Source organism: Shinella zoogloeoides (assembly GCF_020883495.1).
Classification (GTDB): domain Bacteria; phylum Pseudomonadota; class Alphaproteobacteria; order Rhizobiales; family Rhizobiaceae; genus Shinella; species Shinella zoogloeoides.
The window spans coordinates 3001218-3050000 of sequence record NZ_CP086610.1; the positions used below are offsets into that span (position 1 = coordinate 3001218).

The window sequence follows — 48783 nt, forward strand, 5'->3', positions numbered from 1 at the left end:
GGCCTGCGCGAGCGCCGCATCCTGATCAGCGCCTCCGGCCCACGCGCCAACGTCCTGAAAATCCGCCCGCCGCTGGTCTTCTCCAGCGAGAACGCCGACACGCTGGTGGATGCGCTCGCCGATGTGTTGAAGACGCTCTAGGCAGGGGTCTTGCGCCGAAACTCGGAATCGCCGCATGAGCCGCGCCCGCTCCGGTATCACCATACAACGGAGATCATCTTCCGTAATGCCGGCCCTGCAATCAGGGCTGGCGACGAGTCCGGGACCGCGATAGTCTTGCGGAACAAGGCACCCCGGAGGAGGAACGGACGATGACCTCGAAAGCATGGGCGGCTTCCCGTATCGCCGGCATTCTTCTTGCCGGTTTCGCAACGACAGTACCGGCAATGGCGCAGGAGGTGCTCTCGGCCTCTTCCGAGACGGGCGACATGATGACGGCCCATATCGCCGGACCGAAGCGGAACGCCGGCTGGTGGGAATTCACCGACGTGGCGCAGAACGGCGACGAACTGAGCAAGACCCATCTTTGCGTCGGCGACAAGTCGGAAGCCGTCTACTCCGCCTTCGACCAGATTTCCGGCTCCTCCTGCAGCAGCAAGCGCTTCGAGAAGACCGCGGAGGGTTACACCTACACCACCGTCTGCGGCGTGCCGGGCATGGACAATGTCACGACCCAGGGAACGCTGACGGGCGACATCGCCACGGCCTACACCATGGACGAGGTGAAGGACATCAGCCCGGCCGGCGACCACGCCAGACGCACCGCGAAGCTGATCGCGACGGACTGCCCGGACGACTATGCCGATGGCGACGAGTCGACGATGAACGGCATGCTCAAATCCTCCGTGCTGCTCGGACGCTAGGCATGGCAGCCGCGCCATAGACACCGCCTTCCCCGGCCTAGCGGCCGGGTTTGAGCCACGCCACGCTGGAGCTCGATGCTGGCGCCTCGCCCTCGCGGCGTCTCGACCGTGACCGGCGCACGCCTCGCAATCCCGTCACATTTGTCACTCCCATATCCCGCGCCTTCCGATCTAGCTTTGCCCTGTAGCGGCCGCATAGGGCCGGAACCGACCGGGAGCACAGGATGGCAGCGCGCGCAAAGATCGAGGATGCACGGACATACCGCATCGGCGACTGGTTCGGCCTTGCCGCCGCGCCGACCTTTGCCGCCATGGCATGGGCCATGGCCGGTGCGCCGGCCGGCATCTGCGCATCGGACGCCGGCATGCTTCCCGTGGACGGCATGGCCTGGATGTACCTGCTGATGAGCCTCTTTCACCTGCCGCCATGGCTGAGGCTCGCATCCCGCCGCCATGCGGCCGCTCATCGACCTCACACGCAAACCGAAGGAGACTGACCATGCAACACACCATCGTTTCACGCGACGAATGGCTCACGGCCCGCAAGGCGCTTTTCGCCAAGGAACGCGCCATGACCCACCAGCTCGATGCGCTTCGCGCCGAGCGCCGGCAACTGCCCTGGGTGAAGATCGACAAGCCCTATGTCTTCGACGGCCCGGACGGCGAATGCACGCTGAGCGACCTGTTCGGGGACCGGAGCCAGCTTGCGCTCTATCACTTCATGCTGACGCCGGGTTCGGAGCATATCTGCCCGGGCTGCGCGTTCACGGTCGATCACGCCGATGCCGCCCGGCAGCATTTCGAGCAGGCGGACCTTGCCTTCGTTGCGGTCTCGCGCGCGCCCATCCGGCGGATCGAGGAGGTCAGGGAGCGCATGGGCTGGACGTTCCCCTGGGTCTCGTCGGGCGACCGCGATTTCAATTACGATTTCGGCGTGTCCTTTACCCCGGAAGAGCGCGCCGAGGGGCGTGCGGCGTATAATTACGGCCTGACGACGATCCGCAACGCCTCCGACATGTTCGGCCTCAGCGTCTTCGCGCGGGATGCCAAGGGCGACATCTTCCACACCTACTCGACCTATCATCGCGGCACCGAGCTGCTGATGGGCGCCTTCAACTGGCTGGACCTCGCCCCCAAGGGCCGCAACGAGAACGGCACCATGAGCTGGGTGAAGCTGCACGACCAGTATTGAAGCGGCTGCCCAGGAACGAGCCGGCCCGTCAGCAATCGAGCGGATAGACGGGCCGGCGAAGGCGAAGATAGCTGCGGCGCGTCAGGTCCGGCGAGCTGAGGCCGCCGGCATCCGTGACGATCATGCGCGCCGCGATCGGGCCGAACGCGCCCTTGAAATGTTGCATGGATTTGACCGCGAGCACCACCTTGCCGGTCGGCTCGATGCCCACGGCACGGAAGATGTTCTTGTCCAGCATCTGCATGCGCTCGGAAACGATCATGATGTCAAGGCCACCGACGCGCAGGCAGACGCTCCGGCCGCAGGTGCCCGGCAGGCCGGTGAACATCGGCCCCTCGAAGACGAACCGCCCGTCGCTGACGGCCATCACCGTGCCTGTCACCGTCAGCGGGCCGCCGCCGACCGTGGGGTCGGTGCGCCCGCCGATCGTCACCGTCACCTGCGCACCGACGCCGGCCGCGGCGATCTCGGCCACCGCCTCGGGATCGAGCAGCGCTCCGGCCGCCGCATCCTTGATCCCCGCCTCCAGCAGGGCGGCGATCAGGGCGGTGCAATCGCTATAGGCCCCAGAGCCGGGATTGTCGGAAAAGTCGGCCACCACGACGATGCCCTCCGCCGGATCGGCGGCTTTCAGCGCGGCGATGCACTCGGCAAGCGGCACCGGCTGCGCCCAGTCGTGGCGATAGGACCAGATGGCCTCGCACAAACGCTCGCCGATGCCCTCCGCCACGGCCGCCGGCGCGACGGCCGCATCATAGGTAACGACAACGCTCGGCCCCGCCGCCCACACATCGGCATCGGTAAAGCCCGCATTGATCGAGACATTGAGGATGCCGGGAGCGGCCGCTTCCGTATCCGCAATGTCCAGCAGACGGCACATCGGGCCGTTGTCCGTGGTGCGCCCGTCGTCGCAGCCGAGCAGCATGGGCGGGCGGCGGATGGCAAGTTTCGGCATGATCGCCCCGGCCATCGTCTCGTGCAGCAATTCGCAGGCCTGGACGCCCACCTCCCGCATGTCGACATGCGGATAGGTGCGGAACGACACGGAAATCTGCGCGAGGCCGGCAAGCTCGTCGAAGACATTGGCATGAAGGTCGAGGGTGATGGCCACCGGGACCGCGTTACCGAGGACGGAGCGAACCGCGCGCAGGAACTGGCAGTCGCCATCCTCGTCCGTCTGCGTGACCATCGCGCCGTGCAGCGCGACGAAGACCCCGTCGAAGGGGCCGCCCTCCTTAAGGCCGCGCAGGCACGCCTCGGTGATCTCCGCCCGCGCCTCTTCGCGAATGATGCCGTTCGGCTCCGCATGGGCCGCCACGATATAGACCGGCGTCCAGCCCTTCGCCCGCGCGACCTCGATGGCCCCGCCGACTTCCGAGCCGGTGCCCTCGAAATTGCGCGGTATCTCGTCGCCCTTGAAATAGTGCGACGCATGGAAATCGCCGATGCCGGTCCGCTTCAGGGTGAAGGTATTGGACTCGTTGATGAACTCGATGATGGCGACGCGATAGGACATGCAGACCCTTCCCTGCCCCCAAAGGGGCGCCCTTCCCTGCCCCCGGAGGGGCGGACGACAACGGAGACGACCCGAAGGCCGGCGCAACCCGAAAAAACGCCGGCGGCAAGGCCCGGCAACAGGGCCTTGCCGCCGCATTCTTGCGGACGGATCGGCTATTTGCCGAAAAGCGCGCTCGCATTGCTCGGCTTCTGGCGGATATCGAAGTCGAAATATTTCTTGCGGATCGTATCGTAGGTGCCGTCGCTGACGATCTTGGCGAGCGCCGCGTTCACGCGCTCACGCAGGGCGTCGTCATCCTTGCGGAAGGCAAGGCCCGCGCCGAGCGTGCCGTCCTGAAGGAACTCCTCGCCGACGAAGGCGCAGCATTCCTCGCCCTGCGCCAGCCAGTCGGCGCTGGCGATCTTGGATTCGACCAGAAGATCGAGGCGGCTGTTCTGCATGTCCAGGAAGGCTTCGCCGAGCGTCGGGTAAAGCTTGACCTCGTTATCAGGGAAGAACTGCTTGAGCATGTCGACGGCGATGGAGCCGGACTGCGTGCCGATGACCAGGCCCTTGGCGAGGTCCGGCTTGATATCGGTCAGCCCCAGCTCCTTCGACGCGACGAAACGCATGGCGTTGAAATAATAGGGATCGGAGAAGCTGACCTTCTCCATGCGCGCTTCCGTGATCGCCATGGAAGAGGCGATGATGTCGAACTTGCTCGCCAGCAGCGCCGGAATGATGCCGCTCCACTCGTTGACGCTCCATTCGCACGTCGCCTTCAGCTCGGCGCAGATCGCATTGCCGATATCGATGTCGAAGCCCTTGAGCTGGCCGTCCTCGGCCACATAGTTGAAGGGCGGATAGGCGCCCTCCGCGCCCATGCGGATCGTCTCGGCCTTCGCCAGAGCGGTGCCGGCCAGCACAAGCGTCATCGCAGCGCAGGCATAAAGCGCAATTTTTCTCATCGTCGTTCCCTCGTTGCTGTTCGTTTCGAGCCTGCCCATTGCACGCGGCCTCCGGCGCGCAAGGCGGCGGAATCGGAAAGAACCATGAATTTCCTGGATCGCGGCGGAACGGGGCACCCGTTTTTTTCGTTCTGCACCGATAGGATTACTGTTGAGGGCGCGGCGCAACAATGCAAAAGATATATTGCTGATTATTAGTTTTCCTCATGATGCCATGACCGACCGCCAACGCCGAAAGCTGCTCGCGAACCTGCGCGCCCTGCGGGCTTTCGAAGCCGTGGGCCATCACCGCAGCTTCACGGCGGCGGCGAACGAGCTTGCCGTCAGCCAGGGCGCCGTAAGCCATCAGATCAAGCAGCTTGAGGAACGGCTCGGCCGGCGTCTTCTGGAGCGCAATGCGCGCGGCGTCGGCCTCACCTCCGAGGGCAGCCTCCTGCTGGATGTCTGCGCGCGTGCCTTCGAGGAGATCGCGGACGTCCTATCGCTGATCGGGCAGGAGAACGGAACGCAGATCCTGCGCATCCGCACCGGCCCGTTCTTCGCGATGGAGGTGCTGGTGCCGCGCATGGCCGGCTTCCTGGAGCGCAATCCCGGCATCCAGCTTCATCTGAGCAACCTGGAGGAACGCAGCGGCGGGCAGGAGCGGGAGGACGCGCAGATCAAATACTGCCTCCACCCGCCGGCGGGCCATTATGCCATCGAGATCCTGCGCGAGCGTCTCGTGCCGGTGTGCAGCCCGGCCTTGCTGGCGAGCGTCGCGCGCGGCGAGGACCTTCTGTTCAGCCAGAGCGTCGCGCGCCTGCACTATCGCAATGCCAGCGACTGGAAGAACTGGCTCGCCCACAACCACCTGCAGGAAACGCGCACCAACGCGAACCTCTTCTTCGACGACCAGCACACGCTGCTCGCCGCGGCCCGCTCCGGCCATGGCATCGGCTTCTCGCACCGCGCCTTCGTGGAGGCGGATATCGCGCGCGGCACGCTCTGTGTGCTGTCCGAGGACATGTTCCAGCCGGAGGAATGCTACATGTTCATCTGCCCGAAGGAGAGCATGGCCGCCAATCCAGCCCTCGCGCGCTTCCGCGACTGGCTGATCGAGGAAGTGGCGGCCATACGCTAGCCCCCTTGCGGCGCTCAGGCGCCGAGGAAGTCCGCCATCTCGACATTGTAGAAGGTCTTGGTGCGCGGACCGGCGAGGATCGGATCGATCCGCCGCACGCATTCGCGATAATGCGGGGTCTTGCGATGGTCCTCCAGCGCTTCCGGCGACTTGAAGACTTCATAGATGACGAAGCTGTGCTCGTCTTCCGGGTTGCGCAGCACGTCGAAGCGCAGGTTGCCCGGCTCCTGGCGCGTGCCTTCGTAGTTGATGCGGAATGCCTCCAGGAATTCGGCGGCATGGCCCGGCTTGACGTTGATGCTGACCATCTGGATGAGCATGTCTTGATCCCTGCTATGTTGAATGTCGGATGAAAGGTTAGAGGCCCGGCGCTTTCCACATGGCCGTGGTGACACCCTCGTCGACGAGCTGGCGCTGCAGCGCATAGGCGCGCGCCCAGCGTTCGCCGGCCTCGTCGTAGATGGCCTTGTGCCCGAAGTTCGGCTCGAAACGCTTGTCCCAGCGCACCCAGCCTTCGGCCGCCTCGACGAAATCGCGGCGAAGGCCGATGCCGATGGCGGCGGCAGCCGCGCAGCCGAGCGCCGTCGCTTCCTTGACGACCGGGGTGACGACCGGAAGGCCCGTCGCGTCGGAGAGGATCTGCGACCAGTGGGCGGATTTCGACGCGCCGGCGGCGAAGACGATCTTGTCCGGCGTCTTGCCGGAGAGCTTGAAGATGGCCGCAAGGTTGCGGGCCGCGACGATGGCGGCGTTTTCCTGCAACGCGCGGAAGATCGCCGCCTTGCCGGACTTCTCCGGGTCGATGGACAGGTTCAGCAGCGACGGGGCGGCGTGATACCAGTTGCCGTAGCGCATGACGTCGGAGAAGACGGGAATGATGCCGTAGGCGCCGACGGGCACGCCCGCCGCCTTCGCCTCAAGCAGCGTGTAGGCGTCGCCGCCCGGTCCGGCCGCCGCCACTTCCTCCGCGCCAAAACTGTCGCGGAACCAGCGCATAACGATGCCGACGAAGAAGCTGATCGCCTCGGCCTGGTTGAGGCCGGTGACGACATGCGGATTGATGCGCAGGTCCATCGACGGATCGGAGACATCGAGGCCGACATTGACCACCTGCTGCCAGAAGGTGCCGCCGAGCACCGCGCAGTCGCCCTCGTTGACGACGCCGATGGCCGCGGCCCCGCTCTGGCAGTCGCCGCCGCCCATGACGACGGGCGTGCCGGCGGCAAGGCCGGTCTCGTCTGCCGCCTTTTGCGTGACGCGGCCGATGACCGTGCCCGGCTCGACGCTTTGCGGGAAGATGTCGTCGCGCATGCCGGCCTTCGCCATGGCTTCCGGCAGCCAGTCGCGTTTCGTCAGGCTGTAGAGGCCGGTCGTGCCGGCATTGGAAGGATCGCTGGCGATGACGCCGGAAAGGCGCGCCAGCACCCAGTCGGAAAGCATGCCGATCTTGTCGATGCGGGCATAGACGTCCGGCAGGTTACGCTTCAGCCAGAGAAGGCGCGGCAGCGCGCCGAGCGCGAAGGTCTGGCCGCTCTCGGCGTAGAGATCGCGTTCGAGGCCCGGAAAGTCGCGCTTGAGATCGCGCACTTCGCTGACGGCACGGCTGTCGACATTGGCGCAGGCCCAGATTTCCCGGCCGTCGCGGTCATAGGCGACGAAGGCCTCGCGCATGCTGGTGGCGCTGACGGCGCGGATATCTGCGGCCGTGATGCCGGCCTCGGATATCGCCTGCCGGATGGCGCGCGACAGCAGCGACCAGTTGCCTTCCACGTCGAAATCCATGGAGCCGGGAAAACGCGGATCGGCCTTGTGCCACCATTCGTGCTGGGCGCTGGCGATCTGGTTGCCGTTCTCGTCGAAGATGACGGCGCGGCCGCTGCCGGTGCCGGCATCGACGGCCAGCAGATAGGAAGTCGTCATGGGGTCAGTCCTTGATCTCGATGAGGCCGGCGGCCGTCGTCTCGTCGGTAATGAGGATGCCGACGAATTTTCCGCGCAGCGCCGCGTGGATGGCCTGCACCTTCTGGATGCCGCCCGCCGCCGCCACGACCTTCTCCGCGCGCGACAGCGCCGCAAGCTTCACGCCGATCACCCGGTCGTGCAGGGGCAGGTCGAGCGGTTCGCCGCGCTCGTTGTAGAACTGGCAGAGGATATCGCCGACCGCGCCCTTGCGGCGCAGCGGCTCCACCTCGTCCGGGCTGACATAGCCCGAGCGCACGACGGTGGAGGCGGCGGAAAGCTCACCGATGCCGACGAGCTGGTAGGTGGCGTTGAGCGCCATGTCGAGGAGGTTGGCGACGGCCGGCTCCGAGGAGAGGTTGCGCGCCACGTCCGGGTCGCGCACGACGAGCGGCGCGGGCACCAGATGCACGCCGCTGCCCCAATTGGCCGTGCGCATACCGTCGACATAGGTGCCGACGCCGCCGGTGAGGCTGACGAGGCCGATATTGCGCTCGTTGGCGAGATGGCCGAGCCGCTGGATGGTGTTGGACACCGTCGCGCCCCAGCCAACCGCCAGAAGGTCGTCCGTCTGCAATCGCTGCATGAGGAACTGCGCGGCCGCCTGCCCCAGCCGGTCGCTCGGGTCCTGATCGGGAAGCTGCGGCACGACATAGGCTTCGAGCAGCCCGTAGCGCTCCTTGATCTGCCGCTCCAGCGCAAGGCAGCCCTGGTAGCGCGAATTGATGCGCACCTGGATGATGCCCGAGCGCCGGCCGCTTTCCAGCAGGCGCGAGACCTTGATGCGCGACATGTTGAGCTTTTCGCCGATCTCGTTCTGCGTCAGCCCGTCGTTGTAGTAATACCAGGCGATACGGGTGAGGATTTCCTCATCCGTATCGGCGTAGCTCCATTCCCCGTTGTCCGTCGCCATGCAAGCGGCCCTTTCGGTCGATTTCTGATCATTTGAATAACAAAAAAACTTTTGATACGTCAACGCATCCGTGTGGCGAAAAATTCTTTGCGGCCGCAATTCCTTGATTTTCGCTGATAAATCATATTTTGCAGTGCAATATCAGCCATGTGTAATCGCACAGGGCGATTTGAGCATATTGACGGCCTTGCGCCACTATGATCACATGATTGGCACGAATTACATATGAACAGGTGCAGAATGACGGATAGCCCGGCGGCCGGGAGGGTCGCGAAGCTGACGGACATCTGGAAGTCCTACGGTGCCGTTCCGGTGCTGAAGGGCGTTTCGCTCGCCTTGCAGGCCGGGGAAGTGCATGCGCTTCTCGGCGGCAACGGCGCCGGCAAGTCGAGCCTCATGAAGATCATGTCGGGCGTCATCCCGGCCAATTCCGGCGAAATCGAGATCAACGGCCGGGCGCTCGCCCATGCCTCCCCCGCCCATGCGCAGGAGCTCGGCCTCTATCTGGTGCCGCAGGAAGCCCATATCCTGCCGAACCAGAGCGTGCTGGAAAACATCTGCCTCGGCCTTGCCGCCTCGCCGAAAGCGCTGCGCCCGCGCGTCGAACAACTCGTCGCGGAACTCTCCGTCTCCCTCGACCTCGACGCCCAGGCCGCCGCCCTCGAAATCGCCGAGCGGCAGATCGTCGAAATCCTGCGCGGCCTCGTGCGCGATGCACGCGTGCTGATCCTCGACGAACCGACCTCGGCGCTGACCCCCTTCGAGACGAGCGCGCTCTTCCAGCGCGTGCGCAAATTGCAGGCGCAGGGCGTCGGCATCTTCTTCATCTCGCACAAGCTGCGCGAGATCCGCGAGATCTGCGGCACGATCAGCGTCTTGCGCGACGGCGTGATCGTGCTGTCCGGCCCGCTCGACAGCTACAGCGACGCCGAGATCATCGACGCGATGAGCCGCGTGCAGATCACCGAAGCCTCCAGCAAGGACCGCACCGGCCGCAAGGTCTCGCAGATCGGCCAGCCGCGCCTCAGCGTGCGCGGCCTGAGCGGCGAGGGTTTCCGCAATATCAGCCTCGACGTCAGGGCCGGCGAAATCCTCGGCCTTGCCGGCGTCGTCGGCGCGGGGCGCACGGAATTCGCCGAAACGCTCTTCGGCCTGCGCCCCCAGACGGCGGGCAGCGTGGTCTTCGACGGCGCGGAACTGAAGAAGCGCTCGCCGCGCCTCTGCATCGACCGCGGCCTCGTCTACCTGCCGGAAGACCGCCAGCAGCATGGCCTCTTCCTCGAAGCGCCGCTCTTCTGGAACGTCTCGTCCTATCTCGTGCATCGCCTGCCCTTCTTCCTGCGCCCCGGCGCGGAACGGAAGGCCTTCGACGAATTCCGCTCCAGCATGGGCATCAAATGCACCGGCCCCGGCCAGGAGGCGCGCGGCCTTTCGGGTGGCAACCAGCAGAAGGTGCTGCTGGCGAAATGCCTGTCGGCCCGGCCGAAGGTGCTGATCCTCGACGAGCCGACGCGCGGCGTCGACGTCGCGGCCCGCAACGATATCTACGACCTCATCCGCAAGCTCGCCGCAGAAGGCGTCGCCATCGTTCTCATCTCTTCGGATTTCGACGAGATCGAACAGCTCGCCGACCGCGTCGAGGTCATGGCCTTCGGCCAGTCCGGCGGGGAGCTGACGGACGACATCTCGGTGGACGCCATCGCCCGCCTTGCCTTCGGCGCCTCGGAGGCCCGTCATGCTTGACCTCTTCGCGCGCAACCGCGTCGCAACGCTCATCGCCGTTCTCATCGTCGCCTATGCCGCCATTGGCGCGGCCGCGCCCGGCTATCTCTCCGGCGCGACAGCCTCCGTCGTCGTCTCCAACAGCCTCGTGCTGATGCTCATCTCGCTCGGCACGATGATCGTCATCCTGACGCGCAATATCGACGTTTCCAGCGGCTCCGTGCTGGGTCTCAGCGCCGCCGTGCTCGGCCTGTCGCTCAATGCCGGCCTCGGCTTGCCGCTCGCCATCGTCTTCTGCCTGATGACCGGAGCCGCCGCCGGGGCCTTCAACGGGCTGATGGTCGCCTATCTCGGCATCCCCTCCATCGTCGCCACACTCGGCACGCTCGGCCTTTACCGCGGCATCATGCTCGTTCTGACGGGCGGGCGCTGGATCGAGGACCTGCCGCAGGACCTGAAGGCGCTCGCCGGCAATCTCGGCCCCGGCTTTTCCGCGCTCACCGTCGTCGTGCTCGTCCTCGTCGTGCTGACATGGCTGGTGCTGCGCAAGACGCGCTTCGGCCGTTATTTCTACGCCGTCGGCGACAACCGCGCCGCCGCGCACCATCTCGGCGTGCCGGTGAAGCGCGTACAGTTCACCGCCTTCGTCGCGACGGGCCTTTGCGCCGCACTCGCCGGCCTCGTCTTCGCCGCGCAGATCGGCTTCATCCCCAACCAGGCCGGCAACGGCATCGAGCTGAAGGCCATTGCCGTCAACGTGCTCGGCGGGGTCAGCCTGCTCGGCGGCACCGGCTCGGTCGCGGGCGTCTTTTCCGCCGTCATCTTCATCACCTCCATCGATAGCGCGCTCGTCTTCCTGAAGATCCCCGCCTACTGGAACGACTTCATCGCCGGCGCGATCCTGCTTTCAGTGCTGCTGCTGGACGGGCGCATCCGCCAGATCATCGACCGCCGCATCCGCGCCCGCCGCTATGCCGTGCATGAGCGCGGCCCCGCCCAACCCGCTGAAACGACGACGGCGCGCACCGTGGAGGCCGGCCGATGAAAAAGCTCATCTTCCGCTGGGAAACCGCGCTCCTCGCCATGCTCGTCGCCGAGCTTGCCATCTTCGGCCTCGTCAATCCGCGCTTCCTCAATGTCGCGAACCTGATCTACGGCACCTCGGACTTCGTGCAGATCGGCATCGTCGCCCTGCCGCTGACCCTCGTCATCATCGCGGGCGGCATCGACGTCTCCTTCGCCTCGGTGATCGGCCTTGCCGCCATCGTCTTCGGCGTCGCCACCTTCTACGGCGTACCGCTGCCGCTTTCGATCACGCTGGCGCTCGTCTCCGGCGCGCTCTGCGGGCTTTTGAACGCCACCGTCATCCAGCTGTCGAAGATCCAGCCGCTCGTCGTCACGCTCGGCAGCCTCTATCTCTTCCAGGGCACCGCGACGGTCGCCTCCGGCCTCGTCGGCGCGGGCGGCTATGAGGGCATCGGCAATTTCCCGGACGCCTTCAACGCCTTCGGCTATGCGGAAGTCCTCGGCCTGCCGGCCTCGCTCGCGCTGTTCCTGGCGCTCGCCTTCGTGCTGGTCGTGCTGCTGCACTTCACCCGCTTCGGCCGCGCCGTGTTCCTTTCGGGCCAGTCGGAAAGCGCGGCGCGCTTCGCCGGCATCCCGGTCGGCCGCGTGCAGACCATCACCTATGTCATCACGGGCGTCTCGGCCGCCATCGCCGGCCTCGTCATGTCGGCCTATTTCGGCTCCGCCCGCGTCGACCTCGGCTCGGCAACGCTGCTGCCCGCCGTCACGGCGGCCGTGCTTGGCGGCGCCTCCATCTATGGCGGACAGGGGTCCATCCTCGGCACCCTGATCGCCACCTTCGTCATCGGCTACCTGCAGCAGGGCCTGCAGGCGGCCGGCGTCCCCAGCCAGATTTCCAGCGCACTTTCGGGAGGGTTGCTGGTTGTCGCGGTCGCATTGCGCCATGGAAGCGCAATGCTGGCCGATTTCATCGCCGTCGCCCGGCAAAAGAGACAGACCCGGGCGGCAGTCACTTCAGGAGGAGAATGAGAATGATCAAGACTATTCTGAAATCCAGCGCTCTCGCCGCCGCACTTCTGGCCGGCACCGTGCTCGCCTCGGGCGCTGCCCATGCCGAAAACCAGATCGCCTTCATCCCCAAGCTGGTGGGTGTCGGCTTCTTCACCTCCGGCGGCGCCGGCGCGGTGAAGGCCGGCGAGGAAGTCGGCGCGAAGGTCACCTATGACGGCCCGACCGAGCCTAGCGTTTCCGGCCAGGTGCAGTTCATCAACAACTTCGTCAACCAGGGCTACAACGCGCTGATCGTCTCCTCCGTCTCGCCGGACGGCCTGTGCCCGGCGCTCAAGCGCGCCATGGAGCGCGGCGTGCTCGTCATGACCTGGGACAGCGACGTCAACCCGGATTGCCGCAGCTACTACATCAACCAGGGCACGCCCGAGCAGCTCGGCGGCCTTTTGGTCGACATGGCCGCTGAAGGCGTGACGAAGGAAAAGGCCAAGGTCGCCTTCTTCTATTCCAGCCCGACCGTCACCGACCAGAACGCTTGGGCGGAAGCCGCCAAGGCGAAGATCGCCAAGGAGCATCCGGGCTGGGAAATCGTCACGACCCAATACGGCTATAACGACGCGCAGAAGTCGCTGCAGACCGCCGAAAGCATCCTTCAGACCTACCCGGACCTCGACGCGATCATCGCACCCGACGCCAACGCCCTGCCGGCCGCAGCGCAGGCAGCCGAAAACCTGAAGCGCGCCGAAGGCGTCACCATCGTCGGCTTCTCCACACCGAACGTCATGCGCCCCTATATCGAGCGCGGCACGATCCAGCGCTTCGGCCTGTGGGACGTCACCCAGCAGGGCAAGATCTCGGTCTACGTCGCCGATCACGTCCTGAAGAACGGTCCGATGAAGGTCGGCGACAAGCTGGAAATCCCCGGCGTCGGCACTGTCGAAGTCTCGGCCAACAAGGTTCAGGGCTACGACTACGAGGCGGACGGCAACGGCATCATCCTGCTGCCGGAGCGCACCGTCTTCACCAAGGACAACATCGCCAACTTCGACTTCTGATCACCCCGGACGGCGGGCGGCTCCGGCTGCCCGCCGTTCTTCATTTCAAGGACAGGACATCCGCATGAAAAGCCGCTGGAACGACGAGGACGCAGCCCGTTACGTGGAGGCCGCGCTGGAGGCCGGACAGAGCGAGGCCCTCGGCCTTCGCATCTACACCTCCCGCATCATCGGCGGCGACCCAGACCTCGTGCTGCATGGCGGCGGCAACACCTCCGCCAAGGTGACGGCGGCGGACGGCGAAGCCCTCATGCACATCAAGGGCAGCGGCTGGGATCTCGACACGATCGAGGCGCCGGGCCTTCCGGCCGTGCGCCTCGCCCCCCTGCTCGAAGCCCGCGACGGCCCGAAGTTGTCCGACCCGGACATGGTCGCCCTGCTGCGCGCAAGCCTCATCGAAGCGGACGCGCCGAACCCGTCCGTCGAGGCGCTGCTGCACGCCTTCCTGCCCTTCGCTTTCGTCGACCATACCCACGCGACCGCCATCCTGGCGCTCGCCGACCAGCCCGACATGCGCGACACCATCAAGCGCGTCTACGGCGACCGTCTTGCCTATGTCCCCTATGTCATGCCCGGCTTCGATCTTTCCATCGTCGCCGACCGCATCTACCGCGACCATCCGGGCTGCGAGGGCCTCTGGCTGGAGAACCACGGCCTCTTCACCTTCGCGAACGACGCCCGCGCCTCCTATGAGCTGATGATCGAATTCGTCACCATGGCGGAAGAGGAACTCGCCCGCGCCGGCGTCGCGCTCGGCGGCCCGCAACAAAGCGACGGCGCGGAGGACGCAGGACTCCGTGCCCGGCTGGAAAAAGCCCTTGCCCGCGACGGCTCCCCCTTCGCCAAGGGCGTCTTCCTCGATTACCGCTCCACCGCCGCGATCCGCGAGCACGCCGCCAAAAGCAATGTCGAGGCCATCGGCCTGCGCGGCACGGTGACGCCGGACCACGTCATCCGCATCAAGCCCTGGCCGATGGTCCTTGCGCCGGATGCGGACGATGCGGCCATCGACGCCGCTCTCGCCGCCTATGCCGAGCGCTACCGGGCCTATTTCACCCGCAACGCCGCGCGCACCAACGAGCCGAAGCGCATGCTGGACGTCTATCCGCGCGTCGTTCTGGTTCGCGGCAAGGGCATCTACGCCCTCGGCGCGAACGCGAAGGCTGCGAAGATCGGCGGCGACCTCTGCGAGCAGGCGACGCGGGCCATCAACGCCGCTGAAGCCTACGGCCGCTTCACCCCCATCGGCGAGGCCGATCTCTTCGACATGGAATACTGGTCGCTGGAACAGGCCAAACTGGCTGTCAGCGCGCCGTAGCCCGCTATCGCGGGCCGTCTAGAAGAGCCGCACGGTCTCTGATTTTGTTAAGATGGGAAAGGTGTCGGCCGTATTTACGGCCACCGGATGCAAACCTGAAGCCCATCCATTCCCGCTGGGTGGTCGCCACTCCGGCAAGGGAGGCACCGGAGTGGCGTTGCTCAGAACAGCGCCACGACCTTGTCCGCGATGGCGTGCCCGAGCTTGATGTTGGTTTCAGCGGAGAAGTGAATGCCGTCGACGCCATCGGTGGCGACATGGTCACCCGCGGCGAGGAACTCGACCTTGGTGAAATCGGCAAGCGCCTTGTAGAGCCCTGCGAGCTGCTTCGACTTCTCGTAGCCGCCGCCGAACATGCCCTCGAACCACGGGTCCGGCATCGGCGCGAGCGGCGGCGGGGCGACCACCAGCACCTTCGGCGCGGGATAGGGTGTGCCGACGCCGCCCGCCGAGGTCAGGACCTGGCCGACCAGTTTGCCCATGCCGTTGGCGATCTCATAGGGCGTCCTGTGGAAATAGGACTTCGTATCGTTCGTGCCGAGCATGATGATAACAAGATCAAGCGGCAGGTGGCTGGCGAGCGCGGCGGGCAGATAAGCACTGCCGTTGAGGCGCGGGTCGTTCGGGTCATCAAGGCTGGTGGTGCGGGCGCTCAGGCCCTCCTCGATGATATGATAGCCCGCGCCGAGCCGCGCGGCCATGGCCCCGGTCCAGCGTTGCTCGTAGGGATAGCGCAGCGTGGGCGCGGATTCCTTCACGGGAATCCAGCCCCAGGTCAGCGAGTCTCCGAAACACAGGATTGAGCGCTTTTCCGCCATTGACGTCCTCCTTTGAATAGCTGTCGATTTTCATTTGCCGGCGCGAAGGCCATAGAAGATGGCTGCGAACAGGATGATCAGGCCCTGGGCGACAAGCTTTCCCGCGTCCCCCACACCGAGCATCGTCATCACGACGAAGAGGAAGGCGAAGCAGAGCACGCCGAAGAACGGCCCCCAGACGCCCCCCTCCCCCCGTCCGAAGACGACACCGCCGAGAATAGTGGCGGCGACCGAAAGGATCGGCAGGTCCAGCCCGACGCGCACGCTGCCGACGGCAATGGACGCGGTCTGGACCAGCGCGGCTATGGCCGCCATCAGACCAGCGAGCGTATGCGCCAGAATGACCGTGCGCTCCACCGGAACGCCGGAAAAATGCGCTGCCGGCATGCTTTCCCCAACCGCCGCGACGAAGCGTCCGAAGACGGTCTGCGAGAGGAGCAGCGCCATAAGAGCTGTCAGCAAAATCCAGAAAATGACCGGGCTGGGCAGGCCGATGAAGCGGGTGTTGAACAGCTCGGCGAAAATCTTCGGTACATCACCCGGCGGCTTGCCGCTGGAAAGGTATTGCACGAAGCCGACGAGCACGATGGACAGCGCCAGCGTCACGATAACGGCGGAGGCGCGGCGCCTTGCCACCATGAGACCGTTGAAGACGCCGATGGCAAGGCCGATCGCCAGTGCCAACGCAATATAGAAGCCCAATGAGGCGCCGGGGAAGGTGCCCGAAGAGATGCAGTAGTTGATGAGCAGGATGACGCCGCCGCCCGACAGGTCGATGGATTTCACCCGCATCACCAGGAGCTGGCCGAGCACGAGAATGCCGAGCGGCACGACCTGGCGCACGAAGACGCCGAGCACATTGGCGTTGAGCATCTGCGGGCGCGCCACGAACAGGATCGCGAGCAGTGCAACGAGCAGATAGTAAGACGGCGGGACCTTGGAGATGCGCCGGAAGAGGGGCGAGTTGACGAGAGCCGACATGGTCAGAGTCCGATCTTCTTGCGCGACTGGAGCGCGACGACGGCCATAAGCAGAGTGCCCTTGATCGCCGTCTGCACGAAAGGTGTGACGTTGAGCAGATTCATGCCGTTGGACAGCAGCGCGAGCACCGCGACGCCGATGATCGTGCCGTGAAGGCTGCCGACACCACCGGAGAGCTGCGTGCCGCCGATCGCGACTGCCGTGATCGCGTCGAGCTCCATCAGAAGACCGACATTCGGATCACCGGAGACGATACGGCCCGCGAGGAATACGCCGGCAAGGGCTGCGAAGAGCGAGCAGAGCACATAGGCCAGCAAGATGTTGCGGCTGGCCGGTATGCCGAAATTGCGCGCCGCATCGTCGGTGCCGGAGGCAATGCCGCCGCCGATCGCGAAGAGATGCAGGCCATAGCGGGTGCCGTAGAGCATCTTCCAGGCAGCAAGGATCGTCAGGATGCCCCAGAAGATCGGAAGCGGCAGGCCGAGAAACGACCCCTCCACCAGCCAACGCACGCCTTCCGGCACAGTACCGCCCGAGACGGGGCGCAGCACGCGGGTGATACCGAGCACGACATATTGCATCGAGAGCGTCGCGACGATGGGATGAACGTTGAGCCGGGTGACGCAGTAGCCATTGGTCGCGCCGATCAGGCCAGCGAGCAGGAAGACGCCAGGGATGGTGATATAGCCCGGCAGGTCTAGCGCAAGGATCGCCGTCGTGAAGCTGACGACGGAGCCGATGGAGAGGTCAAGCCCGCCAACGAGCACGACGAACATCTGCCCGACGGCGGTGATGAGCAGCGGCATACCCTGCGCGACAAGATTGGCGAGATTGCTCCACTGGCCGAACTGGCTGGTTGTGGCGGCAAGCCAGAGCACCATGCCCAGCGCGATCACGAGCGGCAGCAACCAGAGGCCCTGCCGGCTGCCGCGACCGACCAGCAATTTTCCGAAGGTAGCAGAAGAAGGGATCATCAGGCTTTCCAGTCCATCATGCGCTGAGGGCCGCATCGAGAATGCCGTGTTCGGTCGCAACCGCCGCCTGCATTTCCGAAACGACGGTGTTGCCGTGGATCACGTAAAGCCGGTCGCAAAGGCCGATCAGCTCCACCGTTTCGCGCGACAGGACGATCACCGCACCGCCCGCTTGCGCAAAATCATGCAGAATCCGGTAGATTTCCGCCTTGGCGCCGACATCGACACCCCGTGTCGGCTCTTCGATGAGGAGAAGGTCGGCATCGGTCGCGAGGTAGCGGCCGAGCAGTACCTTCTGCTGGTTGCCGCCGGAAAGCGCGCCGACAGGAACGGACGGGCCGGACGCCTTGACGTTCAGCCGCCGCATTGTCTCGGAAACGAGAGCGCCGTAGCGTTTTGCCGCCGCCAGCGGCGGCCGACCGGCATGTAGCGCAGCAACAATGTTCTGGCCGATGGCATGACCGAGGAACAATCCCTCGTCCTTGCGATCCTCCGGCACAAAGGCGCCGCCGAGCGCCTGCCAGCGCCGCACGCCGCTTTCCTTCGCCATGGGCAGCCTGATGGTTTCTCCCCGCCGGGACACCACACCTTCGACCGGCGCGAACTGTCCTACAAGCGCCCGCAGAGCCTTCTGCTGCCCCTGCCCTTCCAGCCCGGCAAAGCCAACGATCTCGCCCCTCCTAACCGTGAAGGAGAAAGGCTTCGAATCCTGCTGCAACCTGAGATCGGATACCGAGAGCGCCGGGGCACCCTCGCCATCGCCACGCTCGGGGAAGAGATCTTCCAGTTCGCGCCCGACCATCATCGCGATCAACGAGCCCGGCATCATCTCCGAAAGCGGGCGCGTACCGATCAGTTGGCCGTCCTTCAGCACCGTCACCACGTCGCAGATGGCGAAGATCTCGTCCATGCGGTGAGAGATATAGACGATAGCCTTGCCGGCATCGCGCAGTGCCCGGATATGCCGGTTCAAGACCGCGACATCGGCCACGTTCAGCGCCGCGGTCGGCTCGTCGAGAATGAAGACATCGGCATCCGCGTCGATGCCATGGGCGATCTCGACGAACTGGCGTTCGGCGATGGAAAGCTCGGAAACCAGCGTATCGGGATCGAGCGTCAGGCCGAGGCGGTCAAGCGCGCCTTTCGTCTCCTCGCGCATACGACGCCTGTCGATACCCCCCAAATGACCGGCAGGCTCGCGGCCGAGAAACATGTTCTCGGCGATCGTCATGTTGGGCAGCAGCGAGAGTTCCTGAAAGACGGTCGATATGCCCGCCTCCAGCGCCGCGCGCGGATTGGAGAAACTGACAGTACGGCCGGCCTTGCGGATTTCGCCGCTATCCGGCTGGTGCACTCCAGCCAGAATCTTCATCAGCGTCGACTTGCCAGCGCCGTTCTCGCCCATCAGGGCATGCACGGTGCCCGGCTCCAGCGCCAATGAAACATCGCGAAGCGCGACGCTACCGCCGAACGCCTTGGATATTCCGGCCATTTCTATGAGATGCGACATGATTTTCCCCCGCCTTGTGCCGGGAGGCAGGCCCCTGCCCGCCGCCCGGCGCATCCGTCTACTGCTTGGCGTAGAACTCCTTGAGTTGCTCCTCGGAAAGCTCAGAGGGCCACCAGACATTGGCCGACAGGTCGTCGCGATAATATTTCTTGACCTTTTCGAGGTCCCAGCCCGGCGGGTTGTAGTCATAGTGCTTGTGAAGCGCCTTGCCCTCCAGAAGCGCGACGGCGGCGCGAATGCCGGCAGCACCCTGGGCGGGGCTGTATTCCGACGAAACGGACTTGAAGCCGTCGGCGATCCACTGGCCGAAGAAGCCATTGTTGCCTTCGCCGGAAATCGGCGGGATAGGCGCGCCGAACTGCTTGAAGACGTCGACGCAGGCGCGCGTCATGTCCGCTCCGGACGACCAGATGCCATCGACATTGGGATCGTTGAGATAAAGCGTCTCGCAGACCTTCTTGGCCTTGTCATACTGCCAGTCGCCATGCTCTTCGGCGGTGATCTTGATCTCGCTGCCTTCGAGAGACTGCTTCAACCCGTTGTAGCGGTTGGTGTCTTCCGGATGACCGGCAAGGCCCCGCAGCACCCAGATATTGCCCTTGCCGCCAAGTTCCTTGACAAGGAAGTCGCCCATGACCTTACCAAAGTGCTCGGCGCCGCCCTGGATCTCCGTGGTATAAGCCTCGGATTCGATGCGGCCGGTATGCAGCACGACCGGGATGCCTGCCGCGACGGCCTTCTCGATGCTGGCATTGGCCGAGGTCGAGGTTACCGGCTGGACGATGATCGCATCCACCTTTTGCGCAATCAGGTCTTCGATGTCGGCAACCTGCTTCTTCTGGTCGAAGCCAGCGTCGAGCAGGATGAACTTGGTGATGCGCTTGTCGCGGTCGGCGGCGGCCTGCGCCTCGTGCGCCACCTGCACCGTCCAGGTATTGGCGTTGACGCCGAAGCTGCTCATGCCGATGACCCAGGGTGCCTCTTTCTTGTACTTGCCTTCCTCGACCGTCGGATTGTTCCCCGCGCGGGTCGTGACGCCTTCAAGCAGCGGCACCTCCTGCGCAAAACCGTTCGTTGCGAAGACCACCCCGGCCAACAGAACCGATAGGCCGATTTTCCTGATGATGCTGCTCATACTTCTCCTCCAAAAGCAGGCGTCCAACGGGGGATTTGCTGGCCGCAAGGCATGCGGACACCGACAGCCCGCGACCCATGTCCGGTGCTCGTGCACAGCCTTCGAAACGACCTGAAACTCTCCTCCGAGCGACACAAAACCACTGGCGCTTTCGACTGTCAATAGTTATTCAGACTGAATGAATAATACGCCATCCTTGCAAATCCCCCTCGCGGATGCGAAGTCTGAACCCGAAAAGCGGGCATGCGGCCCGGTGGAGGAGACAGTGACGCGGACCGTTCTATGCTTCGGGGATTCCAACACCCATGGCCAGGTTCCCGGCGGCGGGCCGCTTGAGCGTTACACGCGGGAGCAACGCTGGGGCGGCGTGCTGGAGGGCCTTCTCGGCCCAGGCTGGCAGGTCATCGAGGAAGGCCTGAGCGGCCGCACCACCGTCCACGACGATCCGATCGAAGGCGCATTGAAAAACGGTCGCACCTATTTGCGCCCCTGCCTGCAAAGCCATACGCCGCTCGACCTCATCATCATCATGCTCGGTACCAACGACCTGAAGCGGCGCTTCAACATGCCACCGTCGGAGGTCGCCATGGGCATCGGCTGCCTGGTGCACGATATCCGCGAACTTTCGCCCGGCCCCGCCGGCCACGACCCCGAGATCATGATCGTCGCGCCACCGCCAATGCTGGACGACCTCAAGGAATGGGAATCGATCTTCTCCGGAGCGCAGGAAAAATCCCGCAAGCTGGCGCTTGAGTTCGAGATCATGGCGGATTCACTGGAGGCGCATTTCTTCGATGCCGGCGCGGTTTGCCGGTGCTCGCCGGCCGATGGCTTTCATATCAACGAGGCCGCGCATCGCCAGCTCGGCGAGGCGCTGGCGCAGGAAGTCCTGGCGATCGGGTGGGCCAATGCATAAGCGCTCACGCCTGACTATTACCCCTTGTGGGAAGGATTGCCCCCTTGCCTGATATGCGCTTCGCGCCCCCCAACCCGCTCCGCATCGCCGACCGTGCCAGCGGCCTCAACTCGCTGAGCGTGCGCAGCCACAACGAGCGCCTGGTACTCTCTCTGCTCCTTCAGAACGAGGCGACCACCCGCCTTGAGATCGGTGAGAAGACCGGCCTTTCGGCCCAGACGATCTCCGTCATCGTGCGCTCGCTTGAGCAGGAAGGCCTCGTCGTGCGCGGCGAAGCACAGAAAGGACGCGTCGGCCCGCCGACGACGCCGCTGATGCTGAATTCCGAGGGCGCCTATTCCGTCGGCGTCAGCGTCGGTTATCGCAACACCCATATCGTCGTTGTGGATTTCATTGGCCAGGTGCAGCACCATCGCGTGATGCCGCATGCCGACGCGGACATGTTCGATGCGCCGGAGGCGCTTGCGCTCGAAATCCAGCAGGCCATTGCCGGGCTTTCGCAAAGCCGGCAGGCACGCATCGCAGGCGTGGGCCTAGCGCTCCCCACTCCACCGATCCGATCCGGTCCGGACCATGACGTGCTGCACCGCTATCTGGAAACGGAGCTTGGCCTTCCCATCTTCGTGCAGAACGACATCACGGCCGCGGCGGGCGGCGAGAGCCTGTTCGGCACGGCACGGCAATTGCAGGACTTCCTGTTCTTCTATCTCGGCGCTCGCCTGCATGGCCGCCTGGTGCTCAACCATCAGATCTACAATGGCAATTCGCCGATCAGCTACGATGTCGGCGTGCTCGCGCTGGAGCGCGCCCTGCCCTCCGGCGATGCGGCTGTGGAGAAACTCTGGGGGCAGGAATCGTCCTGGCCGCCCATGGGACCGGTACTCGACGAATGGCAGCAGGCCTGTGCGCAAAGTCTCGTCGAGTTGACGCAATCCCTGTTGCAATTCATCGAACTGAAGACAATCGTCCTCTCGTCCTTCGCCCCCGCCGATATCTGCGCGAGACTGTGCACGCTCATCCAGCGGGAAATTCCCTCGGTCAGCGCCGTCATCGGTAGAACGTCCATGGCCCCGAAGGCCGTCGGCGCAGCGAGCCTGCCGTTCAGTTCACGTTTCATGGTGCACTGACCCGGACACCGTTTTACGCAACCTTTAACCGAGAAGCGCTTCCACCACGCCGGCGGCGGCAAGGACCTGGGCATCGGCTCCTCGCCGGCCCGAGACGAGGAGGCCGACCGGAAGATCGTCTGCATCGGTGCCGCACGGAAGCGAGACGCCACACCAGTCGAGGAAATTGCCGATCAGGGTGTTGCGCAGGGTCCTGCCGTTCATCTGGAAGAACAGGTCCTCGTCGTCGAGGAGCGGCTGGAGCGCCGGCGCAACATGGGGCAACGTCGGACTGAGAACGAGTTCAGCCGGCTCCAGTCGCGCCTCGAAGGCCGCGATCAGCCGTTCACGCGCGGCGAGGGTCTCGATATAATCGGATAGCGAGATTTTTGCGCCCAGCAGCGTGCGCTTGACAACGCGCGGATCCATATCGGCCGCCTGCGGGCCGGTAATACGCGCCTGATGGAGCACGAAGGCCTCGGCCGTGACCAGGGCGCCATGCCTCGCCATCAGGTCGAATATCTCGAAGAATTCCGGGAAGACGGCACGGCGTATGCGGGCACCCGCTCGGGAAAGCCGCTCCACCGCCGCCTCGAAAGCTGCGACCACCGCCGGCTCCGCACCGTCGAAGACAACCGTCTCAGGAATGACGAAGGCGAGGTCCGCAGCATTGAAGCGCGGCAGGACATCGACCGCCGGGAGCCCGCGCATCGCGGCATCCACCAGGGCCGCGTCCTGCACCGTGCGGCAGAGCGGACCGAGGGAATCGAGGCTTTTCGCCAGCGGAAACACTCCTTCCATCGAATAGCGGCCGCGCGTCGCCTTGTAGCCGACGACACCGTTGAAGGCGGCAGGAATGCGAACGGAACCGCCTGTATCGGTACCGATGGAGACGGGCACGAGGCCGGCGGCGACGGCGACGCCCGAGCCGGACGAAGAGCCGCCCGGAATCCGATGTTCACCAGCGGGCGACGCCGGGTTGCGGGGCGTGCCGTAATGCGGGTTGACGCCGAGGCCGGAAAAGGCGAACTCGCTCATGTTCACACGCCCGACGCTGACCATGCCCGCGCCCGCCAGCGCCTGCACCACCATCGCGTCGCGATCTGCGGGGGCGCCATGCTTCAGCACGCGTGAGCCGGCGGTCGTCGGCAGCCCCTCGATATCGAAAAGATCCTTCCATGCGACCGGCACGCCATCCAGCGGGCCGAGCGAACGGCCCTCCCGAAATCGCTTGCGGGCCGCTTCCGCCTCCCTCCTTGCCCGCACGGCCGTCACGCTCGTGAAGATCGCCTTGTCCGGATGCGCCGCGATGCCGGCCAGTGCCTCCTCCGCAAGGTCGACCGGATCGAGCGTTCCCGATTGCAGAAGTATGGAAAGCTGGGCGATCGAACGGGCCGGCATGGTCAGATATCCTTCTCCGCGCGCCCGACAAGCTGCATCCAGCGACGGACGAGATAGTTGTGTTCATCCATGGTGGTGTTCCAGACAGCAATGCCATTGGCGCGCTGCCAGTAGGAGCCGCCGCTGCGCACCGCACCGCGCTTGACGCGGACCTTGCCGTCAGGTCCAGGCAGGTCCTCGCGCGCGGCAAGCCCCTCGTACCAGTAGTCCCATTCCGCGGCCGTCATGTAGCGGCGCGAGCGTTCCGGCGTGGAAATGTAGTAGCCCTGGCGGGCCACCACCGCGCCGGGCCAACCCGATATCCACCAGTTGAGGTATTCATACGCCACATCGAGCATGCGACCCGAAAGGTGCCGGGAGAGGCACAATCCGCCATGCCATGCGCGATATCCTTCCGCCGGCGCGGCCTGCTCGACGGGAAAGCCTTCGCTGTTGAGGATGCCTATGCCCGTCGACCACATGCTCTGGATATCGGTCTCGCCGTCGATCATCAGGCTCGCGGCATCTTCCGCCGTGCGCCAGAAACCGCGGAAGAAGCCCGCCCTGCGCCGTGCCTCGAGGATATCGACCAGTTGGTCGATCTCGTCCACCGTCATGTTGCCGATATTGCCGAAGTCCATCAGTCCGGCGGCCTGCGCGGCAAGCGCCGCGTCGAAGATACCGATGGCCGGCTCGTCGACGAGGGCCGCCCGACCACTCCAGCGCTCATCCAGCAGAGCCGCCCAGCTCACCATTGGCGGCGCGTGCTCCAGCACGTCGCTGCGATAGGCGAAGCTATCGAAATTATGGGTCGTCGGCAGCATGGAGATGCGCCCCGTCGGCGTATCGCCAAGAGCAAGGCTCGGCTGCACATAGAGTTTGCGCGCCGGTACATCCCCCTGCCCCGTGCGGGCGCTCGGACCGATTCTGCCGATTTTCGTCAGGTCGTTGATCTCGTCCCACAAGGGAATGCGCGCAATCTCGATCGGCTGGATGGCACGCCAATACCAGACGATATCGAGATTGTGGAAGCACTGGTCGTAGATATCGTAGCTGTCAGGCTCCTGGGCGGCCTTGTGCTGGGTGACGATGAAATCGTTGTTGTCGAAACAGATATCGATGCCGAGGTCGGCCTCCGCCTTCACCCGCAATTCCTCCAGGAGGGAAATCGCGGTTCCGAGCACGCGCAGCTTCGGCCGTCCTGCCGTGTGGACGGCGGGGGCGGCAGGGGCCACTTTCGGGGAATGCTTGTTCATCAGGGACTCTGGGCGCTCCGGGTCTGTACTGCCGCCTCAGGCTGCGGGCGGATTCCGGTGCTTCCGGCAAGCGCGAAGGCGTTGAAGGACCGTTTCAACAGGTTCACGTCGAGACCGTCAACAATAAAGACAAGGCGCGAGGATCGCTCGACGGAGGGCCAGCCGGCCAGATGGACCGGCGGATGGACCAGATGCTGCACACCATGGATCGCGACCGGACGCTCCTCGCCCTCAAGCGCCAGAATGCCCTTCACCCGGAGCACCCGGCTGCCATGGCGATTGAGAAGCATGGTGAGCCAGACACCGAAACCCGTCCAGTCAATCGGCTCGTCGACGGCGATGACGAAAGACGAGATCGTCGTGTGCAGCGCCGCACCGTCCGCCCTAGCCGTCGGCATGGGAGCATCGCAGTAGAAGCCGCTCGGCGACTGCAACCCTGCCGCTCGCCGGGCCGTGTCCTCGCCGAAGAGAATTTCCGCGTCGGGTCCGTCTTCGCCGGCAATGGCGCGGAGCGCGTCCGGATTGAGCTCGTTCAGGCGCGACAGCAGGCGGGCAAGGTCCGCGCCGTCTTCGCAGAGGTCCGTCTTCGTGATGACGAGGCGGTCGGCGATCGCGGCCTGCCGGGTGGACTCCGCATAGGTATCGAGTTGCGAAAGGCCGTTCACCGCATCCACGGTCGTTACGACGCTTCCGGCGCGAAAATGGTGGCGTAGCACGGGATCGGACTTCAGCGTCGACAGGACCGGAAACGGATCTGCAAGTCCGGTGCTCTCGATGACGACGCGGGTGAATGGCGGGATGAGGCCGCGTTCGCGCCTGGAATGAAGATCGCGCAGCGCGTCGGACAACTCCCCGCGCACCGTGCAGCACACGCAGCCCGATTGCAGCAGAACCATCGTATCGTCGATACGTTCGACGAGATGGTGGTCAAGACCGACCTCGCCGAATTCATTGATCAGAACGGCGGTATCGGCAAGGGCAGGATCGGCCAGCAGGCGCTTCAGCAGCGTCGTCTTGCCGGAACCGAGAAAACCGGTGAGGAGATGGACGGGCGTGAAGGCCGGTATGTCAACCACCAGCGCCCTCCTCCATGCGTGCGATCAGCGCGGCATCGAGGGGATCGCAAACCCGCCCCGAAAGCCGCTCGGCCGCCGGCCAGAGATGGCCAAGATCCTCTATCATCTCGCTTTTGCCAGTGCGGGTGGCGAGCACGAAGGCCGATCCCTGCCAATCGGCAAGACTCATGCCGAAGGCGGCAAGCACGCGGTTCGCAGCCGAGACGCGACGGGCGCGCTCCCGCCGTCGGTCAAGCCGCTCGATATTACGGGTGAAGACGCCGGGCCGGGCCGCCGCGTCCGTCCAGTGCTCGTTCCCGCCGATGACGCCGCACAGCGAACACATGGCGCGTTCCTTTCAGATCACGGGCGGGAGCAGGCAAACCTGCCCCCGCCTCTGCATCACTTCTTGCGCGGGAAGCGCTTGGCGAAATCGTCGGCGATCTCGTTCATCGTGACGAACTTCACGCCCGGATGCTTGATCATATGGGCATAGAGCCGTTCCAGCATCATCAGCACCTGCGGTCGGCCCGCGACGTCGGGGTGAATGGTCAGCGGGAAGACGGCATAGTCCATCTCGCGGTAGACCCAGTCGAACTGGTCACGCCACATTTCCTCGATCTGGCGCGGATTGACGAAGCCGTGGCTGTTCGGCGACTTCTTGATGAACATCATCGGCGGCAGGTCGTCGAGATACCACGAGGCCGGGATTTCGATGAGGTCGGTTTCATGGCCGCGTTTCAGCGGCACCATCCAGTCGGACGGCTTGCGGGAATAATCGATCTTCGTCCAGCTATCGCCGACACGCACATAATAGGGCGTGAAGTCGTTGTGCATCAGCGAATGGTCGTACTTGATGCCGCGTTCCAGCAGCAGCTCGTTCGTGACGTTGGAGAACTCCCACCACGGGGCCACATACCCTGTCGGACGCTTGCCCGACAGCTTGGTCACCAGCTCGATGCATTTGTCGAGCACTTCCGTTTCCTGCTCGCGGGTCATTGCGATAGGATTCTCATGGGTATAGCCATGGATGCCGATCTCGTGGCCGGCATCTGCGACGGCCTGCATCTGCTCGGGGAAGGTCTCAATGGAGTGACCGGGGATGAACCAGGTCGTCTTGATACCGAAACGCTCGAAAAGCTTGAGCAGCCGCATGCTGCCGACCTCGCCGGCAAACAGGCCGCGCGAAATGTCATCGGGCGAATCCTCGCCGCCATAGGAGCCGAGCCATCCTGCAACGGCATCCACATCGACGCCGAAGCTGCACAAAATCTCTTTCGCCATTGGGATATCTCCTTGGTTTCCCTAAAATGCCTTGGGTGATCAATGGGCTGGAATGACCGTCGCCTCGGCTGGATTCCAGCTCAAGAGGACGGGCGTGCCGGCCGGGAAATCGTCTGGCCGGTACTTGTCGACATGGGCTTCGAGCGAAACCGCGCGCCCGTCGCCGAGCCGCGCCGTTAGATGCGCGATATGGCCGACGACCTCGGAGCGCTCGATACGGGCATCGACGCGGTTCTTCGCGCCGGCAAGCGCCGCAGCGCCCGCAGCATGCACCTCGATCGCCTCGGCCGGCACGACGAGGTTGACGCGGCCCTTGCTGGCGAGCGTGCCGTTGGCACGACCGGCAAGCGTGCCGATACCCGTCGTCACCACCACGTCCTCGCCCTCGTTGCCCGCGACCTCGCCCGACAGCACGGTATTGCGGCCGATGAACTGGGCGACGAAAGGCGTGTTCGGGCGGGTATAGAGCTGGTGCGGCGGGCTGATCTGCTCGACGCGGCCCTGGTTCATCACCACGATGCGGTCGGACAGCGCGAGCGCTTCCGACTGGGCATGGGTGACGAAAATGAAGGTCACGCCGAGGCTCTTCTGCAAAAGCTTCAGCTCGTTCTGGATCGCCTTGCGCAGGTTGGCATCGAGCGCGCCGAGCGGTTCGTCGAGCAGCAGGATATCCGGCTCGACGACAAGGCCGCGGGCAAGCGCGATACGCTGGCGCTGGCCGCCGGAAAGCTTTTCCGGCTTGCGCTCGGCGATATCCTCAAGGCCGAGCGTCGCCAGGATGCGGTCCACCTTCGCTTCGCGCTCGGCCTTGGCGACCCCCTTGACCTCCAGCCCGTACCCGACATTGCGCCGCACGCTCATATGCGGGAAGAGCGCATAGCTCTGGAAGATCATCGAGGTCGGGCGGCGCTGCGGCGGCACGTCGTTCATACGCTCGCCACGGATCAGCATGTCGCCCGAGGAGATGCTCTCGAAACCGGCGATCATGCGCAGCGTCGTCGTCTTGCCGCAGCCCGAAGGACCGAGGAAGGCGATGAACTCGCCCTTGGTGACGGACAAGTTGAAATCGATAACGGCGGGCGTGCCGTTATCGTAGACCTTGCCGACGGAGTTGAGTTCCAGATCGAAAATCATGGGGGAAATCTCCCGAATTGCCGGTCAGGGACCGGGGCCGCACGCCCCGGTCCGCTCGTCTTGGGATCAGGCGTTGAGGAATTCGTCCCACTTCTGGATGAGGTGGTCGTATTCTTCCGGCCACTGGTGCCAGTAGGCCACGTTCTTGGAACGTACTTCCAGCGAGCCCCCGTCGCGCAGGTCGCCCTCGCGAATGCCGCGCTGCTCCGGGCCGACCCAGGGCTTGCCCTCGTACCAGAAGCCATACTGTTCCGGCGGCATGACATCCCGGATATTGGTGGAGGGTGAATAGTAGCCCTGTTCGGAAACAGTGATGCCCGGCTCGCCCGACAGCCAGTAGTCGGCATAGGCGATGACGGCGTCACGGTTGGTCGTGCCGGCGATCATCGAAGGGCCGATGGCCCAGCCGCGATAGCCTTCCTTCGGCACAGCGTAACGGCAGGGCTTGCCCTGCGCCTTGACGGCCATCACTGCCGGCTGCCAGGCGTCGCTGACCACCATCTCACCCGAGGCCATCAGGTTCACCAGTTCGCCGAAATCACCCCAGAGCGCACGGAACTGCCCTTCCTTTTTCTTGGAAACGAGGAAGGCGGCCGCCTCGTCGATCTCGGCGGTCGTCGGGTTGCCGGGGTTCTTCACATCGGAAAGGCCGAGCGTATTCATCGCCATGATGGCCTGGCCGAAGGCGATGAGCGGGTCGGTGTTGAGGCCCGACTTGCCCTTCCACTTGGGGTCGAAGATCGCGGTCCAGGTATTGGCCTCCTCCTCGGAAAGCACATCCGGGTTGTAGCCGATGGAGTCGTAATTATAGACGGCGGGCACCATGTTGAGCACGGTCTGCGCCTCGTCCGCCCAGATCTGGCCGACGATCTGCGCGGAACGGTCCCACTTGTCGCTCGCGGTGGTGAAAGTATCGCGGATATTGGCCCAGTTCTTCAGCGAGGCCGCCGGGATTGTCTCGACATTATCGGTCATGACGATGGAGGGAAGGCGCTCGGCGATGATCTCCCAGCAGTCGTAATCCTTCGAGCCGGAAAGGATTTTCGTCTGCGCGTCGGGGAAGGTCGCGGCAGTGCCGGAGGTCCCGCCGACACCGGAGGCCTTCTTGAACTCTTCGAGGATGCGCTCCTGCACCGTCACCGAAAGGCCGATGGTGCGCAACTGCTGGCCGGCAAGGTCAGCGGCCTGCGCATAGGCCGCGCGCGAGGACAGGAAGGGCGTGCCGCCGCCCATCGCCAGCGCCATCACCCCGGCCGAGCGCTTGAGGAGCGAGCGGCGATTGATTTCCGACTTGAACATGTCTCTTCTCCAGTTGGTCTGTCGTTCCCCGGAGCCGCCTTGCGGCTCCCCCTTTTTCCGCCCTTTCGAAGCGGTTCAGTACCGGCCCACGAGAAGGCCGCCATCCACGACCAGCACCTGGCCGGTCATGTATCTCGCGCTGTCGGAGGCGAGGAACGCGGCGACATCCGCGATGTCCTCCCCCGTTCCGAGCCGCCCCATCGGAATAAATTCTGCCGCCTTCTCGGCCCCTGCCGGGCCGAGCGAGTTCTCCTCGGAAAGAAGCTGTGCGGTGCGGATGTAGCCGGGCGCGATGCCATTCACGCGCACGCCATCGCGCGCCATCTCCACAGCGAGACCACGCACCAGGCCGACGACACCGGACTTGGCCGCTGAATAATGCACGTGCTCGTCCCAGCCATAGGCGACGCCCATGATGGAGGAGAGCGCGACGACAGCGCCGGACTTGCGGGCGCGCATTCCGGGCGCGGCGGCGCGCACGAGGCGGAAGATGCCCTTGAGGTCGATATCGAAGGTGAGGTCCCATTTCTCGTCGGTGAGGTCGGCCAGCGGCGTGCGATGCGCGATGCCGGCATTGGCGACGATGACGTCGATGCGGCCGTGGCGGACCTCGATATCGCGAACCAGCGCGTCGGCCTCGGCCGTCGAACGGACGTCGTAGCGATGAAACTCGGCCGAGCCGCCGGCAGCGGAGATCGCCTCGGCCACCTCGCGGCCCTCCTTCTCGAGAATGTCGGTGACGACCACATGGTCACCAAGCGCGCCAAAGGCCTTCGCGGTGGCCGCGCCGATACCGATGCCGGCGCCTGTGACGATGACGATGCGTTTCTTCTCTGCGGTCATGAGAGCCTCCGAATTTCAAAGCATGACGTCGCCGGAATTGGGTCCGAGCGTTTGTCCAACGAAAAGGCTGGCGGCAGGAGATGCGAGGAAGGCGACAGTCTCGGCCACCTCCTCCGGCTCACCAAAGCGCCCGAGAGGAAGCTCGACCCGCTTGGCGGCGCGCCAGTCCTCCGAGAGCTGCATCACCAATGGCGTATTGATCGGGCCGGGCGCGACGGCGTTGACGCGCACGCCGCGAGCGGAAATCTCCCGGGCGAGCGCCTTGGTCATGCCGATGATGGCGGCCTTGGCGCCGGAATAATGCACCAGTTCAACGCCGCCGATCTGGCCGAGCTGCGAGGCGACGTTGACGATGACGCCCGCCCCCACCGCAAGCATTGCCGGCAGCACGGCCTTGGTCATCAGGAATGTGCCGCGCACATGCACGGCGAACATGCGGTCGAAATCGGCGGCCGAAAGGTTCTCGAACAGCGCCTGATGGGCAATACCGGCATTGTTGACGAGCAGCGAGACCTCGCCATGCGCTGCGACGGCGGCGGCATGAATGGCCGCAACATCCGCCTCGCTGGAGACGTCACCCGCCACGGCCACCGCCCGGCCGCCGGCAGCGCGGATATCATCCGCTACCGTTGCAGCGCGTTCCGCCGACAGATCGTTGACTGTAACCGCGTAGCCTTCGGCGGCGAGTTTCAGGGCGATCGCGCGGCCGATGCCGGAGCCCGCGCCGGTGACAAGAGCGCTCTCCACCATCACGCCTCCTCCTGGATCGCCATGCGCTTGGCGCGGCGCACCGACAGGCCCATCAGCACCGCGTAAGTTCCAAGCAGCGCGAAGGAGAACAGCGTCGTCAGCACGCCGAAGGCGAAGACGTTCGGATGCACTTCCACCGAGAAGGTGCCGTAGATGGCGAGCGGCAGCGTAAGGTCCCGGCCCGAAGCGAAGAGCGTGCGCGAGAACTCGTCATAGGAAAGCGTGAAGGCGAACAGCATGGCCGAGAGCACGCCGGGGAAGATCAGCGGGAATGTGATCTTGCGGAAGGTGCGCGCCGGGGTGACGCCGAGCGACCAGGCTGCCTCCTCCACGCTCGGGTCGAAGCGGTTGAAGATCGCCAGCATGACGAGGAACGCAAAGGGGAACGTATAGACGACGTGCAGCACGAAGGCCGTGCCCCACCAGTGCCGATCGATGCCGAGCGTATTGGCGACCAGCGCCATGCCGAGGCCGACGAGCACACCGGGCACCATCATGCCGAGCACGATGAGATAGAAGACGACGCCCGAGCCGCGGAACTTCCGCCGGAAGGCCTGTGCGGCGGTGACGCCGAGCACCGTCGAGACGATCATCGTCATCACCGCAAGCACCAGCGAACGCACGAGCGCCTGTTCGATCGGCAGCGGCGCGATGCGCGAGGGCGGGGTGAGACCGAAGAGATGCTTGTACCAATAGGTCGACCATTCGATGATCGGGAACTGCGGCCCGCCCTCCGGCCCGGTCTGGAAGGAGAGGATCGCAAGGACCGCGAGCGGGCCATAGAGGAAGACGATGAACAGCGCCGTATAGAAACCGAGGCCGAGCTTGATACCGGAAGCGTTCATGGCTCAAAGCTCCTTCCTGAGATCGACGACCCGCAGGAGCGCGGCGACGACCGCGCCCATAAGGATGGTCAGCACGACGCCGGCGACGGCGGCGAAAGCCCATTTCAGCGAACCGACCTGGGTAACGATGATATTGCCGAGCAGGTTGACCTTGCGGCCCGACAGGGCGGCGGAAGTGGCGAACTCGCCAAGCACCATGACGGAAACGAAGATCGCGCCCACCACCACGCCCGGCATGGAGAGCGGCAGAATGATGGTGCGGAAGATGCGCCAGAAGCCCGCGCCGAGATCCTGCGCCGCTTCGATGACCGAAGGATCGATGCGGCCGAGCATGAAGGCGATCGGGCCGACCATGAAGACGCAGTAGATCTGTGTCATGCCGATGATGACGGAAAGCTCGGAGAACAGCAGCACCTCGATCGGCTGCGTGATGACGCCGATCTTCATCAGTATCATGTTGATCGCCCCCTCCTTGCCGAGCATCGGCCGCCAGGCAAGCACACGGATGAGGAAGGAGGTCCAGAACGGGATGACGCAAAGCACGAGAAGCGCCGTCGAAAGGGTCTTGTTCTTGACGAACAGGCCCACGAAGAGCGCGGCCGGATACCCGACAAGCAGCGTCGAGACGAGTACGATCAGCCAGATGCGGATCGTGGTCCACAACGCGCCGAGATAGGTGTCGGACGTAAAGAAGGTGACCCAGCTCTTCAGGGTCAGCGTCGGCTCGATCTTGAAGGTGGTCTGCGTCCAGAAGGAAACATAGACCATCATCAGGATCGGTGCGACGAGGAAGAGCAGCATCCACAGGACACCGGGGGCGAGCAACAGGGCCGTACGGTCGGGCTGCTTGCGAGTGGAAGGCGCCGCCGTTCCGACGGACGTGTCATGGCTGGTGGCGGCCATCGTCATCTCTCATTCTCCGGGTGGACAGGGGCGGGACCGGCAAGGCGGCTCTCATACGAAGACAAGGGCATCCTCCCGCTTCCAGACGAGGGCATAGCGGGCCTTCTCCTCGAAGGTTTCGGGAGCGGCGTGGCTGAGATGGGTCTCCACCTCGAAGACGCGCCCGTCATCCAGCGTAAAGAAGGAGTTGATCGCCGCTCCGGAATATTCGCTGGCGACGAAGTTCGCCTCGATGCGCACCTCGTCGCCCGCCGTCGTCGCATCCCGGGGGCGGATCGCAACGCGGTCGTAGCGGATGGCGTAGGCGGGCGCGCCGGACGTCTGCCGCACACCGCCGAGCGCCAGACGGCCGACGGGGCTTTCGAAGGCATCGCCCGAAACAGCACCGGAGAAGATGTTGTAGCAATTGAGGAAGCGCGCGACATCGGCCGAGGCCGGACGGCTGTAAAGCGTCCCGGCATCGGAGGACTGGGCAATGCGGCCACGATCCAGCACCAGCACGGTGTCGCCCATGGCGAGCGCCTCCGTCTCCGAACCGGTGACATGCAGGAAGGTGACACCGCAGCGCTCGCGGATGGTGCGCAGCTCGCTCCGCATGCGAGTGCGAAGATTGGCATCGAGCGCCCCGAGCGGCTCGTCGAGCAGCACCATGCTCGGCTCGGTGACCAGCGTGCGGGCAAGCGCCACGCGCTGTTTCTGGCCACCGGAAATCTGGGTGACCGCCCGCTCTTCCAGGCCCGAAAGCCCGACAAGGCTGATCATGTCGCGCACCTTCGTGGCGACGGCCCTCGCATCCATCACCGGATCGACGGCGCGGTTCTCAAGGCCGAAGGCGATGTTCTGCGCCACGCTCAGATGCGGGAAGAGCGCGAAATTCTGAAAGACGAAGCCTATGCCCCGCTCATGCGGCGGCACACCATCGATGCGTCTGCCGGAAAAGAGGATCTCCCCGCCGTCCGGCTGCTCGAAACCGGCAATGACACGCAGCAGCGTCGTCTTGCCCGACCCGCTCGGGCCGAGCAGCGAGACATAGGAATTCTCCGATAGCGCCGCATCGATACCGGCCAGCGCCGGCACGCCGGAGAACGCCTTGTGCACATTCTTCAATTGGAGGACGGATGACACCTCTGTTCCCACCAGTTCCAGCCAGGACCTGTCGCGCAAGGCTCCGCAATCACCGGACGCAGAAAGGCGGCCGGAGAAGGCAAAAAGCGTCCGTTCACGCCTCGATCAGAGGCGCGGCGTAGCGTCGATCCTGAGCATTTCGTTTCGTTCCACCTACGACGCCTCTTTCGGGCGCCTTCACTTTCAAAACCATGACACAAATGGTTTTTGTATTCAATAGACTTTTTTCAGGAATTTCTATCGCGGCGCCGATTCAGCCGTCAAACGATGAAATTCTCACGGCAACGGCACATCTCGCAAACCCGAGACCGCCGAAAATCCCGCCATCCCGTGCGAATTATCGGCAAAATTCGTCGATTTTACCGATAACTTCTCAGCCACCGCGCCGGCGCAACACGAGTACCAATGACACACGGTACCGTTCCGACCCGCCTCCTCATTCAACAGAATTGCATATTTTGTATTCAATAATCATTTATGCCATTCTTCCCTTGCGGCGGAGAATACGGCAAAGTGCAGCCGCGCAAGACGGCCGACAGAGACGGAGCCCCATGAGAGACGAGCAGGCAGCCACAGGCACGCAGCGGCGCTATGCCATCGCCGAGGACGTGCTGCGCAGCAACATCGAGACGGGCACGCTGCCGCCCGGGCTGGTGCTGCTGGAGGGCCCGATCGCCGACATCCTGCAGACCTCTCGTGCGCCGGTGCAAAGGGCCCTGCAGGCGCTGGAGGCCGAGGGGCTTGTGCACCGCTTTTCCGGCCGCGGCTTTCTCGTCGGCCCGCCCGGCGCGCATATCGAGCCGAACCGCACCGATATCAAGGCGCTCGGGCTGATTGTGCCGCGCCATGCCGACGAGGCGTTGCAAAGCCGCTCCTCCTGGGAGCGCATCTACAACCAGGTCGAGGCGGATGTAGCAGGCTGCGTGGTCTTCGGGCGCTACCGTATTATCGAGATGGAAATCGCCAATCATTTCAACGTCAGTCGCACTGTCGTGCGCGACGTGCTGACACGCCTGCGCGAACGGGGGCTGGTGCGCAAGAACCAGTCCTCGCACTGGATCGCCGGCCCCCTCACCGCACAAACGGTCAAGGATCACTTTGTACTGCGCACGATGCTGGAGCCGCCGGCGATCCGCCTCGGCGCACGTGCCGTCAGCCCGGCGCGACTTGAGACGCTGCTGAGGCGCCTGCGCGCCACCGAGGAGGCGAGCGCCAGCGGCTCGCTGCAGGAAAGCGAGGCGCTCCAGAGCGAATTCATCGAGTGCTGCGTGCTCGCCGCACCGAACGAACGGCTGAAGGATCTGGTTCGCAACAACCTCCTGCCGGTGACCGCGACCGACCGGCTGCTGCGCCGCCTCGGCCTGCCGGGCGACCCCGCGATCATCACCGAACTGCGGCTGGTCGCCGAGCTTCTGCTGCGCGGAGCAACGGAATCGGCGGTCTCGATGATGGAGACCCATCTGGAAGCCTCGCTGAATCGCACCATCGCGCAGATGAAGATCGTCGCGATCATTCCTGGCCCCGGCGTAACCGCCGCCTATCTCACGCCCATTCTCGACTGAGGCCGCGCCGCCGTTTCCCGAAAACAGAACCGCCGCGTTCATCGCCCCGCTCCCTCTCAGGCCAGCGCTTCGCGCAGCCGCGCGAGATTCGCCTGACGCTCCTTGCGCGCCGCCAGCGCCTCCTCCATCGTCACCTCGACGAAACGGGTTGGCGTGTGTGGCTGAAGCTGGCCGATGAGGTCCATGTCGGCGGAAATGACCGTACCGACCATGAAATAGCCGCCGCCGGAGACGGCGTCGCGATGCAGGATGATCGGCTCCGTGCCGCCGGGCACCTGGATGGAACCATAAGGATAGCAGCTATCGACGATGTTCGAGGGATCGGACCCGGCCCCGAAGGGCTGCTCCCGCTCCACGAAATCGAGTTTGCGGCCCCCCTTGAAGCGATAGCCCATGCGGTCCGCCTCATTCGCCACCTTCCATTCATCGGCGAAGAAGTTCTGCTGCGCTTCCTCCGTTACGCGGTGCCAGTAGAGACCGGGCAGAACGCGCAGTTCCGCCGGCATGCCCGGCTTGCGTCGCAGCGCCCCGGGCACACTTCGACCTTCCCCGGCAAGGCTACCCACACCGACCGGCAGTTCGTCGCCGGCGGCCAGAGGGCGCCCCTTGTAACCGCCGAGCGCACCGATGGGATAGGTCGAGCGGCTGCCGAGCGCCACCGGCACGTCGATGCCGCCGGAAACGGCGATGCAGATCCGTGCGCCGGATTTCAGGAAATCGAAGGACAACACCTGACCGGCCTTCACTTTGAAGGCGGTCCAGCCGACCTGGAGAACGCCGTCGACCTTGGCCGGCATGTCCGCACCGGTGACGGCGACCAGCGCATCCTCGGTAAACTCGAGCTTCGGCCCGATAAACACGGCCTCCAGACCCGCCGCACCCTCGTCGTTGCCGACGAGCAGGTTCGCCGCGCGCATGGCAAAGCGGTCCATCGCCCCGCCAACGGGAATGCCCAGATGGAAATAGCCGGGACGGCCGAGGTCCTGGACGGTGGTCGCAAGACCGTGATGGAGAACCTTAATGGCCATTGATCATGCCCTCCAGCTTGGCGTTGTAGCCGTCGATATCCTTCTGGAATTCGCGCAGGTCAAAGCTGACCTCGCGGATCGGCGGCGCAAAACGGCCCTTGTCGACATCCTCGATGGCCTGGTCATAGGCCGCGCGATCGATCGACTTGAACTTCACGATGTCACCGGGACGGAAGAAGACCATGAAGTCACGCAGGTAGCTGGTCGTCTGCGTCGGGTCGAAGATCGGCATGGGCGTGATGCCGAACATCTGGTAACCGCCGGCACCGCGCACTGAATAGATGCAGCCGAAGCAGCCACCATGGCCGACCGTCAGCCGCGGTGTATCCGTGCGCGGGCGCAGGTATTTCGGCACCTGGATCTGCCGCTGGCGCTCCACCATCTGGTACATGAAAGGCAGGCCCGCGACGAAGCCGACCATGGAGACGAACCAGGGCGAACCGGAATGCGCGCCGACGAAATCGTCAACCGCACCGTAGCCGTTGATCCGCGCGGCATAGTCGAGATCAGTGCCCGTGGGCTCCTGATGGCGCTCGCGAAAGCGCATCAGGGTCTCATGCGTCCAGGGATCGTTGTAGAAGACCGGAATTTCGACGATGCGAGTCTTCAGCACCGGCTCAGCCTTCTCCGCCGCACCCTCGATCGCCTTCACTTCCTTCAGCACATCGTCCGGATGAATGATGTCGGGGTCGAACTTGACCTGGAAGGAGGCATTGGCCGGGCAGATTTCGGTAATGCCCCTGATCCCGCTTTCCCGCACACCCTTGGCCATGGAAAGGCTCTTGAAGAAGGCCTCCAGCGACATCTCCTCACTGCATTCGACGAAGAGGTGCTCGTCGCCCCCGAATGTATATCTGGTGCTCATCAGCCAACCTCCACAATCGCGCCGGCCCTTGCGGCGAATTCGGTTTCAAGCCAGTGTTCGAGGAAGCGCGTATCGAAAGCCCCGCGCGAGACGCTGGCATCGCCCGCGAGCGCCAGATGCAGCGGGATCGTGGTGGGAACGCCCTCGATCACCAATCCCTCGAGCGCAGCCTTCAGGCGTACAAGGCAGGCTTCACGCGTTTCACCCCAGACGATCAGCTTGCCGACGAGGGAGTCGTAAAAGGGTGGGATCGTATACCCCTCGTAGAGCATCGTATCGAAACGCACGCCCTCGCCCTCCGGCACGGCGAGCCGTGTGATCGTACCCGGCGCGGGCATGAAGCCTTTCGCCGGGTCCTCCGCATTGATGCGGCATTCGATGGCATGCCCCCTCACCGCCACATCCTCCTGACGGATCGACAACGGCGCGCCGCCGGCGATGCGGATCATCTCCTCGACGAGATCTATGCCGGTGATCATTTCGGTCACCGGATGCTCCACCTGGATACGGGTGTTCACCTCTATGAAATAGAATTCGCCCGTCGTCTCGTCATAGAGATATTCCACCGTGCCAGCGCCGCGGTAGCCGACCTCACGCGCGAGCGCCACGGCGCTCTCGCAAAGTCGCCCCCGCACGTCCGCCGGCAACAGGAAAGAGGGCGCTTCTTCCCAGACCTTCTGGCGGCGGCGCTGCAGCGAGCATTCCCGCTCGAAACAATGGATGAAGTTCCTTCCGTCACCGAGGATCTGCACCTCGACATGGCGCGCCCTGGTGATGACCTTCTCGAGATAGAGGCCACCGTCGCCGAAAGCGGCAAGCGCCTCGGCGGAGGCCTGTGGGAAATGGCGTTCGAGATCGGCGAGGTCGGCGGCGATGCGGATACCGCGACCGCCGCCGCCCGCTGCCGCCTTGATCATGATCGGAAAGCCGGTTTTCGCCGCCACGGCCCGGGCTTCCTCGATCGTCGCAAGGCGTCCGGCGCTACCCGGAACGGTCGGCACGCCTGCCCGGTCGGCAACACCGCGGGCGGCGACCTTATCGCCTAAAAGGCGGATCGCCTCACCTTTCGGGCCGATGAAGATCATGCCTGCGGCCTCGACAGCATCGGCAAAATCGGCATTCTCCGAGAGGAAGCCATAGCCGGGATGCACGGCATCGACACCGGCGGCTTTCGCCGCGTTCACCACGGCCGCAATGTTGAGATAGGACTTCTTCGGAGCCGGAGAGCCGATATCGATCGCCTCGTCCGCCAGCTTCACCGCCAACATGTCCGCATCGGCGGCGCTGTGCACCTGCACGGTACGGATACCAAGGGCCTTCGCCGCCCTGATGATGCGCACCGCGATCTCGCCGCGGTTGGCAACGAGGATCGAGCGGATCGTCATGCCTCCACCTCGGCAATGACCTGGCCGGCCATGACCGGCTCTTCGTTCTCGACGAGGAAGGTAATGTTCCGTCCCTCGACGCCGGCCGGCACCTCCTGGAAGGTCTTCATGACCTCGATAAGCCCGATCGCGTCGCCGCTCGTCACGCTGTCGCCATCCGCCTTGAACGGCGGCACATCCGGCGAGGAGGCCCGGTAGAAGGTGCCCGGCAGGGGCGATCTGATCTCGATCTTGCTCATGATGTCTCTCTCCACTTAATTAGGGCACTTGACCGGGTCAGCGCGCGGCGACGTCCGATACCGGGGCGATGCGGATGCCTGCCCCCACCAACGCCTCGCGCATCTGGCGCACGATCTCGAAGGCGCCGAGCGTGTCGGAATGGAAGCAGATGGATTCGAAGTCGATGGCGATGTCGTTGCCCGTGACGGTGCGCACCTTGCCCTCCTGGCAGGCGCGCAGGACCTTGCGGGCGATGGCGGCAGGATCGGGGCGTCCGGCATCGCGCGTGAAGACAATGGAGCCGCTGTCGTCGTAGTCCCGGTCGGCATAGAATTCGCGCACGACCGGCTGCCCCATCTCCGTGGCGGCGCGGAAGGTGGCCGAACCGCCCATGCAGAAGATGTAGGCGTTCGGTGCAACGGTGCGCATATATTCCACGAATATCCGCGAAAGCTCGGGATTGATCGCCATCTCCATGTAGAGCGCGCCATGCGGCTTCACATGCTGCAGGCGCACGCCATGGCGATGGGCGAATTCCCGGATGGCGCCGACCTGGTAGATCACGTCGTTGACGAGTTCCCGCGCCGTGCCGGCGATCTTGCGGCGGCCGAAACCCTGAAGATCGTTGTAACCGGGATGGGCACCGATCCCCACGCCATGCTCGGCCGCAAGCCGCACCGTCTCGTCCATCAGATTCGGGTCACCGGCATGAAAGCCGGCGGCAATGTTGGCAGAGCTGATCAGCGGCATCAGGCGCGCGTCGTCGGTATCGCCGACGCGCCAGCGGCCGAAAGCCTCGCCCATATCGCAATTGATGTCGACAACCTCACGCACGGTCTCTTCCCCATATGCTTTTTCTCGACGGAAGGTACGCTAGGCCCTTTACCTTCTTTTGAAAAATTCTATTTTTACATAACCAATTTCTGAAATTCAGAACACTCCGCCTAGTTTTACCGCATCGCAAAAACATGTGAAAACAATCGGATAACCTAGGACTGCCTGCCAGGGCGCACTTGCGTGCCCATTTCGTCATCGAAGGTTCTGATTTTTCGATATATGGCCGCGATAAATCAGAAGGATCAGTACAACCGTGACGCTCAGCCTCCGCCAGATCCGCTACTTCGTCGCCACCGCCGAACTTGGTCAGATATCGCAGGCCGCGATAGACCTCTCGATTTCCCAGTCGGCCATCACGACGGCCATAAAGGAGCTGGAACGGACCGTGGGTGTCGGCCTTTTCCTGCGCACCCCGCACGGGATGGATCTGACGCCCGCCGGGCGGCAGTTCCTTTCGCACGCCTACGAGATTCTGAAGAAGGTGGACGAGGCGACGCATCTCAATGTCGTCAGCAGCACGGTAGAGGGCACACTGACCGTCGCAGCGACCTATACCGTGATCGGCTATTTCCTGCCGCTGCACATCGAGCGGCTGCGCCGGCTCTTTCCAAAGTTGGAAATCCAGCTCTTCGAGCTCAACCGCGAATCCATCGAGGAAGGACTTCTGAGCAACCGCTACGATATGTCGGTGCTGCTGACCTCGAACATCCTCAACCCTGCGCTGGTAACCGAGAAGGTGCTCAGCTCGACGCGCCGGCTCTGGCTGCCTGCGGCGCATCCGCTGTTGCAGGCCGAAACGGTCGGCCTGAAGGAGATCGCCGACGAACCCTATATCATGCTGACGGTCGATGAAGCTGCCCATTCCGCCCTCAAATACTGGAGCGCGACCCCCTATCAGCCGCGTGTGATCCTGCGCACATCATCGGTGGAGGCGGTGCGCTCGCTGGTCGCCAACGGCCAGGGCGTCGCCATCCTCTCCGACATGGTGCACCGGCCCTGGTCGCTGGAGGGCAGGCGCATCGAGACGGTCAACATCAGCGACCCCGTGCCCGCCATGGACGTCGGCCTCGCCTGGCGACGGAACATGGAGCTGACGCCGCCCATGCTCGCCTTCCGCTCCTATTTCCAGCAGGCTTTCCACCTGCCGGAACGCTGACCCGTCGCCCGCGCTGCCATCAGCGCTCCCGCGTCAGCAGGTAGCTGCCGCTTTCGTGCAGCACGCTCGTCCAGCCCGGCTCGATAACGATGGTCGTCGTCACCTCCTCAATGATGGCCGGGCCGTGGATCCGTGCGCCTGCGCCAAACTTCGCGCCGTCATAGACCGGCGTCGACGTCGCCTTGCCGGACTGGTCAAAGATCGCGTCGCGATGACCCTTCAGCGCCTGCTCGGCCGTACCGCCGGCGGCGAGCGTCGGCGGGCGCACCTTCTCGATACGGCCGTAGAGCGTGGATTCTAGGTTCACCACCTCGACTGCGCTGTGGCGCTCGGCATAGGTGTAAAGCTCCTCGTGCCGGGCGTGGAAAGCATCCTTGACCTGCTCGATGGTCGTCTCGTCGATCGGGAAGGTGCCGATATCGACGGTGCATTCATGCACCTGCCCGACATAGCGCATGTCGATAGAGCGCTTGATATCGATGGCGTCAGGCACAAAGCCGTCGGCCTCAAGATGCAGGACACCCTTCGCCTCGATCTCCTGGAAGAGGCTGTCGATGCGCGTATAGGCGGCCGCATTGTCGAGACGCACGGGCGCCGGAGCCATGTAGTTGTACTTCACGTCGGAGATGATCTGGCCGAAAGCGCACAGGCCCGAGGCGAGCTTGGGCAGGATGATCGTGTCGATACCCATTTCCCGCGCCAACGCCGTGATGTGCGCCGCGGTCGCGCCCCCGGCTCCGACCAGCACGAAATCGCGAGGGTCGTAGCCGCGCTCGACCGAGACGCGCCGGATACCATTGACCATGTTGTTGTTGACGATGGCGAACATGCCATAGGCCGCCTGTTCGACGGAAATACCGAGGGGGTCGGCGACCCGCGCCGCCGCCGCCCGCGCCTTGCCGACATCGAGCGGCAGCTTGCCCCCGAGCAGCCCCTCGGGGTTGAGATAGCCGAGTACGAGATTGGCGTCGGACGTGGTGGGTTCAACGCCGCCCCGGCCATAGCAGGCCGGTCCCGGCTCCGAGCCGGCCGATTGCGGACCGACCTGAAGCAGGCCGAGCGGATCCACCCAGCCGATCGAGCCGCCACCCGCGCCCAGCGTTTCCACCTGGATCATCGGCACGCCGATGCGGTAGCGAAGGAAATCGATGTTCTTGTTGAGGTTGGTCTGACCGTTTCGGGTAAGCGTGATGTCGAAGGACGTACCGCCCATGTCGACGGTGATGACGTTCCTGTGGCCGAAGGGCGCACCCGCATAAAGGCCGGCCTGCGGCGCTGAGGCCGGGCCGGAGTTGATTGCGTAGACCGAGCGATCCGTCATCACCTGGCCGACCGCAAGCCCCCCGTTCGACTGGAAATACCGCACCGGCTGCTTGGCCCCGAGCGAACGGAAATAGGCGTCGACCGCCGTGATGTAGCGGCGCATGACGGGAGCGAGATAGGCATTCGTCACGGCTGTAGAGGTCCGCGTATATTCGCGCACCTGCGGGTAAAGTTCGCTGCCCACCGTCAGGATCGCATCCGGCATCATCTCGCGCACGATCTGCGCCGCGCGCCGCTCATGCGACGGATCGAGCACCGACCAGACGAAGGAAATTGCGACCGTCTCCACGCCTTCCTTCAAGAACAGCCGGCAGGCCTCGCGCACATCCTCCTCGTGCAGCGGCGTGCGAACCGAACCGTCGGACAGAATGCGCTCGCGTACGCCGCGCCGGAGGTAGCGTGGGACAAGCATCGTCGCGGCCGGATAATCCGGGTCGTAGCGGTAGCCATCCTCCTTGTGCCCATTGCGGATTTCGATGGAATCCTCGTGGCCCGCCGTGCAGATAAGCCCCGTCCTGCCACCGCGATGGGTGATGAGTGCATTGAGGCCGACGGTCGTTCCGTTGATGCAGAGGTCGCAGTTGGCGATGATCTCGCCAATCGGCTTTCCAAGGTCTGCCGCGATCAGCCCGAGACCGTTCTCGATCGCCCTGGTAGGATCGGATGGGGTGGAGAGGGCCTTGAACAGCTTGACCTCACCCGACGCCCGGTCGGCGATGACGAAGTCGGTGAAAGTGCCGCCGGCGTCGATGCCGAGGCGATAGGAGTGCATGGTCATGTCCGGTTTTCCTTAGAGAATGGCCCTGAGCCGTTCGGTCTCGGCCGCGTCGACCGCAAGGGTCTGCGAGTCCGCGATGGCGACGCCGTAATCGAGCCGTGCCCCCTCAATGGACACGAGGCCGTTGCGCACATCCGAGACGACCTTTTCCACCGGCCGCTCGAAGGGATTGCCGAAGCCGCCGCCGCCAGGGTTGAGATTGGTGATCGTCTCACCCGGCCGAATGGTCTCGATGATGTTCTTGCGCTCGACCTGGACCTTTCCATCGCGGCGCAATTCGACACGCCCTACCTTGGTGTCCGTCATGGCCGAGATCGCACCGGCCGCCCCCATCGCCGGAATACGGCGGCCCTCGCCGAATCCGATGCACAGCATGTCGCCGTTGAGCGGCTCAACCTCCCAGGCCGTGCCCGAACCACCGCGGAACTTCCCGGCGCCACCGGAATCGGTCATCAGAGAATAGCGGTGGATTACGATCGGATAAGAATACTCGAGCAGCTCCACGTCACCCGAGGTGAGCGCCCCGAAGCAGCATTCCGGGCCGACAGCATGCCAGCCGTCCTGCTTCGGGGTCGCCCCGCCGCCGGAGATGATGGTGGCAAGGACCATGGTTACGAACTCCTCGTTCGTGCGGGAGTCGCGCCCGGCAATATTGAGGCCGTTGGCATGTCCCCAGGAGGCCGAGACCTTGGAGGGCACTGCTTTCTCGAATGTCAACGGCGGAGTAAAAACCGGCCACGGGGCGGAGCAAAAGTCGGCCACTGTGGCGCCGGCCTGAGACGGCCGGGAGGGCGTAGCCCGAGCGGGGGTCTCAGGCCGGCGCGGCGATTTTTTGAGAGTAGTTTTAGCCGGCCTTTCGGGCTCGACTTTGAGCGAGGCGATAGCTGTCGCCGTTCATCTCGAGGATGTTGACGTGGTGGGTAACGCGATCGAGCAGAGCGCCGGTCAATCGTTCGGACCCCAGGGTTTCCGTCCATTCGTCAAATGGAAGATTGCTGGTGATCAGGGTGGCCCCGCGCTCGTAGCGTTGCGAGATCAGCTCGAACAGCAATTCCGCGCCGGTCTTTGACAGCGGCACAAAGCCCAGCTCGTCGATGATGAGCAGCTTGTAGCCGGCCATCTGTTTCTGGAACCGAAGAAGACGCCGTTCGTCGCGGGCCTCCATCATCTCGCTGACCAGGGCGGCCGCTGTCGTGAACCCGACGGACAGGCCTTTCTGGCACGCGGCCAGGCCGAGACCGAGCGCGACATGCGTCTTACCCGTGCCGCTCGGGCCCAGCGCAATGACGTTCTCCCGGCGCTCGATCCATTCACAGCGGGCCAGTTCCAGCACCTGCATCTTGTTCAGCTTGGGGATGGCTGTGAAGTCGAAGCTGTCGAGGCTTTTGACGATCGGGAATTTAGCCGCCTTGATCCGACGTTCGACCTTGCGGCGGTCCCGTTCGATCATCTCCCGTTCGGCAAGCCGGAACAGGTATCCGACATGATCGACGCCTTCGGTGGCGCATAACCGGGCCAGCTTCTGGTGCTCGCGCTGGAAGGTCGGCAGCTTCAGGGTCTTGAGATAGTGGGCGAGCAGGATGTCGGGTGCTTCGGTGCTCATGCCGCCTCTCCCGCATCAGACGACAGGAGGCGCATATACGCTTTCGCTGAGGTCTTCTCGACCGTCGCCCGCGGCAGGTAGGGATAGATCGACAGATCCAACCGCGGTGGCCGGCGCTCGACCCGGCACAGGATCAGATGCTTGACCGCATCGAAGCCGATCGCACCGAGCTGTATCGCCTGCTTCACGGCCGCATGCAGGTCCGCAAGGTCGAAGCTCTCCAGCAGGCGCAGAACCTGCACGTATTCCCGTCGGCCATGCTTTGCCATGCGGCCTTCCATCAGGCGGCGCAGCGTCGCGAACTCGTCCGGCAGGTTCCAGCCCTGGAGTGGAGCCGCCTGATCCAGCGCATTGATCTTCTGCTCGATCAGCGGCAGATAATGAACGGGATCGAAGACGACGTCTTCCCGTTCCCAGCATCGCGGATGACGGGCAATGATCTCGCCGCGGCAGCCGATCACCACCTCATTGACATAGCCCCGGACCCAGACGTCCTGATGGCCATAGGCGACCGGTACGGAATAGTCGTTGGTCTTGTAGCGCACCAGCGACTGGGCTGTCACCCTGGCGCTGGCCTGGTCGCAGGCATCGAAGGGAGACGCCGGTAACGGACGCATGGCCGCCAGATCACGCTGTAGCCGCTCCCCGATTGTCTCACTCTCACCGCGCAGCTTGTCGCGCTGGCGTTTGCGGCACTGCTCTTCCAGAAAGGCGTTGAACGCATCCCATGTCGCAAACTGCGGGATCGGCACCATAAAATTACGTCGGGCATAACCGACGAGTCCCTCGACATTCCCTTTATCGTTGCCCTTTCCCGGACGGCCATAGCGATCCCGGATCAGGTAGTGGGACAGGAAGCCGCTGAACAACGCCGCCCGCTTGCGTGTGCCGTCGGGCAGGATCTTGGCCACCAGGCAACGGTCATTGTCATAGACGATCGACTGCGGCACGGCCCCGAAGAAGGCGAATGCATGGATGTGGCCGTCGACCCAGGCCTCGGCCACCGCCGCAGGATAGGCCCGCACGTAGCAGCCGTCGCTATGCGGCAGATCCAGCACGAAGAAACGCGCCTTTTGCTCGACGCCGCCGATCACCACCGTCGCCTCGCCAAAGTCGGCCTGCGCATGGCCGGGCGGATGCGACAACGGCACGAACACCTCCTGCCGACGCTGATCCCGCTCGCGTATGTAGTCCTTGATGATCGTGTAGCCGCCGGTGAAACCGCACTCATCACGCAGGCGGTCGAACACACGCTTGGCAGTATGGCGTTGCTTTAGCGGCATCTTCAGATCTTCGTCGAGCCAATGCTCGATCGTCGAAACAAACGCATCCAGCTTCGGACGCCGGATCGGTGATCGACGCTGATAGCCGGGTGGTGTCGAATAGGCCAACATCTTGGCCACGGTCTCTCGCGAGATGTTGAAATGCTTCGCGGCCTGACGCTGCTTCATCCCTTCCGAAACAGCCAGGCGAACCCTCAAATAAAGTTCCACGGTGTAGATCCCCTGTCCCTCCTGCGATCATTGCAGAAAGGAAATAGGTGGCCGGATTTTACTCCGCCCGCGGCTGGATTATTCCGCCGCTACCGTGGCCGACTTTTCCACCGCCGCTCTCAATGACGAGGAGCCTGAGCGGGGATCTTCGCGCTCGAGTGATTGCGGCGATCGAAGAGGGGGGTTCAACCCGATAGGCGGCGCGTCGCTTCCGCGTCGGGATCGCGACGGCCGGGGCTTTGGTATCGGCGCTATCGTGAGACCGGCGAGACGGAGGCGCGCAAGCAGGGCCAGCCGTCACGCTCGAAGCTTGACGCCCACGAGGCTTTCATCCTCGGATTGATCGAGTCTGCGCCGGACATCACCCTTGCCGAGATTGGCGAACGCCTTTCCGCCGAGCGCGGAGTGCAGGCTGCACCCTCGACCCCCGGGGCATCACGTTCAAAAAAAGACGGCGCACGCCTCTGAACAGCAACGCCCCGATGTCCTGCGCCGCCGCGTAGCTTGGTTCGACAGCCAACTTGACCTCGATCCCAAGACGCTGATCTTCATCGACGAGACTGCCGCGTCCACGAAGATAGCGCGGCTGCGAGGGCGAGCACCTTGCGGCGAGCGATGCCGGGCGGCCGTTCCCCACGGCCATTGGAAGACGACCACCTTTACTACTGGGCTGCGACTGGACGGCATGGCGGCGCCAATGCTGCTCGGCGGCCCGATGAACGGTCTGGCCTTCCTGGCCTATGCCGAGCAGATTCTCGCGCCCACGCTTCCCCCCGGTGACGTCGTCGTCATGGACAATCTACCCGCTCACAAGATAAGCGGCGTGCGCGAAACCATCGAGAAGGTTGGGGCGCGGCTCCTGTACCTGCCGCCATACTCCCCTGACTTCAACCCGATCGAGATGGCCTTCTCGAAGCTCAAGGCCTTGCTCAGAAAGGCGGCGGCCAGGAGCATCGATGAACTCTGGTCCGTCGTCGCCAATTGTCTCTCCGCTTTCAACCCAGAGGAATGGCAGCACTATTTCGAGGCAGCCGGACATGACCCGGATTAAGTCGAAGATGCTCTAGGCTCCAGCCGCAGCCAATAACGGCCATTCCGACCTTGTGATTTTCCGCAATTTCAGCGGTTGCGGGTTCAAATCCCATGCAGAATTTGGTGTTTTCTATATCGTTGATTTGTAATGATATTTTTTGGAGGAATACCAACAAAACGCGTGGCTGTCAGTGGACGTCAGTGGAACTTGTGGACTGGCGGCAACAAAAAAGCCCCCGGATGACCGGGGGCTTTGGATTTCAATGGACTTCAGTGGAACAAAAACTTGGTTGCGGGGGCAGGATTTGAACCTGCGGCCTTCAGGTTATGAGCCTGACGAGCTACCGGGCTGCTCCACCCCGCGTTATTTGTTTAGTTTTGCATGCAAAAGGGCCGCTTTGAGGGCGGCCCGCTATCGGCTTGGGCCGAATGTGTGATGAGAAGACTGTTGATTGCCTTTAGCAGACCTGGCAGCGACCTACTCTCCCGCGTCTTAAGACGAAGTACCATTGGCGCTGGGGCGTTTCACGGCCGTGTTCGGAATGGGAACGGGTGCGGCCACCCCGCCATAACCACCAGGTCGGCTAAGGGCAATCAATGAGAAGCTGGTAGAAGGCAAAGCCTTCGTTTGTCTTGTTTTGTGAACACGTCTTTTCTTCTTTGGGCAACGGAGCATCGCTCCGCAAGGCCAGAGGCCGTCGCGCCTCGTGGCGCGGCCCGTCCGGAGCGCTTTGGCGCGTCAGGACAGAAGATATGGCTCATCGAATTTATTCGATGAGCATGAACAATGAGAACGATCAAGCCAATCGAGCTATTAGTACCGGTAAGCTTCACACATTGCTGCGCTTCCACACCCGGCCTATCAACGTGGTCGTCTTCCACGGCTCTCAAGGGAATACTCGTTTTCAGGTTGGTTTCCCGCTTAGATGCCTTCAGCGGTTATCCATTCCATATATAGCTACCCTGCTATGCCCTTGGCAGGACAACAGGTCCACCAGAGATATGTCCATCCCGGTCCTCTCGTACTAGGGACAGATCCTGTCAATATTCCTACACCCACGGCAGATAGGGACCGAACTGTCTCACGACGTTCTGAACCCAGCTCACGTACCGCTTTAATTGGCGAACAGCCAAACCCTTGGGACCTGCTCCAGCCCCAGGATGCGATGAGCCGACATCGAGGTGCCAAACAACCCCGTCGATATGGACTCTTGGGGGTCATCAGCCTGTTATCCCCGGCGTACCTTTTATCCGTTGAGCGATGGCCCTTCCACGCGGGACCACCGGATCACTATGACCGACTTTCGTCTCTGCTCGACTTGTCAGTCTCGCAGTCAGGCGGGCTTATGCCATTGCACTCGACGACCGATTTCCGACCGGTCTGAGCCCACCATCGCGCGCCTCCGTTACTCTTTCGGAGGCGACCGCCCCAGTCAAACTACCCACCATACACGGTCCCGGATCCGGATAACGGACCGCGGTTAGACATCCATGACGATAAGGGTGGTATTTCAAGGATGGCTCCACAGAAACTGGCGTCCCTGCT

Annotated in this window: 45 protein-coding genes, 1 tRNA gene, 2 rRNA genes and 1 pseudogene (2 of these 49 running past the window's edge); 15 read left to right on the plus strand and 34 right to left on the minus strand. The window is 64.0% G+C overall.

The genetic code is table 11. The features are described 5' to 3' along the window. The 4 genes from K8M09_RS14805 to K8M09_RS14820 all read left to right on the plus strand — a co-directional run. Window positions 1-141, plus strand: the 3' portion of a protein-coding gene (locus tag K8M09_RS14805) for an aspartate aminotransferase family protein (RefSeq protein ID WP_160785057.1). It extends 1176 nt beyond the left edge of the window; 141 of the gene's 1317 nt are visible here — the last part of the coding sequence; its start codon lies off the left edge, out of view; its stop codon occupies window positions 139-141. A 170-nt stretch (window positions 142-311) separates the two neighbouring features. After that, the gene (locus K8M09_RS14810; RefSeq protein ID WP_160785056.1) at window positions 312-863 is read left to right on the plus strand and encodes a DUF3617 domain-containing protein; all 552 of its coding nucleotides are present in this window, start codon (window positions 312-314) and stop codon (window positions 861-863) included. Between the two features lie 224 nt (window positions 864-1087). Then, window positions 1088-1360: a hypothetical protein gene (locus K8M09_RS14815; protein ID WP_160785055.1), complete on the plus strand. Its 273-nt coding sequence runs from the start codon at window positions 1088-1090 to the stop codon at window positions 1358-1360. A gap of 2 nt (window positions 1361-1362) precedes the next feature. Then, a complete protein-coding gene (locus K8M09_RS14820) occupies window positions 1363-2055 on the plus strand; it encodes a DUF899 domain-containing protein (RefSeq protein WP_160785054.1) in 693 nt (230 codons plus the stop codon). A gap of 28 nt (window positions 2056-2083) precedes the next feature. On the opposite strand, the gene K8M09_RS14825 is transcribed toward K8M09_RS14820, so the two are convergent. After that, window positions 2084-3571, minus strand: coding sequence for a M81 family metallopeptidase (locus K8M09_RS14825; RefSeq protein ID WP_160785053.1), 1488 nt, complete (start codon window positions 3569-3571; stop codon window positions 2084-2086). 155 nt (window positions 3572-3726) lie between these two features. Beyond that, window positions 3727-4560, minus strand: a complete 834-nt coding sequence (locus tag K8M09_RS14830; protein ID WP_229341911.1) for a transporter substrate-binding domain-containing protein — start codon at window positions 4558-4560, stop codon at window positions 3727-3729. 175 nt (window positions 4561-4735) lie between these two features. Here K8M09_RS14830 and K8M09_RS14835 point away from each other — a divergent pair, with 175 nt between their 5' ends. Further along, window positions 4736-5641 (plus strand): LysR family transcriptional regulator, encoded by a 906-nt coding sequence (locus K8M09_RS14835; protein WP_160785052.1) that lies wholly within the window; start codon window positions 4736-4738, stop codon window positions 5639-5641. Between the two features lie 14 nt (window positions 5642-5655). On the opposite strand, the gene K8M09_RS14840 is transcribed toward K8M09_RS14835, so the two are convergent. Genes K8M09_RS14840 through K8M09_RS14850 form a run of 3 tightly spaced genes read right to left on the minus strand, consistent with a single transcriptional unit; the run spans window position 5656 to window position 8513 of the window. Continuing rightward, window positions 5656-5961, minus strand: a complete 306-nt coding sequence (locus tag K8M09_RS14840; protein WP_160785051.1) for an antibiotic biosynthesis monooxygenase — start codon at window positions 5959-5961, stop codon at window positions 5656-5658. Between the two features lie 37 nt (window positions 5962-5998). Further along, complete coding sequence (lsrK, locus tag K8M09_RS14845) at window positions 5999-7561, minus strand: autoinducer-2 kinase (protein ID WP_160785050.1); 1563 nt, start codon at window positions 7559-7561, stop codon at window positions 5999-6001. Window positions 7562-7565: 4 nt separating this feature from the next. Next, a complete protein-coding gene (locus tag K8M09_RS14850) occupies window positions 7566-8513 on the minus strand; it encodes a sugar-binding transcriptional regulator (RefSeq protein ID WP_160785049.1) in 948 nt (315 codons plus the stop codon). A gap of 240 nt (window positions 8514-8753) precedes the next feature. Here K8M09_RS14850 and lsrA point away from each other — a divergent pair, with 240 nt between their 5' ends. The 5 genes from lsrA to K8M09_RS14875 all read left to right on the plus strand — a co-directional run bounded on the left by lsrA (window position 8754) and on the right by K8M09_RS14875 (window position 14642). Then, entirely contained in the window at window positions 8754-10256 is a 1503-nt protein-coding gene (gene lsrA, locus K8M09_RS14855; protein ID WP_160785048.1) for an autoinducer 2 ABC transporter ATP-binding protein LsrA, read from the plus strand. After that, window positions 10249-11280 (plus strand): ABC transporter permease subunit, encoded by a 1032-nt coding sequence (locus K8M09_RS14860; RefSeq protein WP_160785047.1) that lies wholly within the window; start codon window positions 10249-10251, stop codon window positions 11278-11280. Before lsrA ends, K8M09_RS14860 begins: the two co-directional genes overlap by 8 nt. After that, window positions 11277-12290, plus strand: a complete 1014-nt coding sequence (locus K8M09_RS14865) for an ABC transporter permease subunit (RefSeq protein ID WP_160785046.1) — start codon at window positions 11277-11279, stop codon at window positions 12288-12290. Before K8M09_RS14860 ends, K8M09_RS14865 begins: the two co-directional genes overlap by 4 nt. 2 nt (window positions 12291-12292) lie before the next feature. Further along, window positions 12293-13324 carry an autoinducer 2 ABC transporter substrate-binding protein LsrB gene (gene lsrB, locus K8M09_RS14870; protein ID WP_160785045.1) on the plus strand — a complete coding sequence of 344 codons (1032 nt, stop codon included), beginning with the start codon at window positions 12293-12295 and terminating at the stop codon, window positions 13322-13324. Window positions 13325-13388: 64 nt separating this feature from the next. Continuing rightward, the gene (locus K8M09_RS14875) at window positions 13389-14642 is read left to right on the plus strand and encodes a class II aldolase (protein WP_160785044.1); all 1254 of its coding nucleotides are present in this window, start codon (window positions 13389-13391) and stop codon (window positions 14640-14642) included. A 161-nt stretch (window positions 14643-14803) separates the two neighbouring features. On the opposite strand, the gene K8M09_RS14880 is transcribed toward K8M09_RS14875, so the two are convergent. From K8M09_RS14880 to K8M09_RS14900, 5 genes are read right to left on the minus strand one after another with little or no spacing between them, the layout of a single operon-like run. Continuing rightward, window positions 14804-15460, minus strand: coding sequence for an SGNH/GDSL hydrolase family protein (locus K8M09_RS14880; RefSeq protein ID WP_160785043.1), 657 nt, complete (start codon window positions 15458-15460; stop codon window positions 14804-14806). A gap of 30 nt (window positions 15461-15490) precedes the next feature. Next, window positions 15491-16441 (minus strand): ABC transporter permease, encoded by a 951-nt coding sequence (locus tag K8M09_RS14885; RefSeq protein WP_160785042.1) that lies wholly within the window; start codon window positions 16439-16441, stop codon window positions 15491-15493. 2 nt (window positions 16442-16443) lie between these two features. Continuing rightward, window positions 16444-17415: an ABC transporter permease gene (locus K8M09_RS14890; RefSeq protein ID WP_160785041.1), complete on the minus strand. Its 972-nt coding sequence runs from the start codon at window positions 17413-17415 to the stop codon at window positions 16444-16446. A gap of 16 nt (window positions 17416-17431) precedes the next feature. After that, window positions 17432-18925, minus strand: coding sequence for a sugar ABC transporter ATP-binding protein (locus tag K8M09_RS14895; protein WP_160785040.1), 1494 nt, complete (start codon window positions 18923-18925; stop codon window positions 17432-17434). A gap of 58 nt (window positions 18926-18983) precedes the next feature. Further along, window positions 18984-20060: an ABC transporter substrate-binding protein gene (locus K8M09_RS14900; protein ID WP_160785039.1), complete on the minus strand. Its 1077-nt coding sequence runs from the start codon at window positions 20058-20060 to the stop codon at window positions 18984-18986. Between the two features lie 265 nt (window positions 20061-20325). Between K8M09_RS14900 and K8M09_RS14905 the strand changes: the two genes are divergently transcribed. Both K8M09_RS14905 and K8M09_RS14910 read left to right on the plus strand, forming a co-directional pair. Continuing rightward, window positions 20326-20976: an SGNH/GDSL hydrolase family protein gene (locus K8M09_RS14905; protein WP_160785331.1), complete on the plus strand. Its 651-nt coding sequence runs from the start codon at window positions 20326-20328 to the stop codon at window positions 20974-20976. A 53-nt stretch (window positions 20977-21029) separates the two neighbouring features. After that, window positions 21030-22103 (plus strand): ROK family transcriptional regulator, encoded by a 1074-nt coding sequence (locus K8M09_RS14910; RefSeq protein ID WP_160785330.1) that lies wholly within the window; start codon window positions 21030-21032, stop codon window positions 22101-22103. 24 nt (window positions 22104-22127) lie between these two features. On the opposite strand, the gene K8M09_RS14915 is transcribed toward K8M09_RS14910, so the two are convergent. From K8M09_RS14915 to K8M09_RS14970, 12 genes are all read right to left on the minus strand, one after another. Beyond that, window positions 22128-23489, minus strand: a complete 1362-nt coding sequence (locus K8M09_RS14915; protein ID WP_160785329.1) for an amidase — start codon at window positions 23487-23489, stop codon at window positions 22128-22130. Then, window positions 23486-24718 carry an ABC transporter substrate-binding protein gene (locus K8M09_RS14920; RefSeq protein ID WP_160785038.1) on the minus strand — a complete coding sequence of 411 codons (1233 nt, stop codon included), beginning with the start codon at window positions 24716-24718 and terminating at the stop codon, window positions 23486-23488. Before K8M09_RS14920 ends, K8M09_RS14915 begins: the two co-directional genes overlap by 4 nt. Then, window positions 24718-25794: a CobW family GTP-binding protein gene (locus tag K8M09_RS14925; RefSeq protein WP_160785037.1), complete on the minus strand. Its 1077-nt coding sequence runs from the start codon at window positions 25792-25794 to the stop codon at window positions 24718-24720. Before K8M09_RS14925 ends, K8M09_RS14920 begins: the two co-directional genes overlap by 1 nt. Continuing rightward, window positions 25787-26119: a hypothetical protein gene (locus tag K8M09_RS14930; RefSeq protein ID WP_160785036.1), complete on the minus strand. Its 333-nt coding sequence runs from the start codon at window positions 26117-26119 to the stop codon at window positions 25787-25789. Before K8M09_RS14930 ends, K8M09_RS14925 begins: the two co-directional genes overlap by 8 nt. A gap of 56 nt (window positions 26120-26175) precedes the next feature. Then, window positions 26176-27057, minus strand: a complete 882-nt coding sequence (locus tag K8M09_RS14935) for a polysaccharide deacetylase family protein (RefSeq protein ID WP_160785035.1) — start codon at window positions 27055-27057, stop codon at window positions 26176-26178. Between the two features lie 39 nt (window positions 27058-27096). Then, entirely contained in the window at window positions 27097-28191 is a 1095-nt protein-coding gene (locus K8M09_RS14940; protein WP_160785034.1) for an ABC transporter ATP-binding protein, read from the minus strand. A gap of 66 nt (window positions 28192-28257) precedes the next feature. Further along, window positions 28258-29490 (minus strand): ABC transporter substrate-binding protein, encoded by a 1233-nt coding sequence (locus K8M09_RS14945; RefSeq protein ID WP_160785033.1) that lies wholly within the window; start codon window positions 29488-29490, stop codon window positions 28258-28260. A gap of 75 nt (window positions 29491-29565) precedes the next feature. Continuing rightward, window positions 29566-30333, minus strand: a complete 768-nt coding sequence (locus K8M09_RS14950) for an SDR family NAD(P)-dependent oxidoreductase (RefSeq protein ID WP_160785032.1) — start codon at window positions 30331-30333, stop codon at window positions 29566-29568. Between the two features lie 15 nt (window positions 30334-30348). Next, on the minus strand, window positions 30349-31083 hold the full coding sequence (locus K8M09_RS14955; protein ID WP_160785031.1) for an SDR family NAD(P)-dependent oxidoreductase: 735 nt from the start codon (window positions 31081-31083) through the stop codon (window positions 30349-30351). Beyond that, window positions 31083-31928, minus strand: coding sequence for an ABC transporter permease (locus K8M09_RS14960; protein WP_160785030.1), 846 nt, complete (start codon window positions 31926-31928; stop codon window positions 31083-31085). The genes K8M09_RS14955 and K8M09_RS14960 overlap by 1 nt, the downstream gene beginning before the upstream one ends. A 3-nt stretch (window positions 31929-31931) precedes the next feature. After that, the gene (locus tag K8M09_RS14965; protein ID WP_160785029.1) at window positions 31932-32837 is read right to left on the minus strand and encodes an ABC transporter permease; all 906 of its coding nucleotides are present in this window, start codon (window positions 32835-32837) and stop codon (window positions 31932-31934) included. A 45-nt stretch (window positions 32838-32882) separates the two neighbouring features. Then, a complete protein-coding gene (locus tag K8M09_RS14970; RefSeq protein ID WP_160785028.1) occupies window positions 32883-33956 on the minus strand; it encodes an ABC transporter ATP-binding protein in 1074 nt (357 codons plus the stop codon). A gap of 551 nt (window positions 33957-34507) precedes the next feature. Here K8M09_RS14970 and K8M09_RS14975 point away from each other — a divergent pair. After that, entirely contained in the window at window positions 34508-35518 is a 1011-nt protein-coding gene (locus K8M09_RS14975) for a GntR family transcriptional regulator (protein WP_160785027.1), read from the plus strand. A 56-nt stretch (window positions 35519-35574) separates the two neighbouring features. Here the strand turns inward: K8M09_RS14975 and K8M09_RS14980 are convergent, their stop codons facing one another. From K8M09_RS14980 to K8M09_RS15000, 5 genes are read right to left on the minus strand one after another with little or no spacing between them, the layout of a single operon-like run. Beyond that, complete coding sequence (locus K8M09_RS14980) at window positions 35575-36546, minus strand: 5-oxoprolinase subunit C family protein (protein ID WP_160785026.1); 972 nt, start codon at window positions 36544-36546, stop codon at window positions 35575-35577. Continuing rightward, window positions 36536-37411 (minus strand): 5-oxoprolinase subunit B family protein, encoded by an 876-nt coding sequence (locus K8M09_RS14985; protein WP_160785025.1) that lies wholly within the window; start codon window positions 37409-37411, stop codon window positions 36536-36538. The genes K8M09_RS14980 and K8M09_RS14985 overlap by 11 nt, the downstream gene beginning before the upstream one ends. Next, window positions 37411-38796 carry an acetyl-CoA carboxylase biotin carboxylase subunit gene (locus K8M09_RS14990; protein ID WP_160785024.1) on the minus strand — a complete coding sequence of 462 codons (1386 nt, stop codon included), beginning with the start codon at window positions 38794-38796 and terminating at the stop codon, window positions 37411-37413. Before K8M09_RS14990 ends, K8M09_RS14985 begins: the two co-directional genes overlap by 1 nt. Continuing rightward, window positions 38793-39035 (minus strand): acetyl-CoA carboxylase, encoded by a 243-nt coding sequence (locus K8M09_RS14995; RefSeq protein WP_160785023.1) that lies wholly within the window; start codon window positions 39033-39035, stop codon window positions 38793-38795. Before K8M09_RS14995 ends, K8M09_RS14990 begins: the two co-directional genes overlap by 4 nt. A gap of 37 nt (window positions 39036-39072) precedes the next feature. After that, window positions 39073-39849 carry a 5-oxoprolinase subunit PxpA gene (locus K8M09_RS15000; RefSeq protein WP_160785022.1) on the minus strand — a complete coding sequence of 259 codons (777 nt, stop codon included), beginning with the start codon at window positions 39847-39849 and terminating at the stop codon, window positions 39073-39075. 256 nt (window positions 39850-40105) lie between these two features. On the opposite strand from K8M09_RS15000, the gene K8M09_RS15005 reads away from it, so the two are divergent. After that, window positions 40106-41008, plus strand: a complete 903-nt coding sequence (locus tag K8M09_RS15005) for a LysR family transcriptional regulator (protein WP_160785021.1) — start codon at window positions 40106-40108, stop codon at window positions 41006-41008. A 19-nt stretch (window positions 41009-41027) separates the two neighbouring features. Here K8M09_RS15005 and capA read toward each other — a convergent pair whose 3' ends face one another. From capA to istA, 4 genes are all read right to left on the minus strand, one after another. Continuing rightward, window positions 41028-43109: a caprolactamase subunit alpha gene (gene capA / locus K8M09_RS15010; RefSeq protein WP_160785020.1), complete on the minus strand. Its 2082-nt coding sequence runs from the start codon at window positions 43107-43109 to the stop codon at window positions 41028-41030. Between the two features lie 12 nt (window positions 43110-43121). Beyond that, on the minus strand, window positions 43122-43808 hold the full coding sequence (locus K8M09_RS15015) for a hydantoinase B/oxoprolinase family protein (RefSeq protein WP_229341917.1): 687 nt from the start codon (window positions 43806-43808) through the stop codon (window positions 43122-43124). A 145-nt stretch (window positions 43809-43953) separates the two neighbouring features. Beyond that, window positions 43954-44712, minus strand: a complete 759-nt coding sequence (gene istB, locus K8M09_RS15020) for an IS21-like element helper ATPase IstB (protein ID WP_229341919.1) — start codon at window positions 44710-44712, stop codon at window positions 43954-43956. Next, window positions 44709-46205, minus strand: a complete 1497-nt coding sequence (gene istA / locus K8M09_RS15025) for an IS21 family transposase (RefSeq protein WP_382379779.1) — start codon at window positions 46203-46205, stop codon at window positions 44709-44711. Before istA ends, istB begins: the two co-directional genes overlap by 4 nt. A 122-nt stretch (window positions 46206-46327) precedes the next feature. Between istA and K8M09_RS15030 the strand changes: the two are divergent. Then, window positions 46328-47256 (plus strand): annotated as a pseudogene (locus K8M09_RS15030) (IS630 family transposase). A 268-nt stretch (window positions 47257-47524) separates the two neighbouring features. On the opposite strand, the gene K8M09_RS15035 reads toward K8M09_RS15030, so the two are convergent. The 3 genes from K8M09_RS15035 to K8M09_RS15045 form a co-directional block, all read right to left on the minus strand. Next, window positions 47525-47601: transfer RNA gene (locus tag K8M09_RS15035), tRNA-Met, on the minus strand. Window positions 47602-47702: 101 nt separating this feature from the next. Beyond that, window positions 47703-47817, minus strand: a 5S ribosomal RNA gene (gene rrf / locus K8M09_RS15040). Between the two features lie 213 nt (window positions 47818-48030). After that, window positions 48031-48783 (minus strand): 23S ribosomal RNA (locus tag K8M09_RS15045) (it continues 2044 nt past the right edge of the window).

Excerpts from the sequence above, each read along its gene's own strand:
- istB (WP_229341919.1), bottom strand. The coding sequence starts at position 44,712 with ATGAGCACCGAAGCACCCGACATCCTGCTCGCCCACTATCTCAAGACC.
- K8M09_RS14960 (WP_160785030.1), bottom strand. The coding sequence starts at position 31,928 with ATGAACGCTTCCGGTATCAAGCTCGGCCTCGGTTTCTATACGGCGCTG.
- K8M09_RS14990 (WP_160785024.1), bottom strand. The coding sequence starts at position 38,796 with ATGACGATCCGCTCGATCCTCGTTGCCAACCGCGGCGAGATCGCGGTG.
- K8M09_RS14890 (WP_160785041.1), bottom strand. The coding sequence starts at position 17,415 with ATGATCCCTTCTTCTGCTACCTTCGGAAAATTGCTGGTCGGTCGCGGC.
- K8M09_RS14815 (WP_160785055.1), top strand. The coding sequence starts at position 1,088 with ATGGCAGCGCGCGCAAAGATCGAGGATGCACGGACATACCGCATCGGC.
- K8M09_RS14895 (WP_160785040.1), bottom strand. The coding sequence starts at position 18,925 with ATGTCGCATCTCATAGAAATGGCCGGAATATCCAAGGCGTTCGGCGGT.
- K8M09_RS14820 (WP_160785054.1), top strand. The coding sequence starts at position 1,363 with ATGCAACACACCATCGTTTCACGCGACGAATGGCTCACGGCCCGCAAG.
- K8M09_RS14935 (WP_160785035.1), bottom strand. The coding sequence starts at position 27,057 with ATGGCGAAAGAGATTTTGTGCAGCTTCGGCGTCGATGTGGATGCCGTT.
- K8M09_RS14930 (WP_160785036.1), bottom strand. The coding sequence starts at position 26,119 with ATGTGTTCGCTGTGCGGCGTCATCGGCGGGAACGAGCACTGGACGGAC.
- K8M09_RS14985 (WP_160785025.1), bottom strand. The coding sequence starts at position 37,411 with ATGAGCACCAGATATACATTCGGGGGCGACGAGCACCTCTTCGTCGAA.
- K8M09_RS14940 (WP_160785034.1), bottom strand. The coding sequence starts at position 28,191 with ATGATTTTCGATCTGGAACTCAACTCCGTCGGCAAGGTCTACGATAAC.
- K8M09_RS14885 (WP_160785042.1), bottom strand. The coding sequence starts at position 16,441 with ATGTCGGCTCTCGTCAACTCGCCCCTCTTCCGGCGCATCTCCAAGGTC.
- K8M09_RS14950 (WP_160785032.1), bottom strand. The coding sequence starts at position 30,333 with ATGACCGCAGAGAAGAAACGCATCGTCATCGTCACAGGCGCCGGCATC.
- K8M09_RS14810 (WP_160785056.1), top strand. The coding sequence starts at position 312 with ATGACCTCGAAAGCATGGGCGGCTTCCCGTATCGCCGGCATTCTTCTT.
- K8M09_RS14880 (WP_160785043.1), bottom strand. The coding sequence starts at position 15,460 with ATGGCGGAAAAGCGCTCAATCCTGTGTTTCGGAGACTCGCTGACCTGG.
- capA (WP_160785020.1), bottom strand. The coding sequence starts at position 43,109 with ATGACCATGCACTCCTATCGCCTCGGCATCGACGCCGGCGGCACTTTC.
- K8M09_RS14865 (WP_160785046.1), top strand. The coding sequence starts at position 11,277 with ATGAAAAAGCTCATCTTCCGCTGGGAAACCGCGCTCCTCGCCATGCTC.
- K8M09_RS14980 (WP_160785026.1), bottom strand. The coding sequence starts at position 36,546 with ATGGCCATTAAGGTTCTCCATCACGGTCTTGCGACCACCGTCCAGGAC.
- K8M09_RS14840 (WP_160785051.1), bottom strand. The coding sequence starts at position 5,961 with ATGCTCATCCAGATGGTCAGCATCAACGTCAAGCCGGGCCATGCCGCC.
- K8M09_RS14850 (WP_160785049.1), bottom strand. The coding sequence starts at position 8,513 with ATGGCGACGGACAACGGGGAATGGAGCTACGCCGATACGGATGAGGAA.
- K8M09_RS14900 (WP_160785039.1), bottom strand. The coding sequence starts at position 20,060 with ATGAGCAGCATCATCAGGAAAATCGGCCTATCGGTTCTGTTGGCCGGG.
- K8M09_RS14825 (WP_160785053.1), bottom strand. The coding sequence starts at position 3,571 with ATGTCCTATCGCGTCGCCATCATCGAGTTCATCAACGAGTCCAATACC.
- K8M09_RS14995 (WP_160785023.1), bottom strand. The coding sequence starts at position 39,035 with ATGAGCAAGATCGAGATCAGATCGCCCCTGCCGGGCACCTTCTACCGG.
- K8M09_RS14965 (WP_160785029.1), bottom strand. The coding sequence starts at position 32,837 with ATGACGATGGCCGCCACCAGCCATGACACGTCCGTCGGAACGGCGGCG.
- K8M09_RS14910 (WP_160785330.1), top strand. The coding sequence starts at position 21,030 with ATGCGCTTCGCGCCCCCCAACCCGCTCCGCATCGCCGACCGTGCCAGC.
- K8M09_RS14975 (WP_160785027.1), top strand. The coding sequence starts at position 34,508 with ATGAGAGACGAGCAGGCAGCCACAGGCACGCAGCGGCGCTATGCCATC.
- lsrK (WP_160785050.1), bottom strand. The coding sequence starts at position 7,561 with ATGACGACTTCCTATCTGCTGGCCGTCGATGCCGGCACCGGCAGCGGC.
- lsrB (WP_160785045.1), top strand. The coding sequence starts at position 12,293 with ATGATCAAGACTATTCTGAAATCCAGCGCTCTCGCCGCCGCACTTCTG.
- lsrA (WP_160785048.1), top strand. The coding sequence starts at position 8,754 with ATGACGGATAGCCCGGCGGCCGGGAGGGTCGCGAAGCTGACGGACATC.
- K8M09_RS14860 (WP_160785047.1), top strand. The coding sequence starts at position 10,249 with ATGCTTGACCTCTTCGCGCGCAACCGCGTCGCAACGCTCATCGCCGTT.
- K8M09_RS14835 (WP_160785052.1), top strand. The coding sequence starts at position 4,736 with ATGACCGACCGCCAACGCCGAAAGCTGCTCGCGAACCTGCGCGCCCTG.
- K8M09_RS14920 (WP_160785038.1), bottom strand. The coding sequence starts at position 24,718 with ATGAACAAGCATTCCCCGAAAGTGGCCCCTGCCGCCCCCGCCGTCCAC.
- K8M09_RS14945 (WP_160785033.1), bottom strand. The coding sequence starts at position 29,490 with ATGTTCAAGTCGGAAATCAATCGCCGCTCGCTCCTCAAGCGCTCGGCC.
- K8M09_RS14875 (WP_160785044.1), top strand. The coding sequence starts at position 13,389 with ATGAAAAGCCGCTGGAACGACGAGGACGCAGCCCGTTACGTGGAGGCC.
- K8M09_RS14955 (WP_160785031.1), bottom strand. The coding sequence starts at position 31,083 with ATGGTGGAGAGCGCTCTTGTCACCGGCGCGGGCTCCGGCATCGGCCGC.
- K8M09_RS14830 (WP_229341911.1), bottom strand. The coding sequence starts at position 4,560 with ATGGGCAGGCTCGAAACGAACAGCAACGAGGGAACGACGATGAGAAAA.